General features: G+C 37.4%; 60 protein-coding genes, 3 tRNA genes and 1 riboswitch. Of the genes, 59 read left to right on the forward strand and 4 right to left on the reverse strand.

All coding sequences use genetic code 11. The annotated features are described in order from the left end of the window. The first annotated feature begins 127 nt into the window (after positions 1 to 127). The 35 genes from KAS42_02790 to KAS42_02960 all read left to right on the forward strand — a co-directional run bounded on the left by KAS42_02790 (position 128) and on the right by KAS42_02960 (position 19,340). A tRNA-Tyr gene (locus KAS42_02790) sits at positions 128 to 206 on the forward strand. A gap of 104 nt (positions 207 to 310) precedes the next feature. Beyond that, positions 311 to 381 (forward strand) — tRNA-Gly (locus KAS42_02795). A 91-nt stretch (positions 382 to 472) separates the two neighbouring features. Further along, positions 473 to 545, forward strand: a tRNA-Thr gene (locus KAS42_02800). Between the two features lie 58 nt (positions 546 to 603). Next, on the forward strand, positions 604 to 1,803 hold the full coding sequence (tuf, locus tag KAS42_02805) for an elongation factor Tu (protein MCK4905158.1): 1,200 nt from the start codon (positions 604 to 606) through the stop codon (positions 1,801 to 1,803). 11 nt (positions 1,804 to 1,814) lie between these two features. Next, positions 1,815 to 2,147, forward strand: a complete 333-nt coding sequence (gene rpsJ / locus KAS42_02810) for a 30S ribosomal protein S10 (GenBank protein ID MCK4905159.1) — start codon at positions 1,815 to 1,817, stop codon at positions 2,145 to 2,147. A gap of 83 nt (positions 2,148 to 2,230) precedes the next feature. After that, entirely contained in the window at positions 2,231 to 2,920 is a 690-nt protein-coding gene (gene rplC / locus KAS42_02815) for a 50S ribosomal protein L3 (GenBank protein MCK4905160.1), read from the forward strand. Positions 2,921 to 2,940: 20 nt separating this feature from the next. Next, entirely contained in the window at positions 2,941 to 3,573 is a 633-nt protein-coding gene (gene rplD / locus KAS42_02820; GenBank protein MCK4905161.1) for a 50S ribosomal protein L4, read from the forward strand. A 3-nt stretch (positions 3,574 to 3,576) separates the two neighbouring features. Next, on the forward strand, positions 3,577 to 3,867 hold the full coding sequence (gene rplW / locus KAS42_02825) for a 50S ribosomal protein L23 (protein MCK4905162.1): 291 nt from the start codon (positions 3,577 to 3,579) through the stop codon (positions 3,865 to 3,867). 64 nt (positions 3,868 to 3,931) lie between these two features. After that, the gene (rplB, locus tag KAS42_02830; protein ID MCK4905163.1) at positions 3,932 to 4,747 is read left to right on the forward strand and encodes a 50S ribosomal protein L2; all 816 of its coding nucleotides are present in this window, start codon (positions 3,932 to 3,934) and stop codon (positions 4,745 to 4,747) included. Between the two features lie 3 nt (positions 4,748 to 4,750). Continuing rightward, a complete protein-coding gene (gene rpsS, locus KAS42_02835; GenBank protein MCK4905164.1) occupies positions 4,751 to 5,035 on the forward strand; it encodes a 30S ribosomal protein S19 in 285 nt (94 codons plus the stop codon). Between the two features lie 50 nt (positions 5,036 to 5,085). Further along, on the forward strand, positions 5,086 to 5,478 hold the full coding sequence (gene rplV / locus KAS42_02840; GenBank protein MCK4905165.1) for a 50S ribosomal protein L22: 393 nt from the start codon (positions 5,086 to 5,088) through the stop codon (positions 5,476 to 5,478). 2 nt (positions 5,479 to 5,480) lie between these two features. Then, positions 5,481 to 6,281 carry a 30S ribosomal protein S3 gene (gene rpsC / locus KAS42_02845; GenBank protein ID MCK4905166.1) on the forward strand — a complete coding sequence of 267 codons (801 nt, stop codon included), beginning with the start codon at positions 5,481 to 5,483 and terminating at the stop codon, positions 6,279 to 6,281. 3 nt (positions 6,282 to 6,284) lie between these two features. Continuing rightward, complete coding sequence (rplP, locus tag KAS42_02850) at positions 6,285 to 6,713, forward strand: 50S ribosomal protein L16 (protein ID MCK4905167.1); 429 nt, start codon at positions 6,285 to 6,287, stop codon at positions 6,711 to 6,713. Further along, on the forward strand, positions 6,710 to 6,922 hold the full coding sequence (gene rpmC / locus KAS42_02855) for a 50S ribosomal protein L29 (GenBank protein MCK4905168.1): 213 nt from the start codon (positions 6,710 to 6,712) through the stop codon (positions 6,920 to 6,922). Before rplP ends, rpmC begins: the two co-directional genes overlap by 4 nt. After that, the gene (gene rpsQ, locus KAS42_02860) at positions 6,900 to 7,211 is read left to right on the forward strand and encodes a 30S ribosomal protein S17 (protein MCK4905169.1); all 312 of its coding nucleotides are present in this window, start codon (positions 6,900 to 6,902) and stop codon (positions 7,209 to 7,211) included. Before rpmC ends, rpsQ begins: the two co-directional genes overlap by 23 nt. Further along, positions 7,208 to 7,573 carry a 50S ribosomal protein L14 gene (gene rplN, locus KAS42_02865; GenBank protein ID MCK4905170.1) on the forward strand — a complete coding sequence of 122 codons (366 nt, stop codon included), beginning with the start codon at positions 7,208 to 7,210 and terminating at the stop codon, positions 7,571 to 7,573. Before rpsQ ends, rplN begins: the two co-directional genes overlap by 4 nt. Before the next feature lie 15 nt (positions 7,574 to 7,588). Further along, positions 7,589 to 7,912: a 50S ribosomal protein L24 gene (gene rplX, locus KAS42_02870; GenBank protein MCK4905171.1), complete on the forward strand. Its 324-nt coding sequence runs from the start codon at positions 7,589 to 7,591 to the stop codon at positions 7,910 to 7,912. 38 nt (positions 7,913 to 7,950) lie between these two features. Beyond that, positions 7,951 to 8,511 carry a 50S ribosomal protein L5 gene (gene rplE / locus KAS42_02875; protein ID MCK4905172.1) on the forward strand — a complete coding sequence of 187 codons (561 nt, stop codon included), beginning with the start codon at positions 7,951 to 7,953 and terminating at the stop codon, positions 8,509 to 8,511. 13 nt (positions 8,512 to 8,524) lie between these two features. After that, positions 8,525 to 8,710 carry a type Z 30S ribosomal protein S14 gene (locus KAS42_02880; protein MCK4905173.1) on the forward strand — a complete coding sequence of 62 codons (186 nt, stop codon included), beginning with the start codon at positions 8,525 to 8,527 and terminating at the stop codon, positions 8,708 to 8,710. A gap of 56 nt (positions 8,711 to 8,766) precedes the next feature. Beyond that, complete coding sequence (rpsH, locus tag KAS42_02885; GenBank protein MCK4905174.1) at positions 8,767 to 9,159, forward strand: 30S ribosomal protein S8; 393 nt, start codon at positions 8,767 to 8,769, stop codon at positions 9,157 to 9,159. A gap of 11 nt (positions 9,160 to 9,170) precedes the next feature. Continuing rightward, positions 9,171 to 9,734, forward strand: coding sequence for a 50S ribosomal protein L6 (rplF, locus tag KAS42_02890; protein ID MCK4905175.1), 564 nt, complete (start codon positions 9,171 to 9,173; stop codon positions 9,732 to 9,734). A gap of 70 nt (positions 9,735 to 9,804) precedes the next feature. Beyond that, complete coding sequence (locus KAS42_02895) at positions 9,805 to 10,170, forward strand: 50S ribosomal protein L18 (GenBank protein ID MCK4905176.1); 366 nt, start codon at positions 9,805 to 9,807, stop codon at positions 10,168 to 10,170. A 19-nt stretch (positions 10,171 to 10,189) separates the two neighbouring features. Next, on the forward strand, positions 10,190 to 10,693 hold the full coding sequence (rpsE, locus tag KAS42_02900) for a 30S ribosomal protein S5 (GenBank protein ID MCK4905177.1): 504 nt from the start codon (positions 10,190 to 10,192) through the stop codon (positions 10,691 to 10,693). Further along, positions 10,690 to 11,328 (forward strand): 50S ribosomal protein L15, encoded by a 639-nt coding sequence (gene rplO, locus KAS42_02905; protein MCK4905178.1) that lies wholly within the window; start codon positions 10,690 to 10,692, stop codon positions 11,326 to 11,328. Before rpsE ends, rplO begins: the two co-directional genes overlap by 4 nt. A 38-nt stretch (positions 11,329 to 11,366) precedes the next feature. Then, entirely contained in the window at positions 11,367 to 12,695 is a 1,329-nt protein-coding gene (gene secY, locus KAS42_02910) for a preprotein translocase subunit SecY (protein ID MCK4905179.1), read from the forward strand. A 105-nt stretch (positions 12,696 to 12,800) separates the two neighbouring features. After that, positions 12,801 to 13,454: an adenylate kinase gene (locus KAS42_02915; protein ID MCK4905180.1), complete on the forward strand. Its 654-nt coding sequence runs from the start codon at positions 12,801 to 12,803 to the stop codon at positions 13,452 to 13,454. Beyond that, positions 13,412 to 13,633 carry a translation initiation factor IF-1 gene (gene infA / locus KAS42_02920; GenBank protein MCK4905181.1) on the forward strand — a complete coding sequence of 74 codons (222 nt, stop codon included), beginning with the start codon at positions 13,412 to 13,414 and terminating at the stop codon, positions 13,631 to 13,633. The genes KAS42_02915 and infA overlap by 43 nt, the downstream gene beginning before the upstream one ends. A 51-nt stretch (positions 13,634 to 13,684) precedes the next feature. After that, positions 13,685 to 13,798, forward strand: a complete 114-nt coding sequence (gene rpmJ / locus KAS42_02925; protein ID MCK4905182.1) for a 50S ribosomal protein L36 — start codon at positions 13,685 to 13,687, stop codon at positions 13,796 to 13,798. A 2-nt stretch (positions 13,799 to 13,800) separates the two neighbouring features. Further along, positions 13,801 to 14,208, forward strand: coding sequence for a 30S ribosomal protein S13 (gene rpsM, locus KAS42_02930; protein MCK4905183.1), 408 nt, complete (start codon positions 13,801 to 13,803; stop codon positions 14,206 to 14,208). A 16-nt stretch (positions 14,209 to 14,224) separates the two neighbouring features. Continuing rightward, on the forward strand, positions 14,225 to 14,785 hold the full coding sequence (gene rpsK, locus KAS42_02935) for a 30S ribosomal protein S11 (protein ID MCK4905184.1): 561 nt from the start codon (positions 14,225 to 14,227) through the stop codon (positions 14,783 to 14,785). Between the two features lies 1 nt (position 14,786). Next, complete coding sequence (gene rpsD, locus KAS42_02940; GenBank protein MCK4905185.1) at positions 14,787 to 15,428, forward strand: 30S ribosomal protein S4; 642 nt, start codon at positions 14,787 to 14,789, stop codon at positions 15,426 to 15,428. A 58-nt stretch (positions 15,429 to 15,486) separates the two neighbouring features. Further along, entirely contained in the window at positions 15,487 to 16,476 is a 990-nt protein-coding gene (locus KAS42_02945) for a DNA-directed RNA polymerase subunit alpha (GenBank protein MCK4905186.1), read from the forward strand. Positions 16,477 to 16,491: 15 nt separating this feature from the next. Continuing rightward, a complete protein-coding gene (rplQ, locus tag KAS42_02950) occupies positions 16,492 to 16,878 on the forward strand; it encodes a 50S ribosomal protein L17 (protein ID MCK4905187.1) in 387 nt (128 codons plus the stop codon). A gap of 71 nt (positions 16,879 to 16,949) precedes the next feature. Next, positions 16,950 to 18,182 (forward strand): electron transfer flavoprotein subunit alpha, encoded by a 1,233-nt coding sequence (locus KAS42_02955; protein MCK4905188.1) that lies wholly within the window; start codon positions 16,950 to 16,952, stop codon positions 18,180 to 18,182. 72 nt (positions 18,183 to 18,254) lie between these two features. After that, positions 18,255 to 19,340, forward strand: a complete 1,086-nt coding sequence (locus tag KAS42_02960; protein MCK4905189.1) for a Fic family protein — start codon at positions 18,255 to 18,257, stop codon at positions 19,338 to 19,340. Between the two features lie 16 nt (positions 19,341 to 19,356). Here KAS42_02960 and KAS42_02965 read toward each other — a convergent pair whose 3' ends face one another. After that, entirely contained in the window at positions 19,357 to 19,764 is a 408-nt protein-coding gene (locus KAS42_02965) for an FxsA family protein (protein MCK4905190.1), read from the reverse strand. 114 nt (positions 19,765 to 19,878) lie between these two features. On the opposite strand from KAS42_02965, the gene KAS42_02970 reads away from it, so the two are divergent. From KAS42_02970 to KAS42_02990, 5 genes are all read left to right on the forward strand, one after another. Then, entirely contained in the window at positions 19,879 to 20,562 is a 684-nt protein-coding gene (locus KAS42_02970; GenBank protein ID MCK4905191.1) for a M48 family metallopeptidase, read from the forward strand. 93 nt (positions 20,563 to 20,655) lie between these two features. Next, positions 20,656 to 21,105, forward strand: coding sequence for a hypothetical protein (locus KAS42_02975; GenBank protein ID MCK4905192.1), 450 nt, complete (start codon positions 20,656 to 20,658; stop codon positions 21,103 to 21,105). A gap of 40 nt (positions 21,106 to 21,145) precedes the next feature. After that, the gene (locus tag KAS42_02980) at positions 21,146 to 21,520 is read left to right on the forward strand and encodes a hypothetical protein (protein MCK4905193.1); all 375 of its coding nucleotides are present in this window, start codon (positions 21,146 to 21,148) and stop codon (positions 21,518 to 21,520) included. Positions 21,521 to 21,573: 53 nt separating this feature from the next. Then, on the forward strand, positions 21,574 to 22,023 hold the full coding sequence (locus tag KAS42_02985; GenBank protein MCK4905194.1) for a DUF2062 domain-containing protein: 450 nt from the start codon (positions 21,574 to 21,576) through the stop codon (positions 22,021 to 22,023). A 145-nt stretch (positions 22,024 to 22,168) separates the two neighbouring features. Further along, positions 22,169 to 22,717, forward strand: a complete 549-nt coding sequence (locus KAS42_02990; protein MCK4905195.1) for a putative molybdenum carrier protein — start codon at positions 22,169 to 22,171, stop codon at positions 22,715 to 22,717. A 48-nt stretch (positions 22,718 to 22,765) separates the two neighbouring features. Here the strand turns inward: KAS42_02990 and KAS42_02995 are convergent, their stop codons facing one another. After that, on the reverse strand, positions 22,766 to 23,101 hold the full coding sequence (locus tag KAS42_02995; protein ID MCK4905196.1) for a 3D domain-containing protein: 336 nt from the start codon (positions 23,099 to 23,101) through the stop codon (positions 22,766 to 22,768). Positions 23,102 to 23,353: 252 nt separating this feature from the next. Continuing rightward, complete coding sequence (gene uvrB, locus KAS42_03000; protein MCK4905197.1) at positions 23,354 to 25,348, reverse strand: excinuclease ABC subunit UvrB; 1,995 nt, start codon at positions 25,346 to 25,348, stop codon at positions 23,354 to 23,356. A gap of 218 nt (positions 25,349 to 25,566) precedes the next feature. On the opposite strand from uvrB, the gene KAS42_03005 reads away from it, so the two are divergent. The 13 genes from KAS42_03005 (at position 25,567) to KAS42_03065 (ending at position 34,644) form a co-directional block, all read left to right on the forward strand. Next, positions 25,567 to 25,803 carry a hypothetical protein gene (locus KAS42_03005; protein ID MCK4905198.1) on the forward strand — a complete coding sequence of 79 codons (237 nt, stop codon included), beginning with the start codon at positions 25,567 to 25,569 and terminating at the stop codon, positions 25,801 to 25,803. Positions 25,804 to 25,806: 3 nt separating this feature from the next. Next, positions 25,807 to 26,016 carry a DUF2283 domain-containing protein gene (locus tag KAS42_03010; GenBank protein ID MCK4905199.1) on the forward strand — a complete coding sequence of 70 codons (210 nt, stop codon included), beginning with the start codon at positions 25,807 to 25,809 and terminating at the stop codon, positions 26,014 to 26,016. Between the two features lie 155 nt (positions 26,017 to 26,171). Beyond that, a riboswitch (cobalamin riboswitch) is annotated at positions 26,172 to 26,366 on the forward strand. Between the two features lie 122 nt (positions 26,367 to 26,488). After that, the gene (locus tag KAS42_03015; protein ID MCK4905200.1) at positions 26,489 to 27,268 is read left to right on the forward strand and encodes a prepilin-type N-terminal cleavage/methylation domain-containing protein; all 780 of its coding nucleotides are present in this window, start codon (positions 26,489 to 26,491) and stop codon (positions 27,266 to 27,268) included. Between the two features lie 32 nt (positions 27,269 to 27,300). Further along, complete coding sequence (gene metE, locus KAS42_03020) at positions 27,301 to 29,469, forward strand: 5-methyltetrahydropteroyltriglutamate--homocysteine S-methyltransferase (protein ID MCK4905201.1); 2,169 nt, start codon at positions 27,301 to 27,303, stop codon at positions 29,467 to 29,469. A gap of 26 nt (positions 29,470 to 29,495) precedes the next feature. Then, the gene (locus KAS42_03025) at positions 29,496 to 29,801 is read left to right on the forward strand and encodes a hypothetical protein (protein ID MCK4905202.1); all 306 of its coding nucleotides are present in this window, start codon (positions 29,496 to 29,498) and stop codon (positions 29,799 to 29,801) included. Then, positions 29,783 to 30,529, forward strand: coding sequence for an FAD-dependent thymidylate synthase (locus KAS42_03030; GenBank protein MCK4905203.1), 747 nt, complete (start codon positions 29,783 to 29,785; stop codon positions 30,527 to 30,529). The genes KAS42_03025 and KAS42_03030 overlap by 19 nt, the downstream gene beginning before the upstream one ends. Further along, on the forward strand, positions 30,526 to 30,963 hold the full coding sequence (locus KAS42_03035; protein ID MCK4905204.1) for a type II secretion system protein: 438 nt from the start codon (positions 30,526 to 30,528) through the stop codon (positions 30,961 to 30,963). The genes KAS42_03030 and KAS42_03035 overlap by 4 nt, the downstream gene beginning before the upstream one ends. A gap of 60 nt (positions 30,964 to 31,023) precedes the next feature. Beyond that, positions 31,024 to 31,689 (forward strand): transposase, encoded by a 666-nt coding sequence (locus KAS42_03040; protein ID MCK4905205.1) that lies wholly within the window; start codon positions 31,024 to 31,026, stop codon positions 31,687 to 31,689. Positions 31,690 to 31,930: 241 nt separating this feature from the next. After that, the gene (locus tag KAS42_03045; protein MCK4905206.1) at positions 31,931 to 32,128 is read left to right on the forward strand and encodes a hypothetical protein; all 198 of its coding nucleotides are present in this window, start codon (positions 31,931 to 31,933) and stop codon (positions 32,126 to 32,128) included. After that, positions 32,079 to 32,537 carry a nucleotidyltransferase gene (locus KAS42_03050; protein ID MCK4905207.1) on the forward strand — a complete coding sequence of 153 codons (459 nt, stop codon included), beginning with the start codon at positions 32,079 to 32,081 and terminating at the stop codon, positions 32,535 to 32,537. The genes KAS42_03045 and KAS42_03050 overlap by 50 nt, the downstream gene beginning before the upstream one ends. A 120-nt stretch (positions 32,538 to 32,657) precedes the next feature. Beyond that, a complete protein-coding gene (locus tag KAS42_03055) occupies positions 32,658 to 33,095 on the forward strand; it encodes a hypothetical protein (protein MCK4905208.1) in 438 nt (145 codons plus the stop codon). Between the two features lie 72 nt (positions 33,096 to 33,167). Beyond that, complete coding sequence (locus tag KAS42_03060; GenBank protein ID MCK4905209.1) at positions 33,168 to 34,211, forward strand: 2-hydroxyacid dehydrogenase; 1,044 nt, start codon at positions 33,168 to 33,170, stop codon at positions 34,209 to 34,211. A gap of 262 nt (positions 34,212 to 34,473) precedes the next feature. Further along, complete coding sequence (locus KAS42_03065) at positions 34,474 to 34,644, forward strand: SWIM zinc finger family protein (protein ID MCK4905210.1); 171 nt, start codon at positions 34,474 to 34,476, stop codon at positions 34,642 to 34,644. Positions 34,645 to 35,030: 386 nt separating this feature from the next. Here KAS42_03065 and uppS read toward each other — a convergent pair whose 3' ends face one another. After that, positions 35,031 to 35,792, reverse strand: coding sequence for a di-trans,poly-cis-decaprenylcistransferase (gene uppS, locus KAS42_03070; GenBank protein MCK4905211.1), 762 nt, complete (start codon positions 35,790 to 35,792; stop codon positions 35,031 to 35,033). A 462-nt stretch (positions 35,793 to 36,254) separates the two neighbouring features. Here uppS and KAS42_03075 point away from each other — a divergent pair, with 462 nt between their 5' ends. The 6 genes from KAS42_03075 to KAS42_03100 form a co-directional block, all read left to right on the forward strand. Next, on the forward strand, positions 36,255 to 37,394 hold the full coding sequence (locus KAS42_03075) for an alanine--glyoxylate aminotransferase family protein (protein ID MCK4905212.1): 1,140 nt from the start codon (positions 36,255 to 36,257) through the stop codon (positions 37,392 to 37,394). A 126-nt stretch (positions 37,395 to 37,520) separates the two neighbouring features. Further along, positions 37,521 to 38,477 (forward strand): phosphoglycerate dehydrogenase, encoded by a 957-nt coding sequence (locus KAS42_03080; GenBank protein ID MCK4905213.1) that lies wholly within the window; start codon positions 37,521 to 37,523, stop codon positions 38,475 to 38,477. A 25-nt stretch (positions 38,478 to 38,502) separates the two neighbouring features. After that, positions 38,503 to 39,774, forward strand: a complete 1,272-nt coding sequence (locus tag KAS42_03085; protein MCK4905214.1) for a homocitrate synthase — start codon at positions 38,503 to 38,505, stop codon at positions 39,772 to 39,774. A 213-nt stretch (positions 39,775 to 39,987) separates the two neighbouring features. Beyond that, on the forward strand, positions 39,988 to 41,502 hold the full coding sequence (locus KAS42_03090; GenBank protein MCK4905215.1) for a tetratricopeptide repeat protein: 1,515 nt from the start codon (positions 39,988 to 39,990) through the stop codon (positions 41,500 to 41,502). 258 nt (positions 41,503 to 41,760) lie between these two features. Further along, complete coding sequence (locus KAS42_03095; protein MCK4905216.1) at positions 41,761 to 42,603, forward strand: FecR domain-containing protein; 843 nt, start codon at positions 41,761 to 41,763, stop codon at positions 42,601 to 42,603. Between the two features lie 48 nt (positions 42,604 to 42,651). Next, positions 42,652 to 43,276 (forward strand): hypothetical protein (locus KAS42_03100; protein ID MCK4905217.1); only part of this gene is annotated, 625 nt, incomplete at its 3' end.

A 43,276-nucleotide genomic window follows, 5' to 3' on the forward strand; every position in this document is an offset into this window, starting at 1 on the left:
GGCTGTACAGCGCTTCGGACAAGGCTTTCAGCGAAAACAGCCGCGATAGCATTAATATCAAAAATCAGTCGTTTAGCTGTTGACAGTAGGGCGGTGTAATTAGACAATGCCCGGCTTGCGTACCGGAGGGGTACTCAAGCGGTCAACGAGGGCAGACTGTAAATCTGCTGGCTATGCCTTCGAGGGTTCGAATCCTTCTCTCCCCACTAAAAGTAGTTTATGGTTGATGGTATATAGTTAATAGTAAAAGATTAAGAGAAAAGGAAATGATAAACTATTAACCATAAACTATAGACTATCGACTAGTTGCGCGGGTGTAGCACAATGGTAGTGTCGCAGCCTTCCAAGCTGTCTATGGCGGTTCGATCCCGCTCACCCGCTCTTATATAGATTGAGGATTCAATTTATTTGTGTAGTCATAATTAAAAACTTGACATATATTATTATTTTAGTATAATAAAACGCTTTTTTTGCTACTGTAGCTCAGTTGGCAGAGCGCATCCTTGGTAAGGATGAGGTCACCGGTTCGATCCCGGTCAGTAGCTCAGAAAAAAAACATAACAAGGAATTAAATTTTTTTTAAATAGGGGGGAGGAATAAGAAATGGCAAAAGAGAAATTCGAGAGAAAGAAACCGCATATAAATATAGGAACGATAGGTCACGTAGACCATGGCAAAACGACGCTAACATCAGCAATAACAAAAGTATTGTCAACTAAAGGTATGACAAGCAAAGAATTCTCGGTAGACGAAATAGACAAAGCGCCGGAAGAAAGAGAACGAGGATTAACAATAAACATATCCCACATGGAATACGAAACAGAAAAGCGCCATTATGCACATATAGATTGTCCGGGTCATGCTGATTACATCAAGAACATGATAACCGGCGCGGCACAGATGGACGGAGCAATACTGGTAGTATCAGCGGCAGACGGTCCAATGCCCCAGACACGAGAACACATACTACTTGCGCGCCAAGTAGGTGTACCCTCAATAGTAGTATTTCTAAACAAAACAGACCAAGTAACCGACCCTGAACTATTAGAACTGGTAGAACTGGAAGTAAGGGACCTGTTAAAGAAATACGAATTTCCGGGCGATGAAATACCGATAGTAAAAGGCAGCGCACTAAAATGCATACAAGCATCTGACGTAGCAGGAGAAGACTGCAAAAGCATATACGAACTATTAGACGCAGTCGACTCATACATACCAACTCCGAAACGCGAAACCGACAAGCCATTTTTAATGGCAATAGAAGACATATTTACAATAACCGGAAGAGGTACAGTAGTAACCGGCAGAATAGAGCGTGGCAAAATCAAGACAGGTGATGAAATCGACATAGTCGGCTTAAGTTTAGACATAAAAAAGACAGTGGCAACAGGCGTAGAAATGTTCAGAAAAATACTAGACTACGGCGAAGCCGGTGATAACGTAGGCATACTGTTAAGAGGCGTAGAAAAAGCTGACGTAGTAAGAGGTCAAGTTCTAGCCGCGCCTGGCAGTATAACCCCACACAACGAATTCAAAGGCCAAGCATACATTTTGACAAAAGAAGAAGGTGGTAGACATACACCGTTTTTTACAGGTTACAGACCACAATTCTATTTTAGAACAACAGATGTAACCGGCACAGCAGCACTACCCAAAGATGTAGAAATGGTAATGCCTGGCGACAACGTGATGATGGAAGTAAAATTGATAGCGCCTGTAGCGATGGAGAAGGGACTTAGATTTGCTATAAGAGAAGGCGGTCATACTGTAGGTGCAGGTGTTGTTAGTGAAGTGATTAAATAAGGAATTAGACTATGACGAAGAAAAAAGAGAAAAACACAAATCGGCAACGAATGAAAGTGAAACTCAAGGCGTACGATCATAGGATATTGGATGGATCAATTAAAGAGATTATCCGAACGGTCGAAAGGACCGGTGCTAGGATGGTAGGTCCAATTCCTTTGCCTACAAAAATAGAAAAATGGACTGTGCTAAGATCTCCTCATGTAGATAAGAGATCAATGGAATCTTTCGAAATTAGAATTCACAAAAGATTATTTGAGATTGTGGATCCCACAAGGAAAACTACAGACGCATTAATGAAACTGAATCTTCCTGCTGGAGTTCATGTGGAGATAAAAATATAAAAAAGCAGGTAAGCGTTAGAGGATAGCGCGCTATAGCAAAAAAAAGACTAATAGTTAGGTAACCAAGAACTTAATAAGGAAAAATGATAGGACTAATTGGTAAAAAAGTAGGAATGACCCAAATATTTAATGAGGAAGGGAAAGTAATCCCTGTTACTGTTATTGAAGCAGGTCCTTGCAAGGTTGTTCAAAAAAAGACAAAAGCAAAAGATGGGTATGATGCTATACAATTAGGTTTTGGAGAAGTAAAAGAAACTAGAGCAAGCAAACCTTATATTGGTCATTTTAAAAAAATAGGGTTAAACCCAATGGAAATATTGGAAGAAATAAGGATAGAAGATTTAAGTAAATTTAAAGAATGTGATGAAATTAAAGTGGACATATTCTCAAATTCCAAATTTGTAAATATCCAAGGGATGACCAAAGGTAAAGGTTTTATGGGTGTTATGAAAAGATGGGGATTTGCGGGAATGCCTGCTAGTCATGGAACGCATAAAAAACACAGACACCCTGGGTCTATTGGTCAGCATACAGATCCTGGTAGAGTATTTAAAGGTAAGAAAATGGGCGGAAAAACGGGAAACGAAAAGATTACCGTAAAAAAATTAGCAGTTGCAGGAATTGACTTGGAAAAGAATATTTTGTTGGTTAAAGGTTCTGTTCCCGGATCAAGAGGTTCTGCCTTATTTATTTTTTCGGATTTGAACGCACCCATTAATTTGCAAATAACTCAGCCGCAGGCGGAGAATAAGCCTGTAGCTGTAGAAAAATAGATTGACGAGAGGAAACAACAATGTCTGAAGTAGATGTTTATGATATGGAAGGTAAAATAGTCAAAAAGATAGAGTTGAAAGATTCTATTTTTAACTTCCAACCAAATCTTCAATTAGTGTCTGAAGTAGTGAATATGTATTTGGCTAATATAAAAATCCATACCGCATCTACTAAAACAAAAGGTGAGGTACGTGGTGGCGGGAAAAAACCTTGGAGGCAAAAAGGCACCGGCAGAGCAAGGACGGCTTCTCTTAGGTCTCCTCTATTTAGAGGCGGCGGCGTTACATTTGGTCCACGGCCTAAAAAAGTAGTATGCCATATTCCCAAAAAGAAGAGAAGTATTGCTTTAAAATCCACTCTTTCCTTAAAGTTGCGGGAAGGGAAGATAAAAGTTATTGAAGGCATAAATTTGGAAGAAGGGAAATCAAAAAATTTTAATGAAATCTTAAGCAAAATTCAAGTTGATAATGATAAAGGCAAAAAAATGATGGTGATTATAAATTCGCCGTCAGAAACCGTTATCAAAGCGACAAATAATTTAAAAAAAATAAGAATAAAGAATCCATTAATACTCAATGCTCTTGACGTAATGTCTTGTGATTGGTTAATATTAGAGCTTAATTCTTTGCCTTTATTGGAAAAGAGAGTTTAAAAAATGATAGCCGAATCAGTTAAAATTATAAGAGAACCAGTAATAACAGAACAGACAACAGCTAAGATGGAATCTTATAATAAATATTCTTTTAGAGTTGACCCCAGAGCTAACAAAAGTGCAATTAAGCGGGCAATTGAGCAAATGTTTAGTGTAAAGGTAGTAAAAATTAATACTAAAGTAAGAAAGTCGAAACCTCGTAAAGTCAGGTTAAGACAAGAAGGCAGAACACCGTTTTGGAAGGAAGCAATAGTTACTTTAAAGAAGGGACAATCAATAGATATATTGGGTTAAATATAAAAATAGTTGATAGTCTATAGTTTATAGCTATAAACTATTCGAACAAAGCGAGATACATATGGGATTAAAAACACATAAACCAGTTACTCCAGGTCAAAGGAATATGGTCAGTCAAACCTTTGAGGACTTGACGAAAAAGTCACCGGAGAAGAGCCTGACAAAGGGACATGTAAGAAGAGCAGGGAGGTCTCGCCAAGGCAGTATAACGGTTAGAAGAAAAGGCGGGGGATGTAAGCGTCGTTATAGAACAATAGATTTCAGCATGAAAAAAGAAGGAGTAAAAGGAAAAGTTTCAAGTATAGAATATGATCCTAATCGAACTGGTCGTATTGCATTAATAAAATATATAGATGGCGATAAGAGATATATAATAGCTTCTGCGGGTTTGAAAGTTGGCGATGAAATATCAAATGGGGAAAATGCTAATTTAACGAGTGGTAGTTCTCTGCCGTTAAAGAATATTCCCGTTGGAACGCTTATATATAATATCCAATTGAATAAAGACAAGAGTGCTCAAATGGTAAGAGCCGCAGGAACATATGCGCAAATTTTAGCTAAGGAAGGTGATTTTGCTAATGTAAAATTGCCGTCGGGAGAAGTAAGAAAATTTAGAATAGATTGCAAAGCATGTATTGGGCAAGTAGGGAATATTGAACATTCTTCCATTAGGATAGGCAAAGCTGGTAGAAATCGACATTTGGGAAAAAGACCCCGAGTTAGAGGTGTTGCAATGAATCCGATAGACCATCCTCTTGGTGGTGGTGAGGGAAGAAGTTCCGGTGGAAGGCATCCTTCTACTCCTTGGGGGAAACTTGAAAAGAAGACGCGCAAAAAGAAGCTTTCAAATAAATATATAGTAAAAAGAAGGAAATAAAAAATGGGTAGATCAGTAAAAAAAGGTGCTTTTGTAGACTTGAAATTGGTTGCTAAAATAGAAAAAGCGAAGAGAGAGAACAGCAGAAAGCCAATTAAGACTTGGAGTAGGAGTTCTATGCTTACTCCTGACTTTGTAGGGTTGACTCTTTCTGTTCATAATGGTAAAACCTTCGTCAATCTTTATGTTACGGAAAATATGGTAGGTTATAAAGTTGGAGAGTTTGTTCATACCAGAACTTTTAGATCTCACGGTGCGCATACTGAAAAATCTGCGACGACAACATAATTATCCACCATTAATTTGATAATGATGTTTAAATTGAGAGGGAGTTTTTAGTGATTGGAAAAGCAGTGTTAAGTTTTGCTAAAATATCGCCCATAAAACTGAGGGAAGTTGTTTCTTTAATTAGAGGCAAAGAAGCGAATGAATCCTTGGTGGTATTACAATTTACAAATAAAAAAGGAGCGGGTATTTTAGGAAAAGTTTTAAAAAGCGCTATCGCTAACGTTTTACAAAAAGAAAGTTCTATAGATGAGGATTCTCTTATTGTAAAAGAAGTGAGGGTTGATGAAGGTTCAAGGGGGAAGAGAATAAGCTTTGCTGCGAGAGGTGGAGCTTCAGTTATCAAGAGAAGAACATCGCATGTAACGATAGTTGTAGAAGGTAAACCTAAAGTAAAAGAAAGCAATAAGAAAAAAGCAGTAAAAGATAAAGTAAAAGGTAAATAAATATGGGTCAAAAAGTTAATCCTAAAGGTTTTCGTGTTGGCGTCACAATAGATTGGGAGTCTAAATGGTATGCCGATAAAGATTATTCGAAATTGTTGCATGAAGATATAAAAATAAGAAGTTTGATAAAAGATAAATTAAGATTTGCAGGTGTTCCCAAAATTGAAATTGGCAGACTTCCCGAACAGGTTGTAATTGATGTGTTTACCGCAAAGCCGGGCATAGTAATTGGAAGAGGTGGAACGGAAGTAGATAAATTACGAGGTCAGATACAAGGATTGGTAAACAATAAAGAGGTTGTATTAAATGTCAAAGAAGTAAGAGGTGTTTCTTCAAACGCTCAATTGGTAGCTGAAAATATAGCTTTGCAATTAGAGAAGAGAATACCTCACAGAAGGGCAATGAAAAGAGCTATTAGTCAGGCGATGGACTCTGGCGCTAAAGGAATAAAAATTAAGTGCAAAGGTAGATTGGGTGGCAATGAGATAGCCAGAGACGAAGAGTATAAAGAAGGAAAAGTTCCGCTTCATACAATAAGAGCTATTATCGATTATGGTTTTATTGAGGCAAAGACAATGTTTGGAATTATAGGTGTTAAAGTATGGGTATATAAAGGGGAATTTTTAAGAGTTAAAGCCGACAAAGTAACTGAAAATAAAGTTTCCTCTGAAACGCAGGCTGTTGCTAATGTGCCTGTTACTGAGAAAAAAACTGCAAGCAGGCAAAAACCTAGCTTTCCAAAACAAAAAGTAAGTAAAAATAAAAACGTCAAAGAAAAAATAGACAAAGTTGGGGGAAAATAATCCATGCCTCTTATTCCTAAAAGAATCAAATATAGAAAAAGACATAAGGGCCGCATAAAAGGTAAGAGTTCAAGGGGTACCGTGTTGACGCATGGCGAATATGGAATTAAAGTTGTTGAAGTGGGTATAATCACTTCTAAACAAATGGAAGCTGCAAGGTTGGCTATAGCTCGAACTATTAAGAAGGGCGGCAAAATATTTTTTAAAATTTCAACGGATAAGCCGATTACAAAAAAACCATTGGAAACAAGAATGGGAAAAGGAAAAGGAGAAGTTGCAATGTGGGTTGCTCCGATTCAACCTGGCAGAATAATACTGGAAATTGAAGGAATTTCTGAAGATATTGCAATGAAAGCTTTAAAAGTTGCTTGTGATAAGTTGCCATTTCAGACTAAAATAGTTTCTCGTCACAAACTTGGAGTTTCACAATGAAGAAGGTAGAATTTGAACAATATTCTAACGAAGAATTACTCTCGAAGAGAAATTCTTTCTATATAGAGCTTTTTAATTTAAGAACTCAACTTATTACAGGGCAATTAGGGAATATGAAAAAGGTAAAAGAAAGAAAAAAAGATATTGCTCGTATATATACAATACTAAAAGAAAGACAATTAAAAAATGAGAAAACAAAGACAAGGTAGGGTTATATCTGATAAGATGCAGTCCACAGTTATTGTGGAAACGGTTAGTTTAGTGTCTCATCCTATGTATAAAAAGACGCTAAAGAGAAAAAGTAAATTTGTAGCTCATAATTCTGAAAATAAGGCAAAATTAGGCAACATAGTCAGAATAGTGGAAACAAAACCTTTATCAAAAACCAAACGATGGAAAGTAGCCGAAATTATAAAGGCCGATAGGTCCACATTAGGAACTGTTCTTAAGAAAAAGACTTCTAAACGCAAGAAATCAAAGAAGAAAGGTGCAAAATGATTGGTTTAGCCTCTAGATTAGACGTTGCAGACAATACCGGAGCAAAAAGAGTTTATTGTTTTCAGGTATTAAGTGGTAAAAAGAAATTTGCTACTGTTGGCGATATTATAACAGCGTCGGTAAAAGAAATAGGTGTTGGCGGTAGTATTAAGAAAGGCGAAGTTGTGAGAGCTGTTGTTGTAAGAGTAAAAAAAGAAATAAAACGAAATGACGGGACATATATAAGATTTGACAGAAATTCGGTAGTGTTGATTGATAAAACTAATAACCCAATAGGGACACGTATTTTTGGTCCTGTTCCTAGAGAATTGAGAGAGAAAAATTTTACAAAAATAGTATCTCTTGCTCCCGAAGTGGTATAAATAAAAGAGAAAAATATGAGTATTTCTATTAAAAAAGGTGATACTGTTCTTGTGATATCCGGCAAAGATAAAGGTAAGACTGCCAAGGTTAAGGTGGTGTTGTCTAAAAAAAATAGAGTAGTTTTAGAACGTATAAATATTGCTAAAAAACATACTAAACCTTCGCGAAAAAACGCTCAAGGAGGAGTTGTAGAGTTAGAGAAGTCAATTAACTGTTCTAATGTAATGATTTATTGCCAGAGATGCACAAAAGGCGTAAGAATCGGCGTAAAAGTGTTAAAAGACGGTGCTAAAAGCCGTTTCTGTAAAAAGTGTGGTGAAATAATAGAAAAAGGATAGCTTTGTCTTTTTATCCAAAGGCATGGAGTTAAATAGAAATGACAGAAGAAAAATATGTTCCCAGGTTAAAAGATAAGTATAAAGGAGAAGTTGTCCCATATATGATGGAGAAGTTTAAATATGCTAATTTATTGCAGGTTCCCAAAATAAAGGCGATAGTCATAAATATGGGGGTCGGGGAAGCCAAAGATGACAAGAAATTCTTAGACGAAGCGTTAAAACTTCTTTCAATAATAAGTGGGCAGAAACCGGTTGTTACCGTAGCTAAAATATCAGTTTCGGGTTTTAAACTAAGACAAGGAAAACCTATAGGGTGCAAAGTTACTTTAAGGAAAAATAATATGTATGAATTTTTAGATAGGCTTATTTCTTTTGTCCTGCCTCGTATAAGAGATTTTAGAGGTGTTAATCCCAACTCTTTTGATGGAAGAGGGAACTATTCTATGGGAATGCAAGAGCAACAAGTTTTTCCAGAAATAGCTCATGAACAAATTCCTCATGTTATGGGAATGGATATTTGTTTTGTGACTACGGCAAAAACAAATGAAGAAGGATATGCGTTATTGGAATCTTTTGGAATGCCGTTTAGAAAAGATTAAAAATTAAAATAATATGGCAAGAAAAGCGTTAATAGAAAAGACAAAAAATAAGAATAAATTTAAGGTTCGTTCTTATAATCGTTGTCAATTATGTGGAAGACCCAGAGCTTTTATAAGAAAATTTGGTCTTTGCAGGATATGTTTCCGAAATTTAGCTCACAAGGGGCAAGTTCCTGGAGTGACTAAATCTAGTTGGTAAACAACGGACTATATTAATTATTACCTTAATTTTTTAATATGTGTTAAGGAGAAAATATGAGTATTACTGATCCAATAGCAGATTTTGTGGTTGCTTTAAAAAATGCTTCTTTGTCACGCAGAGCTGAAATAGTTATTGCTTTTTCTAACATGAAGATGGGTATTTTAGAAGTGCTTAAGAAAGAAGGATTCATAGAGGATTACGCTAGCAAAAAAGAAGGCAAAAAAAGCAATATAACAATCAAATTAAAATATTTTGGCAGTGAGTCAGCTATCAGAGATGCAAAAAGAGTAAGCAAAATAAGCAAAAAAGTTTATGTCGGAAAAGACACTATGCCTTTAAGAGAGGGAAACAGAATATGGGTTGTGTCAACATCTAAAGGAATAATGACGTCAGATGAATGCAAAACAAAAGGCATTGGTGGAGAAATCTTGTGTTACGTAGAATAGGAGAATGAATAATGTCACGAATTGGTAAAATGCCAGTTGCTATACCTAATAATGTTAAAGTCGAGATTAATCAAAACATTGTTTCGGTTGAAGGTCCAAAGGGCAAATTGTCTGAAAAGTTTTCTTCCCTAATGGATATTACAAGGGACAAGGAAGAAATTATTGTCAAACGTTCTTCGGATGAAAAATTCAATCGCGCTCTTCATGGAACTACGCGAGCTCTAATTGCTAATATGATAAAAGGGGTTTCTGATGGGTTCCAAAAAGAACTGGAGATAATAGGGGTTGGTTATTCTGCCAAGATGGAAGGCAAGAAATTAGTTATGAAACTCGGCTTTTCTCATCTGGTTGAGTATATGCCGTCGGATATAGTTAAATTGGAAGTGAAAAAAGCAAAAAATTTTGAAGTGATTGTAAGTAGTCCAAACAAGCAGGAAGTAGGTCAGGCGGCCTGCGAAATTCGTAAGTTTTGTCCACCTAATGCTTATAAAGGTAAGGGAATAAGATATAAAGGGGAATACATAAAATTGAAACCAGGTAAGACAGCGGCAACAGGGGCGGCTGGCGCAGGATAAAAACACAGAAAACAGACGACAGAGAACAGAAAAAACGACTGACATCTGTCTTCTGGCATCTGATAATATTATGAGTAGAGAACTTAAAGAAAAACGTATAAAGAGAGAAAGAAGACATAGGAAAACAAGGGCAAAAATACACGGGACTTCCCTATGTCCTCGAATATGTGTTTTTAGAAGCAATAAGAATATATATGTTAATATGATAGACGATGAGAACAATAAGGTCATGATGACTTTCTCTTCTCTTTCTAAAGAGAGTAAAGAGGGGAAAATTAATGGCTCTAATGTTAAGGCTGCTGTTTTTGTCGGAGAATTAGCTGGTAAAAAAGCCATAGAAAAAGGCATTAAAAAAGGCATTTTTGACAGGAGCGGATATCGATATCATGGAAGAGTAAAAGCTGTGGCTGAAGGTTTAAAGAAAGCCGGGATATAAATAGAACAAGCGAGGAATTATGGAACATACTAAAGGAAAATTTAGATCAAGAAGTGAACAGGTAGGGTTCAAAGAGAAAGTCGTATATATAAACCGTGTAGGTAAAGTAGCTAAAGGCGGAAGGAAAATAGCTTTCAGCGCAGTTGTGGTGGTGGGGGATGGTAATGGCAAGGTGGGGTGTGGTTTAGGCAAGGCACCCGAAGTAGCGGAAGCCATAAGAAAAGGGATTAAAATAGCTACAAAAAATATGGTCGAGATTCCCATGAAAGACAATACAATACCTGCTTCGGTTGTAGGGGAATTTATTGCCTCAAGAGTAGTTCTTAGACCTGCTTTCAAAGGAACCGGTATCATTGCCGGAGCACCTGCTAGAGCAGTTTTGGAACTTGCCGGCATTAAAGATATTCTTACCAAGTCCTTGGGTTCCAATAATCCTCTCAATGTAATAAAAGCGACTTTAAACGGACTGCAAAAGATAAAAGAAGATATAGAACGTTATCAGATGAGGATTGAAAATAAATGAAATTACATAATTTATTACCTCCTTATGGTGAAAAACATAAAGTAAAAAGATTGGGCAGAGGAAATTCTTCCGGAAGCGGTAATTACAGCGGAAAAGGGATGAAGGGACAAGGCTCTCGTAAGGGGCGTGGCACTTATCTTGGTTTTGAAGGCGGTCAAATGCCTTTATACAGAAGACTGCCTAAAAGAGGTTTTACTCCTTTAAACAAAGAAAGATATCAGGAAGTTAATCTTTGTTCTCTTAATAGTTTGAAAGACGAGAAAGAGATAACGCCGGAAATTTTACGAAAAAAAGGTCTTATCAAAAAAGTAAACGAAAAAATAAAAATTCTTGGAAAAGGGACGCTTGAACTAACACTTGTCGTAAAAGCCCACAAATTCAGTCGCAAAGCAAAAGAAGAAATAGTTAAAAAAGGCGGCAAAGCTATAGAGATAGTATCCTATACATCCAAACCCAAGATAGATAAAGAAGAAGTGGAAAGAAACAAAGTAACGGTAAAAGAATCTTTAGCAGAAAAAGAGCAAAAGACAAAAGGTAAAGAAAAAACAGAGATAGAGCCGAAAATTATAAAAAGGAAGAAATCTTTAAAAAGTGAAGATAAGGCAAAAACAAAAGGGAAGAAGAAGGACAAATAGAACCTTTTCATCTGTATCCTTAACATAAAAACTAAAAAATGGCTGTAAATCTTGGTGGATTAAGAGATATTTTTAAGATTCCGGAATTATCAAGACGGATATTTGCGACTTTAGGTTTTCTTGCTCTTTATAGAATGGGAATACATGTCCCTACTCCTGGAATAAATAGCGCATCTTTAGCAGATTTTTTTGAGAAAATGAAGGGAACTCTTTTTGGAATGTGGGATCTATTTGCCGGCGGGGCTTTGAGCCAAGCTTCAGTATTTGCTTTGGGTATAATGCCCTATATCACCGCTTCCATTATCATTCAGATGTTGGTTCCGGTTGTTCCCTATCTGGAAAAAATTTCAAAAGAAGAAGGCGAAGAAGGAAGAAGAAAAATAGTGCAGTTTACTCGCTACGGTACTATTCTGATTGCGTTAGTACAGTCTTTGGGGATTGCAAAAGTGCTCGAGATGCCGGGCAATTTTGGAGGAATTGTTATGGTTGATTCTCCAGGATGGGCGTTTAGGATAATGACCATCATAACAATGACTGCGGGAACTACTTTTATAATGTGGATTGGGGAACAAATTTCCGAAAAGGGTATAGGTAATGGTATTTCTTTAATAATTTTCGCGGGTATATTAGCGCGTTCTCCAAGCGATGTCCTTAAGACTCTCACACTTGTAAAAAACAAGCAAATGGGTATTCCTTTATTGATTTTCGTTGTAATCTTTGCGGTAGCAATAGTTGCAGGGATAGTATTAATAACTCAAGCTCAAAGACGAATTCCTGTTCAATACGCAAAAAGAGTTATAGGTAGAAAAATATATGGAGGGCAATCCACTTATGTTCCTTTAAGAGTAAATCAGGCAGGAGTTATTCCCATAATATTTGCGGTTTCCATAATGCAGTTCCCTGAAACTATAAGCACATTTTTTCTTCGCGGTACTGAATCTAAATTTACAGAAATTTTATCTCTTTTCTCATTAAGAAATCCTTTAGGAATGTTTGTTTATGCGCTTTTAATAATTTTCTTTACATATTTTTATACTGCTATGACTTTTAATCCTAATGATATGGCTGATAATATAAAAAAACAGGGCGGATTTGTTCCGGGGATAAAGCCCGGTAGAACTACGGCTGATTATTTTGAACGGATAATGTCAAGAATTGCGCTTCCTGGAGGATTGTTTCTTGCAGCGATAGCGTTGCTTCCGATGATTCTTGAACGCAAACTTAGTCTCCCTTTTTATTTTGGAGGAACGTCGTTACTCATTGTTGTAGGTGTTGCACTGGATACAATGGGACAATTGGAATCACATTTATTGATGCGCCAATACAGTGGATTTATTCAAAAAGGCAAGATGAAGAGTAGATATTAAATAAACAATTTAAAATTCAAAACGCAAAGTTTTAAAGGACTATAGAAATTTTTGATTTTTAATATGCAATTTTACTATTTGATATTTAATGTTTGATTTAAAGATATGAAGATATTAATAATGGGGCCTCCGGGCGCAGGAAAAGGTACGATAGCCGAAATGTTGCAGGAAGATTTTGATATTGTTCATCTTTCAAGCGGAGATGTTTTAAGAAATGCGATAAAAGCAAATAATCCGCTTGGGATAGAGGCTAAATCGTTTATGGAAAAAGGCGTGCTTGTTCCGGATGAAATAATCATAGAATTAATGAAAGAAAAAATTAATGCGGATGCTTTTGTATTGGATGGCTTTCCGAGAAATTTAGTGCAGGTCAAAAAACTAGAGGATGCAGGCATAAAAATAGATATAGTGCTGAATTTACGGGTAAATGAGGAAACTGTAATTTCTCGTATTTCAGGTAGGCGTATTTGCGCTCAATGTGGCAAGATTTATCATCTTAAAAATATGCCTTCCCAAAAAGAGGGCATATGCGATGTTTGTAATGGGAAACTTTACCAAAGAGAAGATGATAAACCTCAGACGATAAAAGAGCGACTTAATACTTATAGGGAGCAGACTGAAGAATTGGTAAAATATTATGACGAAAAAAATATACTAGAAAATATAGATGCTGGTGGAAATAAAGAAGCCACTTATGATAGAATAACAGGTTTAGAATGGCTAAAAAAGAGAAAATACAAGTTAAAGGCAGGATTGTAGAATCTTTGCCTAATGCATACTTCAGAGTAGAGCTTGAGAATGGACATAAGATTTTGGCCCATATTTCTGGAAAAATGAGAGTGCATTTTATACGAATTTTGACGGGAGACGAAGTTACAGTTGAACTTTCTCCTTATGATTTAACAAGAGGCAGAATAACATATAGGCACAGTAGATAATTTATACTGATATAAAATGATCAGATTGACGAACGAAGTGAGGAGAGGTTCATGAAAGTAAGAGTTTCAGTTAAAAAAATATGCGGGAAATGTAAACTTATAAGAAGAAGAGGACGTCTTCATATAATTTGTTCTAATCCTGCGCATAAACAAAGGCAGAAATAACCATGGCAAGAATTATGGGTGTTGAAATACCGGATGGAAAAAAAAGCAAAATATCGCTCAGGTATATTTATGGAATAGGGCCTGCTAGGGCTATGTTTATATTAAGTTCTACAGGCATAGATCCCGACAAAAAAATAAAAGAACTAAGTGGAGAGGAATTAAGTAAAATAGCCGCAGCAATTCAATCTAACTTTAAGGTTGAAGGGGCATTGAAACAGGAAATCACAGATAACATAAGAGAACTTTCAAGCATAGGAACGTATAGAGGATATAGACATAAAGTGGGATTACCTGTTCGCGGACAAAGAACATCTTGCAATGCACGCACAAGAAAAGGCCCAAAGAAGACTGTTGGTGTTTTAAGGAAAAAAGTGAGAGAAAGAATGTCAGGATCAGATAAAAAGGGATAACTAAAAAGGTAAAACTATGGCAGATCCAAAACCAGAAAAAGAGAAGAAAGAAAAATTGACCGAAAAGCAGAAAAAAACTGAAGAGAAAAAAAAGGTTGAGGCAAATCAAAAAGTTGAACAAGCCAAAGATCCTAAAGTTGTTGCTGAAGAAAAACCGGTTGACGAAGGTAAAATAGTCGAAGAGATTAAAACGACTATTAGCAAGGGCAAGAAAAAAAGAAAGAATTTAAAGATTTCCAAAGGCGTTGTTCATATAAAATCGACTTTCAACAACACACTGGTAACAATTGCTGATTCGCAAGGGAATACTATTGTTTCTTCTTCTTCCGGGGCAGTCGGATTTAAAGGCACAAAAAAATCTACCCCTTTTGCGGCTTCACGTGCCGCAGATATTGCGGGCAAAAAAGCTTTGACATTTGGCATGAAAGAAGTAAGTGTTTATATTAAAGGACCTGGGGCAGGAAGAGAAGCGGCTATAAGGTCTTTGGAATCTGCAGGGCTTACGATAACACTTATAAGAGATGTAACCCCTATCCCGCATAATGGATGCAGACCGCCTAAGAGGAGAAGAGTGTAAAATGAGATACAGTGGACCTAGTTGTAAATTATGCAAGAAGGCAGAAGAAAAGTTATTTTTAAAAGGATCCAAATGCAATACAGCTACATGTATTATTGCACGCAAAGCAGAAAAATCCTATAAAAAAAGTAGAACCAGAAGAACTACTTCCCGAAGAAGAAGGACTAAACTGTCGGATTATGGAATCAGGCTTGCGGAAAAACAGAAACTAAGAAGAATTTACGGTCTTTCGGAAAAAAGTTTTAGAATAATTTTTGATGTCGCTTCCAAGAAAAAAGGTAATACTGGTGAAGTATTCTTGACCCTTTTGGAAAGACGGCTTGATAATGTTATTTTTAAAATGGGTTTTGCAAATTCAAGAGCGCATGCAAGGCAGCTTGTAGGTCATAAATTTTTCATTGTTGGCAAAAGGAAGGTTAACATTCCTTCATATCTTGTAAAAGAGGGAGAAGTAATTAAATTAGATTCTGCCAAACAAGAAAAATTAAAGAAGACTATATCAACTGAAGCAGAGATGGGAGTTCCTCTATGGCTTTCCTCCGATAGAAAAAAATTAGAAGGCAAGGTATTAAGGGATCCCAAACGAGAAGAAATTTCTGTTCCTGTGGAGGAGAATTTGATTGTCGAATTTTATTCTCGTTAATCTATTATTTCATTGATCAAAAGATTTTTATAACGGTTTAAAAAGGGGATAGAAAGCTATGGAAGAAAATAACAAGATTAAGTTTCTAATTATGCCGGAAAAATTAGAATGGGAAACATTGACCGAATCGTATGGAAAAGTTTTCGTATATTCTCTTGAAAGAGGATTTGCTACAACGCTGGGTAATTCTTTAAGGCGAATGCTTCTGTTTTGTATTCCGGGTGCAGCTATAACTTCTGTCAACATAGAAGGTGTCAAACACGAATTTTCAAGCATACCGGGTGTTTTAGAAGATGTCCCCCAACTTATTGCTAACCTTAAACAGACAATAATAAAAATTCATGATGAAGAAGGCGGTAAAAAAGAACTTTTACTTGATGTTCAAGGCGAAGGAGAAGTAAGAGCCGGAGATGTAAAGACTGACAAAGATGTGGAAATACTCAATCCACATCTTCATATTGCTACATTGAGTAAAGGCAAAAGTTTAAAGATAAGTATTCAAGTTGAAAGAGGTAAGAGTTACATACAAGCTAAAAAAATGCCTGTTGATGCAGATGTGCCGAAAGGAACTATAGCTGTCGATGCGCTGTTTTCTCCTGTCCAAAAAGTAGATTTTAAAGTGGAAAACACGCGTGTAGGAGATAGAATAGACTATGAAAAACTAGCCTTGGAAATCAGGACAAACGGAACGATAACTCCAGATAAAGCATTAGAGTATGCAACGGAAGTTTTGATTAAGCACTACGAATTCATTTTGAATGTTTTAGAGAAAAAAGATGTCAAAGAAGAGATAGAAGAAGAAATTCTAAAAGAAACTAAAAAAGAAGATAAAAAAGGATTGTTATCTAGAAATCTTTCTGAGTTTGATCTCTCAGTTCGTTCAATGAATTGTTTGAAAGTTGGGAACCTAAAGACTTTGAACGATTTAGTGAAAAGAAATGAAGAAGAATTGATGCAGATTAAGAATTTTGGCAAAAAATCTCTTGACGAATTGGGTGATTTGGTTGCTAAACTTGGGCTTTCGTTTAAACAAACAAAAGAAAAATAACACTAATCACAAAAAATGAGACATATTAATAAAAAAAGAAAACTTGGGATGAAGGCGTCTCGAAGAAAATCTGTTTTAAAAAATTTATTCACCTCGCTTCTTGCTTACGGTGAAGTAAAAACGACAGAAATAAGAGGCAAAGAATTAGTGAGAGTTGGCAATAGTCTTATAGAAAAAGCGAAAAAGAGTGATTTAGCTTCCCGCAGAAAAGTTTCATCGCATATTACCAAAGACACGGTTTCCATAAACTTTTTTCAAGAAATCTTGCCAAAATTGGCTAATCGTACAGGCGGGTATCTTAGATTGTTTAGAGTGGGTATTCGAAAAGGTGATGGAGCTAAAGTAGTAATGGTGCAGCTGATTACAGACGACAGAAAACAGACGACAGAAGACAGACGATAAGAAGACAGAAAATAAACGACAAGAAAAATCTGTAGTCTGATTTCTGACCTCTGACTTTTTATATCTTGAAGATGAGCATCAAAGTTATAAATGACAAATGCACAGGCTGTAGATTGTGTCTTAGTGTCTGCCCCGTTAATGCAATCGAAATCAAAGATAAACCTGCCCGCCATTACTACGAAGGCGGGCAAGCCCGCCAGAGTAGTAGTGGCGGGAAAGCTGTAATCCTTCCAAACTGCACATTTTGCGGTGTCTGCGTAGACGCATGTAAATTTAACGCTATCGTTATTACAAAAGAAGAAAAAAAAGCAAAAGAAGGATATAAAGGCGTTTGGGTGTTTGCCGAAAGAAAAGGCGATGCGCTTCATGGTGTAGGTATAGAACTCTTATCCTGCGGCAGAGATATAGCAAACAAATTAGGTGTTGAGTTGGTATCAGTTCTTGCTGGCGATCATTCCCAAGACGATGCTCAAAAACTTATTTATTATGGTGCAGATAAAGTTTTTATAATAAAAGATTCAAAATTAAATACAGCCGAAATAGGATTTTTAACTAAAGCATTCTCCGATTTGGCAGAAAGAGAAAAACCTGAAGTTATCCTTTTTGGAGCAACCTCGTTAGGTAGGTCATTAGCTCCTCGCATTGCAGGACGTCTCAATACGGGACTTACAGCCGATTGCACAGAACTTGATGTAGATATTGATAAAAAACTCTTGCTCCAAACACGCCCGGCTTTCGGCGGAAACATAATGGCTACGATCATAACTCCCGCAATGAGACCGCAGATGGCTACAGTTCGTCCAAAAGTAATGAAGAAACCCGAATTGGACAAAACAAGAAAAGGCGAAATAATAACGATAACCCCCTTGCTTGATGCAAAAGACCAACTTACAAAAATACTGCAAACCATAAGAGAAGAAAAAGATGTAGTTGATTTACAGGAGGCAGATATAATTGTTTCTGGCGGAAGAGGAATAGGTAAAAAAGAAAACTTTGTTCTTATACAAGAACTTGCAAAGATTTTAGGCGGCGCAGTTGGCGCATCAAGAGCAACTGTTGACGCGGGATGGATTCCTTCTTATCATCAAGTCGGACAAACGGGCAAAACTGTTCAATCCAAACTCTATATTGCTTGCGGCATTTCAGGCGCTATTCAACACCAAGTAGGCATGCGTTCATCAGATATAATAATAGCAATCAACAAAGACCCCGAAGCTCCCATCTTTGACATTGCAACCTATGGTATAGTCGGTGATCTCTTCGAAATAATTCCTGCTTTAATAAAACAACTCAAGAAACGATAGGTAAAGCTCTAAGTTTAAGTGTTAAGCATGAAGAGAAAACTGACGACTAAAGATTATAAACCATAAACTAAAATGTCATTCACTTTTGAATTCAGTATCTTGCCGAAAGTTAACCACGCAATTATAGAAATAGAAAGAGTAAGGGGTTTTCTAGACGCAGTTAAGGCAAAAAAAAATCAGCTGTTAGATATGCAAAATGAAGTTCTTATGCTTGAATCTCATTACTCTACACATATTGAGGGAACGGAGCTGACTTTAGACGAGTCAAAAGATATATTAGAAGATATACCCGTTAAAGATGTAAATTCTGGAGACAAACAAGAACTACTCAACTATAGAGAAGCTTTAATCCTTATTCGCAAACACATAAACACAGATGCCCCTATTACAGAACAACTAATCAGAGAACTTCATAGAATAAGTGTAAAAGATATAAGGAATAACCAAGCCGAGCCGGGGAATTATCGTAAAGTCCAGAATTATGTGGTGAACCTAAAAACACAGGAAATTATCTATACTCCGCCGCCTTCTTCGGAAGTACCACAATTAATGAAAGAATTCGTAATGTGGCTTAATAAAAAGAGAGAGTTTCTATCGCCTGTTTTTATTGCAGGCATAGCCCAAATCCAGCTTGTTAACATTCACCCTTTTATTGATGGCAATGGCAGAACAGCTCGACTGCTTGCCACCCTAATCCTTTACAAAAAAGGATATGATTTTAAACAGCTTTTTAGTATATCGGAATATTATGACAAAGATAGACCCGCCTACTATGAAGCTATTCGTTCTGTCAGCCAAAACGATATGGATTTGACCTTATGGCTTGAATATTTTGTAAAAGGATTGCAATTTCAAATATCTAAAATTAGAGAAAAAGCCGAAAATATTATCCAATTGGAATTATTAATAGAGCAACTAAATTCTTGCAAACTCAACGACTGTCAAGAAAAAATTATCGGCTATATTTTCCTAAAAGGAAGTATTGACAACGAAAAATGTCAAAAACTGTGTCGCTTAACGAAGACAAATTCTATTCGCAATCTAACTTATCTGGTTAAAGAAAATTTAATAGAAACGAAAGATCACGAAAATATATCTTCCTGTCTTTTTTCTAATTTAGTGCTTGGAATAGTAAAAAATATAAAGAAACACAGGTGAGAATTTTTTAAAAATCTTAATTGTTTGATTTAAATGAAGTTATCGTAATAACTCTGCCATCATCCATTATCTTTTGAATCTTTTTCTTAAGCTCTTTCTTTATAAATGCTCTGGTAACAGGGATGAGGGCTAAGAAGCCGACAGCATCAGTTAACAATCCTGGGGTAAGTAGTAGCATCCCTCCGCAAAGTATTATTACTCCGTCAATTATCTCTTCGCCGGGCATTATGCCGCTATTTACTTCTGTTTCTATTTTCTTGAGTGTTTTAAAACCTTGTTCTCTTGCAAGGAATGCGCCCAGCACTCCTGTTACTATTACAATTATCAGAGTATAAATAACACCGATATGCTTGCCGATTTCTATTAATAGAGCAAGTTCTATAATCGGGATTAATGTAAAAAGCAGAATTAAATATCCTAACATTTGCCGTCTCCTCCTTTTAAGTCTTTTTATTATACTAAATAACGATAACAAGCGCGATATATAAAAGGCGAGATATTCCTGACAAGAAGTTCAAAAGCAGGTATAATCATAAAAATGTCCGTTACGGTTAAGATAGATAAAATAATCCGTTCAAGACGCAAAACTTTGGGTTTGGAAATTTCCGGCGACGCTTCTTTAATTGTTCGCTCGCCATATGGCGTTTCTTTGAATGATATCAGGAAAATTATATTTGAAAAAAAGGATTGGATCACATCCAAGCAAAAGATTGCAAGAGAAAGACGTCTTCAAACATTCCCCCGAAAATTTTCAGAAAGAGAAGAATTTTTATATTTAGGTAAAAGTTATCCTCTTATTATTTTGGAAACTGCAGCAAATCCGCTTTCTTTTGATAAAGAATTTCGGCTGATAAGGAAGCATCTTTCATCGGCGCAGAGGTTGTTTATAGATTGGTATAAGAAACAGGCGTATTTGAAAATAAAGGAAAGGTTGGATTTTTATTCTGAATTGTTGGGATATAAATATAGCAAGTTCGCATTATCTAACGCTAAGCGACGATGGGGGTCCTGTAACGGCGAGGGTAATATCCATATTAACTGGAGATTGGTTATGGCTCCGCATCACATTATAGATTATGTGGTTGTCCACGAATTATTCCACTTAAAAGAAAAGAATCATTCCAAAAAGTTTTGGGACAAGGTGAAGACAATCCATGGCGATTACAAACGGAAAAGGAAATGGTTAAAAGAAAACGGGCATTTACTGATTATTGAGGGATAGGATATTTTGAGAGTAAACAATCTTTGCCATTAGAAATCCTATTCTTTTATAGGTAAAATATGTATTGATAATTTCTAATTTAAGGAGCAAAGAATGAAAACATTAATTGTTATCCTATGTATAGTAATTGCAGCTGTTCTGATAATGGATCTTTTAACCGGTAGAAGGGAAGAAGCTGCTAGAGTTGCTGTTGAATCTTTACTTGAGGCTATAAAAAAAAAGGATACAGACCGAGTTATACAATACTTAGATTATGAGAAAGTAGTTGCTGAGTTGGATATGTGGGCAAGTATAGGAGGTGCTGATTTTACTCTTGAGGACATGAAAGCTCAGCTGAAGGCAAACGCAAACTTGAGGAAAAGAGATTTTGATTACGAAGTTCTTAATGCTGAAGGTAGATATGATGGTACAGTCAAGGTTACGGTTAAACTAAAAGAAGACACTGTGGTAGAAAGTGTATTTATAATGAAGGAGAAAGATGGGCAATGGAAATGCGACCTGATGGCTACTGGTAAAGAGAATGCAAAAATGGAGGAAAATTGAGAAGAGCGAATGCTATTTATAAAAAAAGGAGGGATGAGATATGGGATGGTTATTGATAATTATCAAGGTGCTGGGTGTGATTATGGCTGTTGTTGGAATGCTGTTAAGTTCAATACCGCAGAAGGTGATGAAGTTTTTACCTTTCTTTAAAATAACTAAGAGAATTCGTATTGTAGGAATTATAAGATTGGCAATTGCCGTTATTTTTTTACTGGCAGCTTCACAATGCAGATGGTCTGTTGTTGTGGCGGTGTTAGGTATTATTACTCTTATAAGCGGTGTTCTTGCTCTTACGCTTAAGGTGAAGCATATAAAGACGTTTATTGACTGGATTGAAGGCAGGAATGAGATGTTTATTCGTATTATGGGCGGAGTTGTTGTGCTGATTGGATTGCTGATTATTTTTGCCGCGTAATAAAAACAAACAAAAAATACGCGTAGAGTTTTGTTAAGACAAGAATCTGATGTATGGCAAATAAAAAAGCAAGAGACCTTTTTGAAAAACTTAAGAAAGAAACATTTTCGCGTAAAAGTCCTCACGAGATATCTCTTGGGATAGGGTTTGGCGCTTTTTTGGGAGTGTTGCCGTTACAAGGATTTAAAACCGCGATTGTGGTGTTAATAGGAAGTTTTTATAAGAAGGTCAACATCATAGCGGTATTCGCCGCAAGTACCGTATTTTCTTTTATCCCCGTAGTTCCTTTTGTGTATTTTTTTGATTATTGGGTGGGGGCTAAAATTTTAAGGATACCGGTGGTTTTTACGATGGAATTTTTTAAACATTTCAATATTAAAATGCTGAGCAGCGCTGTAGGAGTTTTGTTTTTGGGTGGGGCAGTTGTTGGGATAACATTTGGAATCCTTTCTTATTTTTTATCGTTTATCATTATCCGCTCACGGGTATTAACCCATAAATGAACCCCCGTTAAAAAACATTTTTCTAATGGAGTGAATGCAACAAGAGGCTTTAGTAGATATTGCATTGAATTTATTGGCAGATAAACGATAATCCCTTCAGGGTGAGTATAATAAACAGAGTAGGTGAGGCAGTTTTAAATTGCATATAAAACGAACTTTAAAAAAAATTGTTTCAGGTGGACAAACAGGTGTCGACAGAGCCGCACTTGATGTCGCTTTGAAGTGCAAGATTGTCTGCGGCGGATGGTGTCCTAAGGGGCGTATTGCAGAAGATGGAATTATACCCAAACGTTATCCTTTAAAAGAAACGGAATCTTCAAGTTATGAGGTTAGAACTGAAAGGAATGTTTGTGATTCCGACGGAACACTTGTTTTGAATTCGGGGAAACTTACAGGCGGAACGGCTCTTACAGTTGAATACGCTGAAAAACATAAAAAACCTTATCTTATTGTAGATTTGACCCCGAACCACGTTGGGTACGGGGTTCAACAGAAATACAAAGAAGATGTGAAAGGCGTGGTTGCTTTTGGTAATAAACTTATTGTCCATGATTGGATTTTTAAAAACCATATTAATATTTTAAATATAGCAGGTCCAAGAGAAAGTAAATTACCGGGAATATATAAAATTGCGAAAAAGTTTCTATTGTCATTGCGAGGGAGTGAAAACGACCGAAGCAATCTCAAGAAATGAGATTACCGTACCCTCGTAATATTCGGACTCGCAATGACATACTAAGCACTATTTCCAAATAACTTTCACTTTTAATTGCTTTCTTCCCCAGTTTAATGCCTGTTGATGTTTCGGGAAGAATACATCGATGTGGTTTCCCTTAATAGCACCGCCTACATCGTGAACAACGCCCCACCCATACCCCGGAACATACATGTGAGTTCCAAAAGGATAAATTGAAGTATCTGCGGCAATCGTTCCTTTTCTTGCTTTTGTTCCGTCAGCTGTTATCCCTACTTTTTTTACTTTTCCTTTTAAGGGCCCACTAGTGTAAATGGGTATCCCAAAAAATCCTCTCTTATAGCCGCAACATTTACCGCAGGGACAATATGCGGTAACTGTCATTGCGATTGTAGCTTGTCTGCTTCCCTTTATTGGAGGACGCGATCCTGAAACGCAACCGCCTAATAAAAGAAGCGATAGTAATAATGTAAAAGATAATATTTTTTTCATAATGTTCTTAAACTGTGAGCGAGTAGGAATTTCCAATTCCAAAACAAATTACTGATGTTTAATTTCCAATTCTTAATAAAAGATACTAAGTTTTTTCTGATTTTTTGATTTGTATATTTATCATTAGTTATTAGAAATTGGAAATTAGGAATTTTTTTTCATTGTTTCTTTCATCCTCTTTATCTCATCCCTTATTATAGCGGCTTTTTCGAATTCCAGTTCTTTGGCAGATTTAAGCATTTCAGTTTCAAGTTCTGCGATTAAAGATTCATCTTCAATTGTATATCTTATCCCTTTTTCCCTTACTAAAGAAATAAGGTGCAGACTTTCTGTCTTTGTCTTTATTTCCCGTTTCAAAAGATCAACGACTTTTCTCTTTATTGTTTTGGGTGTTATATTGTGTTTTTTATTATAATCCATCTGAATTTTTCTTCTTCTGACGGTTTCCTTTATAGCTTTCTGCATTGAATTAGTCATCTCATCGGCATACATTACCACTTCACCTCCCACATTCCTTGCGCATCGGCCCATAACTTGGATTAGTGATGTTTCAGACCTAAAGAGACCCTCTTTGTCGGCATCAAGAATTGCAACCAGAGAGACTTCGGGCAGATCAAGACCCTCTCTTAAAAGATTTATTCCTACAAGACAATCAAAGTCGCCTTTTCTTAAACCGCTTAATATTTCAACTCTTTCTATTGTTTCTATTTCCGAGTGAAGATATCTTACTTTTACACCCTTCTCAGAAAGATATTCCGCCAATTCTTCTGACATTCTTTTAGTCAGCGTCGTAACAAGAATTCTTTCGTGTTTTTCTGCCCTCTGTCTTATCCTTTCAAGTAAATCATCTATCTGGTGTTTTGTGGGTTTAATCGTTATTTTCGGGTCTACTAAACCGGTGGGTCTTATGATTTGTTCAACAACTTGTTTACTTCTTTCCAGTTCAAATGGCGAAGGTGTTGCCGATAAAAAAATTGTCTTATTCATTATCCTCTCAAATTCTTCGAATCTTAATGGCCTGTTATCTAAAGCCGAAGGCAGACGGAAACCATATTCTACAAGCGTTTCCTTGCGGGCTCTATCTCCGTTATACATACCGCGGATTTGGGGAACCGTAACATGTGATTCGTCTATTATTAAAAGAAAATCTTTTGGGAAATAATCAATTAAAGTATAAGGTTTCCCCTCGGGTTTTCTTAAAGAAAGATGCCGTGAATAGTTTTCTATTCCCTGACAATGGCCTAATTCCTGAAGCATTTCCATATCATAGTTTGTACGTGTTTCAAGCCGCTGGGCTTCAAGGAGTTTATGTTGTTTGTTCAACTCGGTAAGACGAGTTTTAAGTTCTGTTTTTATTGTTTTGATTGCGACATTCAAATTGTCCTGACTGGCAACAAAATGTTTTGCGGGATAGAGCATTATCTTGTCTATTTCTCTGACAGTATGATTTGTTAAATGGTTGATTTCTTTCATTCTTTCAATCTTATCACCCCACATTTCGAGCTTTAAAGCGGTTTCTTCATAGGCGGGGAAAACCTCTATTGTGTCGCCTCTTACCCTGAAAGTGCCTCTTTTGAAATTTATGTCGTTTCTTTCGTATTGCATTTGAATAAGCCGTTCAAGTATATGTTCGCGTTTATATTTTTTATTTTTCTCTAATACCAGAGCCATGTTTTGCCATTCTTCCGGCGAGCCAAGCCCGTAAATACAAGAGACACTGGCAACGATAATCACATCGTCTCTTGAGAATAGGCTTGAAGTCGCTTTCAATCTCAACCTGTCAATATCCTCGTTTATGGAAGAGTCTTTTTCGATATATAAATCTTTCATCGGAAGATATGCTTCAGGTTGATAATAGTCGTAATAACTAACAAAATATTCAACGGCATTATTTGGGAAAAATTGCTTGAATTCCGAGTAGAGTTGCGCCGCCAATGTCTTGTTGTGCGATATTACGAGCGTAGGTTTATTTATGTTGGCTATGACGTTGGCAACAGTGAATGTTTTCCCCGAACCTGTGACGCCAAGAAGTGTTTGCTCCTTATAACCGCGTTTCAAGCCGTCAGTTAATTTTTCGATGGCTTTCGGTTGGTCACCTTTGGGTTTGTATGGAGAAACTAAATTAAACATAAATTCTATTAAAGATTAGTTTTGGTCATTGAATAAATCTTAAATTTTGAATCTTGAATATTTGATGTTATTTTACTTTCCTTACCGCTATATTTCAAATTATAGAGTTTGACAGAAAAAGTGCAGAGTAGTATAAATAATCTCAAGTATTGTAGTAATTACGGTGTTTGATAGATTGTTTAGGTGGTATAATACAAAATACATATTAAGCAGGACAGAATGAACAAATGAAATATACGCAATATTTTCTCCATACAAGACAAAGGCCTGACAGAGCACGCATAAAAGATGAATGGATTGATTTTGCTATTAAGAATCCTGTGAAAACAGAAATACAATCCGATAGGCGAATAAGAAAATGGGCAAAAATTGAAGACGAAGGAAAATATTTGCGTGTTATATTACTTGAAGACGGAGAAACAATTCACAATGCTTTCTTTGATAGAGAATTTAAGGAGGTGTAAACTATGAAAATAAAATATTTTAATGATACTGATACCGCTTTAGTGGAATTTACAGAAAACTTGGTAAAAAATACCAGGGAAATATCGGAAAATGTATCTATTGATATTGATGAAAAAGGCAATCTTGTTAGCATGACTATTGAACACGCAAAAAAGACAGCACATTTGCCCGATATCTATTACCAACAAATAGAAGAAAAAGTTGCTGTGTAACAACTATCGTTGAACCTACTTATCACTACGCTGTCCTTCCCTCTTTATTTCAAATTACTGTATTTGACAGAGAAAAATTGGGAGAGATAAAATCGGTCAAAATTTAGAAAATTTTCTTGACATTCTGAAACTTATGTCGTACTATGCATTTTTAATTTAGTTTAAACGTATTAGGTTCCTGAAGAATCTTCAGGACGAAAAGGGAAACCCGTGCAAATCGGGTGCAGTCCCGCTACTGTGAAAGGGGACGAAATCCACGAAAAGCCACTGTTCCAATAGTCGGAATGGGAAGGTGTGGAGAGTAGGAAGATCCTATAGCCAGAAGACCTGCCTAATATGATAGAAGCTATTTGGTTAAATAGTTTTTATCCTCGCGGAAGGATGAAGTAAACCAGGGTGCAATCCTTAAGTTCTGAAAAGAGAGCTTAAGGATTTTTTTTATTTCCAGGGCTCAGGAAGGAAAGCCGGTCGAATGTTAAAAAGCGGGAAGAGAAAAGCTTTTACTCTCGTAGAGTTGTTGGTAGTAATGACCATAATAGCGGTTTTATCTTCCCTGTTGTTGCCGGCATTAATCAAGACCAGGGAAATGGCCAGGCGGGTGGTTTGCCTTTCTAATCTTCGCCAGATACACATTGCGGCAAAGGTATATGCGAATAGTTACGATGGTTATTATCCGCCGGCTTATTGGTTTGATCCTCCCCCTTTGTCTTTTTATGATCGCCCCCGCTTCTGCACAACTTATGCCTGGGACTTTACCACTATAACGGATACAGTCACAGGCGAGAAACAAGTTATCCCCGGCATATTATGGCAGGAGGCAGGAGATATGAAAATTCAGCAATGTCCCTCGTTTACAGGTGCGGCTAATTGGCTTAGTGATCCCTATACCGGCTATAACTATAATACTAGCTATATTGGACATGGCTATCTTGAAAGCATTCCGGAGCCGGCGCGGACTACTGATGTAAAGTCGCCTTCCACTTGCGCCCTGTTTGGGGATGGCGAATATGGGGGCGGAGCAAACAAATTTATGCGGGCGCCCTGGCCTAATCCGGGTGATGCCAACTTTTCTAATGCCGGCAGATACGCCGGAACACAGGGTTACCGGCATATGGGTTATACCAACGTGGTTTACTGTGACGGACATGCGGAGTCCGTACGTGAATGTTATTCTGAAACCAGTAAAAAGGAGAAGGTGGCCCCCGGAACCGGTTTTCTTTCGCCTGATAATAGTGCTTATGATTTGAAATGAACCGGGAAAAGTGAAAAAAGGAGAATAAGCTAATGCAAACTTACGCTTATGGTTTTCCCAGATTGGGGAAAAAGAGGGAATATAAGAAAATTATAGAAAGTTTCTGGAGTAAAGAAATCAAGGAAGGAGAGCTTCGGGAAAGCATTGGCAGCCTGGAAAAGGAAAGACTGACAACTTATGAAAGATATGTAGATAAGTTTCCGGCAGGGGAGATGACCTTTTACGATCACATGCTGGATACAGCTTTAATGCTGGGTTTGTATAAGTGCAAAGATTTAGATGCATATTACAATTTGTGCAGGGGCAAGGATGCCCTGGGATTAAGCAAATGGTTTAATACTAATTATCATTATCTTATTCCCCGGTTCAGCCAATCATTTAGCCCCTCCGAATTTAAGGCAGTTTGGAATAAACCCCGGGAGGCCGGGCAATTATACCGGAAAGGTATTCCTTATTTAATAGGACCTTTCACTTTTTTAAAATTGTCCAGGGGAATTAATCCGGAGAGGTTAGGGGAATATCTTTTACCTTTGGCGGATGCCTATGTTGAATTGATTAAAGATTTTCCTGAAGTGCATATAGATGAACCTGCCTTTGCAATGGAGCTTTCCAGAAAAGAAATTGAGTGGATTAAGCAGATTTACTACCGGCTGGGTTCTCAAAATCCTCACATCAACCTCTTTACTTATTATGACTCCGTAGATTTTTTGCAGGATCTATATGAGTTACCCGTAAAGGCAATAGGGCTGGATTTTGTCAATGGCAAAGAAAACTTAGCAAATATTAGAAAGTATGGTTTTCCGAAAGAGAAGACCTTGATTGCCGGCATAGTAAACGGTAGAAATGTCTGGAGAGTTAATATTAGCAAAAGGGTGGAATTTTTAAGAGAGCTATCCCGCTATGCAGAAGATTTGGTTATTTCCAATGCCGCGCCGCTTTACCATTTACCAATAACAATAGAAACCGAGCAATTAGATGAGAGGTTATTAAAGAAGATTGCTTTTGCTGAAGAGAGACTGGCTGAGTTAAAGCTAATTGCTCAAGTCTATGAAGGCAAGAAGCAAGAAATAAAAGATAAGGGTGAAATTGCGGGCTTTGGCGCAAATCCCAAAGTTCAGGAAAGAATTAAAAATCTAAAAGACGAGGATTTTAAAAAGGCTGTTTTTTATGATGAGCGGATTAAAAAGCAAAAGAAGATTTTAGCTCTTCCTCTTTTTCCTACCACTACCATAGGCAGTTTTCCCCAAACTCAAGAAGTCAGGAAAAAAAGAGCGGATTTTAAATCAGGTAAAATTCCAGAAAGGGAATATACGACTTTTATTAAAGAAGAGATTACTAAGTTGATAATACTTCAGGAAAATTTAGGTTTGGATGTATTAGTGCATGGAGAATTTGAAAGGACAGATATGGTGGAATTTTTTGCCCAGGAATTGGACGGGATTGCCACCACCAAAAATGGATGGATTATTTCTTACGGCACCAGGGGCTATAGGCCGCCGATAATTTTTGGTGATATTTCACGACCAAAGCCTATGACTCTTAATGAGATTAGTTTTGCCCAGAGTCTGACCGAGAGACCTGTCAAGGGGATGTTAACAGGATCGGTTACTATAATTGCCTGGAGTTTTGTCAGGGACGATATCCCAATTTCTGAGGTTGCTTATCAGCTGTCTCTATGTTTGCAGGATGAGATAAGAGATTACGAGAAAGCAGGTATCAAGATTGCCCAGATTGATGAACCGGCCTTTAGAGAAAAAGCGCCGCTTAAAAAAAGAAACAGGGATAGTTATTTTGATTGGGCAGTAAAATCATTTAATTTAGCTTCTCGGGCAAAACCTGAAACACAAATCCATACCCATATGTGCTATTCGGAATTCGGAGAGATTATTGAATATATTCTCAAAATGGATTTTGATGTGATTACTATTGAGGCCTCAAGAAGTAAAGGCGATATTATAAAGTATTTCCAGAATGTAAATTTTAAAAGGCAGATAGGGCTGGGTGTCTGGGATATCCACTCACCGGCCATTCCGGACGTTAAAGATATGACAAAGATTGTAGAGAGAGCTCTGGGAGTGTTCTCAGAAGAAAACTTCTGGATAAATCCGGACTGTGGATTAAAAACAAGAGATTGGCCGGAAACAAAAGCTGCGTTAAAAAATTTAGTGGCGGTAGCTAAGAAAACAAGGAAGTCATCCTAAAGTGTTTTGAGGGAGTTTAAGAATATATGCAAACCGGTAAAATGGATAGCATGCAATTTGAATTTTTTCTTGATAGTATTTATGAAAGCCTTTCTCAGGAGGACTTCTCCGTTACCGAGCACAATCTTAAGACAGCTCTTCAGTTTGGCTATAGCGTAGATGACCTTTTTGAAATAGTCTTATGCGATTTCATGAAAAGGATTAAGAATGACTTTTCTACTGTGTTAATGAAATTAGATGCCTTAAATAATACTGTGAGAATATTAGAATATTTAGGAGGTTTACATAAAAACATAGAAGGAGGAACTAAAAGATGCCCCGGGCTGAATTAAACGTAAAACTTTTGGATGTAACGCAGGACGCAGTTTCTATTATCTACGCTGCCTGTAGGCAATGCTATTCTGCTAAATTTGTCGTTGATATCCTAAAAGAGCAGAAAGGAAATTTGGAAAAGCAGATAGTGTTTGTTAAAAAAGTTGTTGAATCCGGGCACGAAAGCCCATTGGAACACGTAAAGTTCACTTTTGCCATAGAGGGTGTATCACGGGCTTTAACGCATCAGCTTGTCCGGCACCGGATGGCTTCTTATTCCCAGCAAAGTCAAAGATATGTGATAGAAAAAGATTTTAATTACATAATCCCGGCCTCAATTGAGAGAGATGAAACCCTGAAAAGTGAATTTATAGGAGTTATGGGAGAGATTCAGCAAAGTTACCACCGGATACTAAGAAAGCTGGAAGAAAATGGTATTGTAGGGGAGAAAGCAAACCAGGATGTCCGATTTATTTTACCTCAGGCGGTAGAGACAAAGATTGTGGTAACAATGAACTGCAGGGAGCTTCTGCATTTCTTTAAACAAAGATGCTGTGTCAGGGCGCAATGGGAAATCAGAAACCTGGCAAACAAAATGCTGGAAATGTGCCGCAGCCATCTCCCGGCGGTATTTTCCCATGCTGGAGCGAAATGCGAAAGCTTAGGTTATTGCCCTGAAGGTGAGAAATTTACCTGCGGTAAGTATCCTCGGAAAGAGGAAGCCATTAAAAGAAAAAAACTGCAATGACTTTGTTCCAAAAAAGGCTCAAAAAAGGAAGAGCTTTTACTCTCGTAGAGTTGTTGGTAGTAATGACCATAATAGCGGTTTTGTCTTCCCTAATGCTGCCGGCATTAATCAGGGCCAGGGAAATGGCCAGGCAGGCTAACTGTATATCCAATTTACGGCAAATTCATTTGGCGGTGCAGATGTATGTTCAGGATTGGGAAGGCTGGTATCCGCCGGTCGCCGCCGATATTCTCGGCAAACAGCTTCATCGCTGGCATGGAACCAGGTCGACAATGGGGCAGCCTTTTGACCCTGCCGGGGGACCGATATATCCATATCTCCGGACTGGTGAAATAAAAATGTGCCCCTCATTTGTAGAGTATCTTCAAAAAGGCGGTGGCGCCTTTGAGTTAGGTTGCGGCGGTTATGGTTATAACGGTCAGTATGTAAAATAATCGGGGGACACAATACCTATTTCTCTTGACAAATGTAGCTTGAACAGTTAAAACCTATCTATGTCAAGGATAGCAAGAGTAGTTGTTCCTGAATATCCTCATCATATAATTCAAAGAGGCAACCGCAGGCAAAAGGTATTCTTTAATGAAGGTGACTATGAAGAATATCTTAGATTACTAAATAACTATTCGCTTCGGTTTAAAGTAGATATTCTATCCTACTGTTTAATGCCCAACCATATACATCTTATAGCAACTCCTCATGAAGATGGAAGCTTAGCCCAAGCCATAGGTGAAACTCACCGTAATTACACAAGATTCATTAATTTTAGGGAAAAATGGCGGGGGTATCTATGGCAAGGAAGATTCTCGTCATATGTTCTTGATGAAGGCTACTTATTAGCTGCAGTCCGCTATATACTTTTAAATCCTGTGAAAGCAGGAATAGTAAAGAAACCATGGGACTATAAGTGGTCAAGCACACAGCATCATATGAAGATTAAGAACAACCCTTTGATAAAAGATACTCTCTTGAGAGAACTCATAGAAAATTGGCAAGATTTTCTTAGTATAACGGCAGACGATGATGATAACATTAAGTTGTTACAATTACATGAAAGAACAGGACGGCCATTAGGAGATAATACATTTATAGAAAAACTGGAATCTCTTCTTAAGATAAGGCTTAAAAAGAAGAGAGCCGGGCGCAGGAAGAAGGAGAAATAGGTATTGTGTCCCCCGATTCCACCCCGATTCCCTTCCTGTCCGATTCCCTGATTCTGCTGATTCTCCCTGATTCTTGTAGCTCTTGTGATCGAAGGATTAAATGAAATCATTGGAGTATAATAATGCAATTCAGTGGATGTCGTATAAGCGCTGGCGCAAAAATATAAATATTTTTGATTTCCATGTATATACAACACCACTGAACTTAACTGTTATGATTGATTAAAATGAAAGGATTGGGATGAAATTAAATAGAAATGCTGTTAAGTTATCTCAAATGAAATATATTATTGACGATGACTATGTTGATGCCTCAACTAAGGAGTGCTTAGAAATGATGTGGGATATTGCTATGGAGCTATGGTTTATATCAAAAAAAGGAGAATTAAGTGCTAAATCAAGATTACAAAGAAATGTTGGAAGTCTTAAAAGAGCATGATGTTGATTTTATTCTTGTGGGAGCATATGCCTTAGCTGCTCAGGGGTATCCGCGAGGCACGCTTGATATCGATATTTGGGTTGCTCCGACCGAAATTAACTCCAAAAAGACATATAAAGCATTAGCAAAGTTTGGCGCGCCTCTCAATGATATCAATGAAGATACATTTAAAGAAAAAGGGGTTATTTTTCAAATTGGTGTTGCCCCATGCAGAATTGACATCATCACTGAAATATCTGGAGAAATAGAATTTGAAGACGCAAAAAAAAGATCCGATCAAGTTGAAATTGAAGGGATATCCCCAAATATATTGTCCATCGAGGACTTAATAAAAAACAAGGAATCAACTGGGAGACCAAAGGATATCGAAGATGCGACAAATTTACGAAAACATAAGAAAAAATCGTAACAGATCAATCCAGCGAATGGCAAAAAGCGCCATTGCTGATTTTAGCCGTTCGGGAGGAAGGATATGAAACGAATACTAATCATTGCGCTCGGTCTCACGCTGTTTTCTTCGTCTATCTCCATGGCCGGAAATGAGCAGTTCCCTCCGCCGGAGTTGGTCGGAACGTGGACTGGAACCGTAGAAATCTTTGGTTCCTTTAAGGTAGAGCCTTACCCAAGCAAGGCGCCCGAGGACCATCAGCAGGTTGTTATCACTATCCATGCCGACGGAACAGTCATTGGCAAGATTGGGAATGCTGAATTCAAGAACTCTTCGGTTAGCAAGAACCGCGGATGGATAGGCAGAAAGCTAAAGGTGAAGACCGACTATATTGTTTCAGGGGGAACCATTCAAGGCAAGGTAACCCCCAACGACAACGGGACGAACAGCAAGTTCACCATTCCATTCAATATTAAAGACGGGACATTCAAAGGCACAATCATGCTTCTTCCTAAGTTTCCATTAACCCGACCGTTGCAGTTAACAAAACAGAAAGAGAATTCCGAACAAAGAAAATGAGAGGTACGCAGAACCTGCTATCGCGGATTCCGCGCTCCCTCATTTTCGGCGTTAGGTGAAAGAATAATAGATATGAACAAAAAAATTGCTTTTTTTGACACAAAACCTTATGACCAAAAATCATTTGAAGAAGTTAACAGAAATTTTGGGTTTGATATAACTTATTTTGAAACGCATCTTAACCAACATACTGTCGAGTTATCGAATAATTTTGATGCTGTCTGCGCTTTTGTGAATGATTCATTAGACAAAAAAGTTATTGAACATTTCGTAAATCATAAAATTCGAATAATTGCGATGCGATGCGCAGGATATAATAACGTAGATTTCAAGACAGCATATGGGAAAATACATGTTGTACGGGTTCCTGCTTACTCCCCATATGCTGTAGCAGAGCATGCTGTTGCGCTCATTCTAGCGCTAAACCGCAAAATCCATAAAGCATATCACCGAACCCGTGATGGAAACTTCTCAATTAATGGTCTCTTGGGTTTTGACATGTATGGCAAAACTGCCGGTATCATCGGTACAGGTAAAATTGGGAAATGTCTTGTTTCTATATTAAAGGGTTTTGGAATGAATATTCTTGCATATGACATTCATGCAGATCACGAATATGCAAAAAAAACCAATATTCGATATGTCGCTCTAGATGAATTATATAAAAAATCAGATATTATTTCTCTTCACTGCCCGCTTACAAAAGATACAGAACATATGATAGATGCCAAGGCCATTGATCATATGAAAAACGGCGTAATGATAATAAATACAGGTCGGGGTAAACTTGTCAATACACAAGCCTTGATAAACGACCTTAAATCAGGCAAAATCGGATCAGCCGGACTTGATGTATACGAAGAAGAAAGCGACTATTTCTTTGAAGATAAATCAACAGAACTTATAATTGACGATACGCTTGCGCGTTTACTTACCTTTCCAAATGTATTGATCACTTCTCATCAGGCTTTTTTTACTCAGGAAGCGATTCATAATATAGCATACACTACGCTTAGCAATTTAAAAGAATTTTTTGATGGTGGATATCTCAAAAATGAGATATGTTATAAATGTGAGAAGCCTTGTTTAAAAAAACAAAAGAAACGTTGTTTTTAAAAATCACCTAACAATTAGTTCCAGCTGACTGTAAAACTGCGCTTTTCGGCAGGTGAGTTCTAACGTTAAAACAATAAAACAAGTAAAAGGGGGTAAGAATGCTTGCGAAAAAATTTGCTTTGGGCTTTGGAATAGCAATAGTTCTCCCAATGATGATCCATTATGGCGTCAGCACCTTTGTAACTGAACCTAAATGGGATGATTACCAAGTAAAGAATTATTATCAACGCTATAAACATGGAACGCCAGAGGAGAAAAAGGCATTAGAAGCAGAAAAAGGCCGATTAGACGAACAATACAAAAAGGAAGAAGAACAATTTCAGAAAAATTTATTTTTTGTAGCTGTTCCCTTGGGAATAATTGCTATCATTGTCGGTTCTTTCCTCTCAGTTCAAGCAACAGGCACTGGTCTTATGTTCGGTGGAATATTTAGCATATGTGACGGCTATATAAACTACTGGTCAGAATTAAGCGATGCCTTGAAATTTCTCTCGTTATTAGTTGCCTTTATCGTTTTATTGTTTGTTGGTTACAAGAAACTTGAAAAAAAGTAGAAAAATAGAAAACAAGGACAGCTGTTTATTTTTAAAAGACGAGATTGCTTCGTTTTTGACTCGCAATGACAGAAACTTTTTGTTTGGAATTTTGGTTATTGTTTGCCCTCTGGAATTTCTTTGAAATTCCAGAGGATTTAATCCCCGCAATCTTTCAGACTGTAGGGGATATCTTGCCCGCCTGCCATTCGGTTGCGGGCAGGTTTCTTGGTGTTTGGTTATTAACCATTTTGCATTTTGACTTTTACATTTTGAATTGTTTTTATCATTTCCCCCATCTTCTTTGTCTTGCATGATATTCCGCAATCGCTTCGTATAATTTTTCTTTACTCAAGTCGGGCCAGAATTCGGGGATGATTACAATTTCGGTATATGCCATTTGCCAGAGCAGGTAATTAGAGATGCGGAAATCTCCTCCGGTTCGTATTAGAAGGTCGGGGTCGGGTAGCCCTGCGGTATATAAATTTTCCGAAATGGTTTCTTCATTTACCCCGCCCTTCGCTTCAGTATTAGATTCTTTATTTTTAGGAAGGGCGGGGTCTACTTTTTTAATATCTTTATTTTCTAATATTTTATTGACTGCATCTACTATTTCTTTTCTACCGCCGTAATTTACAGCGAGGTTTACGACCATCTTGTCGTTATTCTTCGTGGTTTCTTCTGCATAATCTATGGCTTTTTTGAGATTTCCTTCAAGCTCATGGATTCTTCCTATAAATCTTACTTTGATATTTTTTGAATGGAAATAGTCTATTTTTTTCTTAAGAAAATTTGCACCAAACTTCATTATGAAATTTACTTCTTTCTCTTTTCTCTTCCAGTTTTCTGTGGAAAAAATATAAAAGGTGAGCACGGGTATTCCCAGTTGGAGGCAATCTTCAATTACTCTAAGGACAGTGTCGCTGCCTTTTTTATGTCCCTGGGTTGAGAGGAGTTTATTTTTTTTAGCCCATCTGCGGTTGCCGTCAACGATAAATGCGATGTGTTGAGGAAGTTTGGTTTTATCTAAATCTATTTTTTGAGTCATTATTTTCTCGTAATCCGTAAGTAGTAATCTTAACACGTAATTCGTAAATGGTAATCTTAATATGCAACTCGTAATCAGTAAATCGTAATTAGTAATTACTGTTTACCATTTACGAATTACCAATTACATTATTCTTTTGTTCCCATTATACGAAATTTTCTCCTAAAAAATAAATTAGTATTTCTTTATCATCTATCCCGCTGTCGGTTTTAATTTATATATCTAGTTGACCCCGTTAGAGATTAAGTGAAATACGATTTATACACAGTTATCTATTGAAGAAAAAGCTATACTATATGTAAAGTAAACTTGCAATTCGCGGTTGCCACAGATACAGTGGCAACCTATCTCTAACGGGGTTGACTTTAATATTATGAAATTGTATTATTCCATCTTCTCTAAACCTCGTTGATATTTGTAATATCTACGAGGTAAACTTACTCTAAAAGGAGGAAGCACAAGATGAAAAAGAAGTATCTTTTGACTCCGGGACCTACACCATTGCCACCGGAAGTTATGAGCGCTTTAGCAAAGCCTATTATACATCATAGGACTGCCGAATATAGCGCATTGTTTGTGGAAGCAAATGAAGGTTTGAAATCTTTATTTCAGACCACTGAAGATGTTTTTACCTTTGCTTCTTCAGGTACCGGCGCCATGGAGGCGTCTGTCGTTAATTTGTTTTCACCAAAAGATAAAGTAATCGCAGTTGAGGCAGGTAAGTTTGGAGAAAGATGGTTGGAACTTGGTAATATATACGGTTTAGACGTTATTCCTGTTCATGTCCAGTGGGGTAAAGCAGTTGAGCCGTCTTTAATAGAAAAATTATTGAACGAAAATCCTGATGCTAAAGCTGTATTTGTCACCTTATGCGAAACTTCTACGGGTGTAAAAACAGACGTAAAAGCCATTGCGGCAATTACTGCAAAGACTAATGCGGTTATAGTGGTGGACGCGGTATCTGGTCTTGGCGCTATGGAGCTAAAAACCGATGAATGGGGTGTTGATGTTGTTGTTTCCGGTTCGCAAAAAGGTATGATGTTGCCGCCGGGGCTTGCTTTTATCTCATTGAGCAAAAAAGCGCAGAAAATGCTCGAAACATCAACATTACCTAAGTATTATTTAAGTCTTAAAGCGTATAAGAAAGCTTTAGACAAATCCAGCACACCATACACACCAGCAATTAGTTTGATGGTGGCTTTGAAAGAAGCGCTTAAACTCATACGTGATGAAGGACTTGAAAATGTATTAAAGAGACATGCTGTAATGGCTGAAGCGACAAGGCAGGCAGTCAAAGCATTGGGTTTGGAAGTTTTTGCTTCTTCGCCTGCCGATGCAGTTACTTCTGTGAAATTACCCGAGGGTATGGATGGAGTTAAGCTTTTTAAGATTATGAAAGATGAAATAGGTGTTCAGGCCGCAGGCGGGCAGGGAGACCTAAAAGGCAAAATATTGAGAATCGCTCATTTAGGATATATGGATGCTTCCGATGTGATTCTGGGTATTTCTGCCCTAGAAGTTGCATTGGGTAAAATAGGTTACCCTGTGAAAATGTGTGAAGGTGTAAAGGTGGCACAGAAAATCTTGTACAATACAAATTAATCAATTTAAAATTAGCAGTGCAAAATTAGCAATTCCAAATTAGAAGAAACATTTTTAAATGCTAATTGTTAATTTTTCATTTTGCAATTCCCGAACATTAGTGAGGGAACAATGGAGGATAATTAAATGAAAGTTCTTATATCAGATAAACTTAACAGCGAAGCAGTTGATATTCTCAAAGAACAAGGGTTGGAAGTGGATGTTGATACTGAGCTTACTCCCGAACAGTTGAAAGAGAAAATAAAAGGTTACGATGCTTTGATTGTCAGGTCAAAAACCAAAGCTACAAAAGAAATAATTGATGCTTCTGATAATCTGAAAGTAATCGGTCGGGCAGGTGTGGGTGTGGATAATATAGACATTCCTGCGGCAACGGCTAAAGGAATTGTGGTAATGAATGCGCCTTCGGGAAATACTGTGTCGGCTGCAGAACATGCATTTGCTTTAATGATGGCTCTTTCAAGAAATATTCCACAGGCTCATTCTGCGTTGAAAGGTAAGAACTGGGATAAGAAAAAATTTGCCGGTGGCGCTGAAGTTAATGGAAAAACTTTGGGAGTAATAGGATTGGGTAGAGTTGGCTCTCATATGGCTAATATGGCTAAGGGTGTGGGAATGAAAGTTTTTGGTTATGACCCGATTATAACCAAAGAGAAGGCAGCAGAACTTGGTATAGAGCTTATTGAGTTGGATAGACTGTTGCAGGAATCCGATTACGTCTCCTTACATATTCCGCTTACGCCCGAAACAAAGCATATTATAGGAGAGAGAGAGTTGAAATTGATGAAAAATTGCGCGAGACTGATAAACTGCGCAAGGGGCGGAGTGGTTGATGAAACTGCTCTTTATGAAGCTTTGAAAAACGGAGAAATAGCCGGCGCGGCGCTTGATGTTTTTGCGCAGGAGCCACTTGCAGATTCTCCGCTTCTTGAATTGGATAATATTATAGTTACACCGCATTTAGGCGCATCTACCAAGGAAGCACAGGTTAAAGTTGCGGTGGATATCGCCAATTCAATAGCATTGGCTTTAAAAGAAGGAAAATTTGAAAACGCTTTAAATTTGTCTCAAATAAAGAGATAAATTTAATTTTAAGGAGATTTAAATTATGGTTAAGAAACTTCAGCCTGTTAAAAAGAAAATTCTAAAGGGACCAAGAATACATATTCTTGATGTAACCAATAGAGACGGCGTTCAGACTTCTCGCCTCGGATTGGCTAAACTCCAGAAAACAATGATAAATATGTATCTGGACAAGATGGGCGTTTATCAAAGCGAGTTCGGGTTTCCATTTACAAATCATGAAACAAACTATATTAATGCCAATCTCGAACTTAAAAAAATAGGCGCATTCAAGTCCCTTATTCTTTCCGGATGGTGCAGGCCTGTAATTAAAGATATTGAGAAGTCACTAAAACTTACCGATATTAAACACATGAACTTGTCAGTATCTACTTCTGACCAAATGCTTAGTAACAAGTTTGGAGGTAAATATTCCAAAGATGACATAATCAAAATGATTGTAAAGGCTACAAAGTTTGCCAAGAAAGAAGGTATCAAAACAATAGGCATCAATGCAGAAGATGCTTCCAGGTCTGATGTAGATTTCCTTATAGATTTTGCCATTGCCGCTAAAGAAGCCGGAGCCGATAGGTTTAGATACTGTGATACTTTGGGATATGATGATCCTTTTTCAATCTATGAAAGAATATCCAAAATAGTCGCTTCCGTCAAAATAGGTGTTGAATTACATTGTCATAATGATTTGGGTATGGCTGTTGCAGTTTCAATAGGCGGAGCTAAAGCGGCAGTTGACAGCGGAGTAGATGCATATATAAATACTACTGTTAACGGAATGGGCGAAAGAGCTGGCAATGCGGATTTAGTGTCCACAATATTGGCTGTAAAGAAGGCAAGTGGTTTAAAAAGAAAATATGCAATGGACGACAATATAGATTTAAAAATGGCTTGGAAAATTTCCAAATATGCATCTTATGCTTTCGGTGTGCCTATTCCAATAAATCATCCGGGAGTAGGGGATAATGCTTTTGCGCACGAATCGGGCATTCACGTTGACGGTGCCTTGAAAGATTCCAGAAACTATGAGCTTTACCATTATGAAGAATTAGGCAGAGGAGAACCTGAAATTATTGAAACCGGAAGACAAATAACAGTTGGTGAATATAGCGGTATTAAAGGGTTTAGAAATGTTTACGGTAAACTTGAGATAGAATTCAAGGATGATAAGGAAGCTACGAAAATAATGGAACTTGTCAGGTATGCCAATGTTCACACCCAAAAGCCTTTAGTTGAGGATGAGTTGAAATTTATTGCGGCTTATCCTGAAATAGCTAAAAATATTATGACGGTTACCCCGTGATACTTTCTGTAAAAAACAAAAAATTTAGAATGGATATACGGTAGAAATAAATAGAGATAAATAGATATACGTGGTAGACAGGCAACATATATCAACATATTTCCAAGTATTTCGACTTATATCAAAGTTTTACTTCCATGTATTTCTATTTATTTCGGTAAGGTCTTGATATTTTAATCAAATTAGATATAATAAAAGTTGGAAATTAAAAAAATGGGATTAAGAAAAAAGTTAGGTCTTTTAGGATTAATTTTTTCTATCTGCTGTCTTTATTCTCCATATGTTTTTTCATCTGTATCTAATTCTGATTTAGCAGATAAAGAATTAAACGCAGGAATCCTTTCCTTAAAAGTAGGGGATTGCGAAGATGCCCTGGAAAAATTTCAAAAAGTGTTGGGTGTTGATCCCGTAAATGCGGATGCTTATTACTATTTGGGAACGACTTATTCTCAAATGGAAGACTTTTATAAAGCGGTTTCTTACTATCAGAAAGCCCTAATATTAAATCCGCAGTTAACAAAAATACATTTCTCCCTTGGCGTTGCTTATTATCAATTAAAACAATACGTAAACGCGTTAGAATCCTTGTCGCAGGCGGAACAATATTCGCCGGAAGATGCCATGGTTTATTATTATCAGGGCTCGACATATTACAGTATGAAAAAATATTACAAAGCTGTTGCCCCTTTTAGAAAAGTGAGAGAACTTGACCCTGCGCTTACGGTTTTGTCTTACTATTGGCAGGGAGTGTCTCTTTTTAAACAGAGTTTATATAATGAAGCGCAGTTTAATTTGTATCAGGTAAAACGTCTTTCTTCTGATTCACAACTTGGCAAATCTTCCGATGAATTTTTACGCGCAATAGAAAAACGAACCAAACCTTTAAATTTAAACGCAAGTGTTGGCGTGGAATATGACGACAATGTTACCTTGCAATCGGGAGACGAAGACGCGTCTACTATTTCCGACAAAGAAGACGAAAGAGCTGTTGTTAATCTAAAACTTGCGCATCGTACTTTTGTAGAACCGGGAGAAATAGGGATTTCTTATTCGTTTTATCAGTCTATGCACCATGATTTGACCGAATACAATGTTCAGGGACATACAGGTTCGTTATATTTTGCTTCAAATTTGCGTCCTTTTCAGCCCTCTATTCAATATAATTACGACCATTATCTCGTTGACAATGTTCAATATCTGGACAAACACACTATTACTCCCTCTTTAAATATTTCCGTTGCCTCTCCGCATATGACACAAGTGTATCTTCAGTATGAAAAACTCAATTATCTTATCTCTGTAGATGAAGACGAATCTAATAGGAGCGGTTCTGCAAATGCGGTTGGCTTAAGCCAATATTTTTCTATCATAGATGGTAAAGGTTACATAAAACTCAGCGGTGAATATAAAAACAATGATGCTCAAGGAGACGATTGGGATTATTCAGAATCTAAAGTCAGGTTAAGCGTATATGCTCCGACTCCAATTGACAAAATGAATATAGAAATTGGCGGTGAACAATCAAACAGCAATTTTTTACACGAGGATTCTTCGTTTGAGCAAACCAGAAAAGATACAACTTTAAGCGGATGGATTGAATTTATATACAAATTGAACGACAATTGGAGCGTTGCCTTGAACTATAAACATACTAACAATAGTTCCAATATAGATTTTTACGAATATAAAAGAAATATAACTTCTTTATTTTTGAGTTGTAAGTTTTGATTGAAACGTAGTTTCAATCATCCCGCGAAGTATTGGGAAAATATCGTAGAAATTTTCCCGATGGTTTACGCCGCGGGATTATGACAGATACACAGATTAAAATATGCAAATTTGTCATTGCGATGGTCCGATGACTCCGAAAGGACGGAGTATACGGACTCTTCGGAGAGTGATAGCGACCGAAGCAATCTTGTATTTTGGGATTGCCACGCTCTCACAAGGTTCGGGCTCGCAATGACGGAAAAGGAGTTTTAAAAAATGAATAAAAATATATTAGGAATAATTTTCGTGGGGTTTTTGTTAATTGTAAGTGTTTCTTTTTCTTTATATGCCCAGGAATCAATCGGCAAAGTTGTCTCTTTAACCGGAACGGTAGAGGCGAGGCTCGATGAAGACGGAGCTTGGAGAGCGTTAAGTAAAAAAAGCGATATTTACGAAAAAGACACTATTAAAACGGGTGAAGATTCCAAAACGAGCATTTTCTTTGTTGACGAAACAAATGTTTCTATAGGACCCGAGACGACTATAAAAATAGAAAAACTTTTATGTTCTCCTGCCAAAAACCATCGGGAAGGAAAAATGAATGTTGTTATGGGGAAAGCGAGGTTTAATGTGGGAAAACTTTTCTCTAAGGACTCGTCTTTTGAAGTTCGCACTCCCACAGCAGTGGCAGGAGTTAAAGGTACAAGTTTTATCGTTCAGGTAACGTCCGAACAGTTGACGCAACTGATGGGGTTAAGCGGAGTAGTGACTGTAACAAATATTTTACCCGGAATTGAAGGCGAAGTGCTATTGACCAGCGGCGTTATGATATCGGTTGAAGACGGCGCGCCGCCGGGCGACCCGGTCCCTATAAGTTTTGACGAACTATTGAATTTCCTCCAAAGTTCGGGACTTCTTAACGATGGTGATGATGATGGTGGGGGACAGGGAGCAGGAAATGTCGGCGGGAACAATTTTGGAAATTTTAGAGGAGGCAATCAACAGGGTGGAGGCGGACAGAATATAATTAACCAGCCGTTGGGGGGGGAGAATCTGCCTGCGCCGTTACCTGAACCGCCACCGCCGCCTGAATCGCCTGGTTATGAAATTGAAGGTTGATGTAATAGATTTTAGTGAAACAATTTTTAAAAGAGGTGAGATAAAAATATGTGTAAAAAAATGAATTTGCTCGGCAACAAAATCCTGTTGTCTTTGCTTGTAATTTTTTCTTTGGTTTGCTTTATCCAGCCTGTTCATGCCCAAGAGCACCCATGGACTGTTATGGTCTATATGGTGGCTGATGCCGATTCTATGGGAACGGCTCTTGCTGATGAGGCGACAATCTTGGGATTTAATTCGGAAGATACGGTGTTTTTGGATGAATCGGGAGTAGCAGATACCCAGAGGTTAGTGAATTTTGTCCAAGGCGCCGTGGCAGCAAACCCCGCCCAAAAATACGCTCTTATTCTCTGGAATGCGGCAAGTCTTTATGGCGACGAAGAAAAGCTTTCAGTTGCAGATATAAGAAGCGCATTAGATGAGTTGGGGGTAAACATAAATCTTATCGGTTTTGACGGTGGTTCTATGGGAATGCTTGAAGCCGCTTACGAAATAAAAGATTATGCGGATGTAATGGTTGCTTCCGAAAAGAATCAGTCCCCAGGCACATGGCCCTATGATACTATTTTGAATGAGTTGGTTAATGTTGACACCGAAATGAGTTCCGCCCAGTTATCTCAAACAATAGTGGATAAGTATGGAGCGCCGGATGCAGGTAACGCCAACAATTCCC

The sequence above is a fragment of the bacterium genome (genome assembly GCA_023135785.1).
Taxonomy (GTDB): domain Bacteria; phylum CAIJMQ01; class CAIJMQ01; order CAIJMQ01; family CAIJMQ01; genus CAZNJA01.

What these genes read in the sequence shown, in the direction of transcription:
- rpsQ (MCK4905169.1), top strand. Translation starts at nt 6,900, where the DNA reads ATGAGAAAACAAAGACAAGGTAGGGTTATATCTGATAAGATGCAGTCC.
- metE (MCK4905201.1), top strand. Translation starts at nt 27,301, where the DNA reads ATGCAAACTTACGCTTATGGTTTTCCCAGATTGGGGAAAAAGAGGGAA.
- rpmJ (MCK4905182.1), top strand. Translation starts at nt 13,685, where the DNA reads ATGAAAGTAAGAGTTTCAGTTAAAAAAATATGCGGGAAATGTAAACTT.
- rpsC (MCK4905166.1), top strand. Translation starts at nt 5,481, where the DNA reads ATGGGTCAAAAAGTTAATCCTAAAGGTTTTCGTGTTGGCGTCACAATA.
- rpsE (MCK4905177.1), top strand. Translation starts at nt 10,190, where the DNA reads ATGGAACATACTAAAGGAAAATTTAGATCAAGAAGTGAACAGGTAGGG.
- tuf (MCK4905158.1), top strand. Translation starts at nt 604, where the DNA reads ATGGCAAAAGAGAAATTCGAGAGAAAGAAACCGCATATAAATATAGGA.
- rplN (MCK4905170.1), top strand. Translation starts at nt 7,208, where the DNA reads ATGATTGGTTTAGCCTCTAGATTAGACGTTGCAGACAATACCGGAGCA.
- KAS42_03025 (MCK4905202.1), top strand. Translation starts at nt 29,496, where the DNA reads ATGCAAACCGGTAAAATGGATAGCATGCAATTTGAATTTTTTCTTGAT.
- KAS42_02995 (MCK4905196.1), bottom strand. Translation starts at nt 23,101, where the DNA reads ATGACAGTTACCGCATATTGTCCCTGCGGTAAATGTTGCGGCTATAAG.
- rplF (MCK4905175.1), top strand. Translation starts at nt 9,171, where the DNA reads ATGTCACGAATTGGTAAAATGCCAGTTGCTATACCTAATAATGTTAAA.
- KAS42_03055 (MCK4905208.1), top strand. Translation starts at nt 32,658, where the DNA reads ATGGCCGGAAATGAGCAGTTCCCTCCGCCGGAGTTGGTCGGAACGTGG.
- KAS42_03015 (MCK4905200.1), top strand. Translation starts at nt 26,489, where the DNA reads ATGTTAAAAAGCGGGAAGAGAAAAGCTTTTACTCTCGTAGAGTTGTTG.
- secY (MCK4905179.1), top strand. Translation starts at nt 11,367, where the DNA reads ATGGCTGTAAATCTTGGTGGATTAAGAGATATTTTTAAGATTCCGGAA.
- infA (MCK4905181.1), top strand. Translation starts at nt 13,412, where the DNA reads ATGGCTAAAAAAGAGAAAATACAAGTTAAAGGCAGGATTGTAGAATCT.
- KAS42_02965 (MCK4905190.1), bottom strand. Translation starts at nt 19,764, where the DNA reads ATGTTAGGATATTTAATTCTGCTTTTTACATTAATCCCGATTATAGAA.
- KAS42_02895 (MCK4905176.1), top strand. Translation starts at nt 9,805, where the DNA reads ATGAGTAGAGAACTTAAAGAAAAACGTATAAAGAGAGAAAGAAGACAT.
- KAS42_03035 (MCK4905204.1), top strand. Translation starts at nt 30,526, where the DNA reads ATGACTTTGTTCCAAAAAAGGCTCAAAAAAGGAAGAGCTTTTACTCTC.
- KAS42_03040 (MCK4905205.1), top strand. Translation starts at nt 31,024, where the DNA reads ATGTCAAGGATAGCAAGAGTAGTTGTTCCTGAATATCCTCATCATATA.
- KAS42_02915 (MCK4905180.1), top strand. Translation starts at nt 12,801, where the DNA reads ATGAAGATATTAATAATGGGGCCTCCGGGCGCAGGAAAAGGTACGATA.
- rplW (MCK4905162.1), top strand. Translation starts at nt 3,577, where the DNA reads ATGATAGCCGAATCAGTTAAAATTATAAGAGAACCAGTAATAACAGAA.
- rpsK (MCK4905184.1), top strand. Translation starts at nt 14,225, where the DNA reads ATGGCAGATCCAAAACCAGAAAAAGAGAAGAAAGAAAAATTGACCGAA.
- KAS42_03045 (MCK4905206.1), top strand. Translation starts at nt 31,931, where the DNA reads ATGAAATTAAATAGAAATGCTGTTAAGTTATCTCAAATGAAATATATT.
- rplP (MCK4905167.1), top strand. Translation starts at nt 6,285, where the DNA reads ATGCCTCTTATTCCTAAAAGAATCAAATATAGAAAAAGACATAAGGGC.
- rplB (MCK4905163.1), top strand. Translation starts at nt 3,932, where the DNA reads ATGGGATTAAAAACACATAAACCAGTTACTCCAGGTCAAAGGAATATG.
- KAS42_02955 (MCK4905188.1), top strand. Translation starts at nt 16,950, where the DNA reads ATGAGCATCAAAGTTATAAATGACAAATGCACAGGCTGTAGATTGTGT.
- KAS42_03080 (MCK4905213.1), top strand. Translation starts at nt 37,521, where the DNA reads ATGAAAGTTCTTATATCAGATAAACTTAACAGCGAAGCAGTTGATATT.
- rplD (MCK4905161.1), top strand. Translation starts at nt 2,941, where the DNA reads ATGTCTGAAGTAGATGTTTATGATATGGAAGGTAAAATAGTCAAAAAG.
- KAS42_03005 (MCK4905198.1), top strand. Translation starts at nt 25,567, where the DNA reads ATGAAATATACGCAATATTTTCTCCATACAAGACAAAGGCCTGACAGA.
- KAS42_02985 (MCK4905194.1), top strand. Translation starts at nt 21,574, where the DNA reads ATGGCAAATAAAAAAGCAAGAGACCTTTTTGAAAAACTTAAGAAAGAA.
- KAS42_02960 (MCK4905189.1), top strand. Translation starts at nt 18,255, where the DNA reads ATGTCATTCACTTTTGAATTCAGTATCTTGCCGAAAGTTAACCACGCA.
- rpsJ (MCK4905159.1), top strand. Translation starts at nt 1,815, where the DNA reads ATGACGAAGAAAAAAGAGAAAAACACAAATCGGCAACGAATGAAAGTG.
- rplC (MCK4905160.1), top strand. Translation starts at nt 2,231, where the DNA reads ATGATAGGACTAATTGGTAAAAAAGTAGGAATGACCCAAATATTTAAT.
- rpmC (MCK4905168.1), top strand. Translation starts at nt 6,710, where the DNA reads ATGAAGAAGGTAGAATTTGAACAATATTCTAACGAAGAATTACTCTCG.
- KAS42_03090 (MCK4905215.1), top strand. Translation starts at nt 39,988, where the DNA reads ATGGGATTAAGAAAAAAGTTAGGTCTTTTAGGATTAATTTTTTCTATC.
- KAS42_03085 (MCK4905214.1), top strand. Translation starts at nt 38,503, where the DNA reads ATGGTTAAGAAACTTCAGCCTGTTAAAAAGAAAATTCTAAAGGGACCA.
- rpsD (MCK4905185.1), top strand. Translation starts at nt 14,787, where the DNA reads ATGAGATACAGTGGACCTAGTTGTAAATTATGCAAGAAGGCAGAAGAA.
- KAS42_02880 (MCK4905173.1), top strand. Translation starts at nt 8,525, where the DNA reads ATGGCAAGAAAAGCGTTAATAGAAAAGACAAAAAATAAGAATAAATTT.
- rplO (MCK4905178.1), top strand. Translation starts at nt 10,690, where the DNA reads ATGAAATTACATAATTTATTACCTCCTTATGGTGAAAAACATAAAGTA.
- KAS42_02980 (MCK4905193.1), top strand. Translation starts at nt 21,146, where the DNA reads ATGGGATGGTTATTGATAATTATCAAGGTGCTGGGTGTGATTATGGCT.
- rplX (MCK4905171.1), top strand. Translation starts at nt 7,589, where the DNA reads ATGAGTATTTCTATTAAAAAAGGTGATACTGTTCTTGTGATATCCGGC.
- uppS (MCK4905211.1), bottom strand. Translation starts at nt 35,792, where the DNA reads ATGACTCAAAAAATAGATTTAGATAAAACCAAACTTCCTCAACACATC.
- KAS42_03060 (MCK4905209.1), top strand. Translation starts at nt 33,168, where the DNA reads ATGAACAAAAAAATTGCTTTTTTTGACACAAAACCTTATGACCAAAAA.
- KAS42_03030 (MCK4905203.1), top strand. Translation starts at nt 29,783, where the DNA reads ATGCCCCGGGCTGAATTAAACGTAAAACTTTTGGATGTAACGCAGGAC.
- rpsS (MCK4905164.1), top strand. Translation starts at nt 4,751, where the DNA reads ATGGGTAGATCAGTAAAAAAAGGTGCTTTTGTAGACTTGAAATTGGTT.
- KAS42_02975 (MCK4905192.1), top strand. Translation starts at nt 20,656, where the DNA reads ATGAAAACATTAATTGTTATCCTATGTATAGTAATTGCAGCTGTTCTG.
- KAS42_03095 (MCK4905216.1), top strand. Translation starts at nt 41,761, where the DNA reads ATGAATAAAAATATATTAGGAATAATTTTCGTGGGGTTTTTGTTAATT.
- rpsH (MCK4905174.1), top strand. Translation starts at nt 8,767, where the DNA reads ATGAGTATTACTGATCCAATAGCAGATTTTGTGGTTGCTTTAAAAAAT.
- rpsM (MCK4905183.1), top strand. Translation starts at nt 13,801, where the DNA reads ATGGCAAGAATTATGGGTGTTGAAATACCGGATGGAAAAAAAAGCAAA.
- KAS42_02945 (MCK4905186.1), top strand. Translation starts at nt 15,487, where the DNA reads ATGGAAGAAAATAACAAGATTAAGTTTCTAATTATGCCGGAAAAATTA.
- KAS42_02970 (MCK4905191.1), top strand. Translation starts at nt 19,879, where the DNA reads ATGTCCGTTACGGTTAAGATAGATAAAATAATCCGTTCAAGACGCAAA.
- rplQ (MCK4905187.1), top strand. Translation starts at nt 16,492, where the DNA reads ATGAGACATATTAATAAAAAAAGAAAACTTGGGATGAAGGCGTCTCGA.
- KAS42_03075 (MCK4905212.1), top strand. Translation starts at nt 36,255, where the DNA reads ATGAAAAAGAAGTATCTTTTGACTCCGGGACCTACACCATTGCCACCG.
- rplE (MCK4905172.1), top strand. Translation starts at nt 7,951, where the DNA reads ATGACAGAAGAAAAATATGTTCCCAGGTTAAAAGATAAGTATAAAGGA.
- KAS42_03010 (MCK4905199.1), top strand. Translation starts at nt 25,807, where the DNA reads ATGAAAATAAAATATTTTAATGATACTGATACCGCTTTAGTGGAATTT.